This is a genomic window from Streptomyces axinellae, assembly GCF_039532135.1.
Lineage (GTDB): Bacteria > Actinomycetota > Actinomycetes > Streptomycetales > Streptomycetaceae > Streptomyces > Streptomyces axinellae.
Map to the genome: position 1 here is coordinate 1 of NZ_BAAARJ010000018.1, position 57,671 is coordinate 57,671.

A 57,671-nucleotide genomic window follows, 5' to 3' on the forward strand; every position below is an offset into this window, starting at 1 on the left:
CTCACCCCGCCCGACGAGACCACCCACGTCACCCTCAAGTGGCCCTACGGCGGCTCCCTCCTCGACCAGTCCGGCGCCACCCGCCCCGGCACCTTCGTCAACATCATCAGCGTCGGCTGACCACCACACACCACCCCGGCGCCGCCGGCGGTTCGTACGCCCCCGTCGTCCGCCGGCGGATCCGCCCGACATCCGTGGGCGGACCGGCCCTGGCCCAAGCCCCCCTGCCCGGGGCTGGGGTCAGGGCCTTCACACGTCTGCGGCTGCGGCCCTTGCCGCAGCCCGGGACGAACGCACCTTCTCCCCGGGGCGAGTGGCCTTCTGCGCCGAAGCGGTCTCCTCGGCCAAGGTGGTGGCGTGCCACAGGTGGTGCAGGGCGTAGGAGCGCCAGGGCCGCCACGACTCGGCCTGGCCCGCTTCCGCTCCGGCCAGCGCGAGGCCGTGCCGTACGCCCACATCGCCCGGCAGGAAGACGTCAGGGTCACCGAGGGCGCGCATGCGCATGTAGCCGGCCGTCCACGGGCCGATGCCGGGCAGATTCAGCAGCGCGTGCTCGGTCTCCTCACGGTCGGCACCCGGATCGAGCACCACCGTCCCGTCCGCCAGCGCCTCCGCGACGGTGCGGATCGTACGGCGGCGGCTGTCCGGCATGCCCAGTTCGCCCAGCGGGGCCTGGGCCAGCGCCCCGGCTTCGGGGAAGAGGTGGGTGAGCGTGCCGTCCGGTACCGCGAGCGGCTTGCCGTAGGCCGCGACGAGCTTCGCCGCCAGGGTGCGCGCCGCACCGACCGAGATCTGCTGCCCGAGCACGGCGCGTACCGCCAGTTCGTGCGCGTCGGCGGCGCCGGGCGAGCGCAGCCCGGGGGTACGGGCCAGCAGCGGACCGAGGGCGCTGTCGCCGCCGAGGCGTTCGGCCACCGCGTACGGGTCGGCGTCCAGGTCGAACAGCCGTCGCACCCGCTGGACGGCGGTGGTCAGATCGCGCAGGTCGCCCAGGTGCAGCCGGCACTCCAGCCAGCCCTCGCCGTCGCGCGCGTGACGTTCGTCGATCTCCGCGACGCCGCTGCCGTACGGCAGGTTCAGGGTGCGCCGGTAAGTGCGCGCGCCGGGTTCGCCGCGCATTTCCTCGACGCCGGGGACGACACGGCGCTCCAGGAAGCCGAACACCTGTCCCTTGGCGTACGGGCCCCGGTACGCGAGCCGCAGCGGCACCCCGCTGACAGCCGCTCCCCCGTGCTGCGCCGACTCCCGGGCCTCGGGGCGCCCCGCCGGGCCGTGCCCGCCGCGTGCGGATGCCTCGCGCAACGCGGTGGGGGTGCGGGCGTAGATGTCACGGACGGTGTCGTTGAACTGCCGCACGCTCGCGAACCCCGAGGCGAACGCGACCTCCGTGACCGGCAGCGGCGTCGTCTGGAGCAGCACCCGGGCCGTGTGCGCGCGCTGGGCGCGGGCGAGCGCGACGGGGCCGGCGCCCAGCTCGGCGGTGAGCTGACGCTGGACCTGGCGTGCGCTGTAGCCGAGCTTGCGGGCCAGCCCGGCGACGCCCTCGCGGTCCACGACGCCGTCGGAGATCATCCGCATCGCCCGGCCGACGAGGTCGGCCCGCACATTCCACTCCGCCGAGCCAGGTACGGCGTCGGGACGGCACCTGCGGCAGGCCCGGAAGCCCGCACCCTGGGCCGCGGCGGCCGTCGGGTAGAAGCGCACGTTCTCCCGCTTGGGGGTGACCGCCGGGCAGCTCGGGCGGCAATAGATCCCGGTGGTCGTCACGCCGAGGAAGAACACGCCGTCGAAGCGCGCGTCCCTGCTGCGTACGGCTTCATACCTGCTGTCTTCTGTCGTCACATTTCCCAGTGTGCGCCGTCGCCCGGCCCGGCTCTGGCGGGAATCGGACATCACCCTCCGGGGCCGTGGGCGAGCGCCGGGGGTGGGCGCTACGGGCAGGGGCGGGTGTCCGCCGGGCGCACCGCGTCCTCCGACAGGCGCTGGAGCAGTCCCCAGGTGAACTCCGCGACCAGATCGTGGAGTTGACCGTCCACATCGGGAGCCGTGCAGGCGAGCCGCTGGGCGTGCGGCCCAGCCGCCGGCTGGAAGCGCGCGGGCGTCGAACCGCCGCGCGCGGGCAGGGGAGGGAACGCGCGCGCGACCTCGTCCACCGTGCACGACCAGGGCACCAGGTCCTCGACGGTGCGCAGCCGCGGCGAGGGCGCGCCCGGCGCCCGTACGAGCCACTCGTTCCACGCCGCGCCGCCACCCGGCGCGCTCACCACCTCGAAGCGCAGCTCGGGCCAGAGCGGCAGGGCCCAGCTGAGCGCCTCGCAGCCGAGGTCGCCGACCCGGCGCCGCTCGGTGGCCTCGGGCGGACCGAGGACGGAGCGGTAGCGGGCGAGGGAGCCACGGCCGGCACCACGCGGGGAACGGACCATGGCCTGCCAGCGCTTGTTCGCCTCCCGCATCGTGCCGAGGCCGACGCCGAGCACGCGCAGGGCCTCTTCGACCCTGTTCCGCTGGAAGTCGGCCATCCTGCGCAGCAGCACGAGCTGGAACTCCAGCGGACCGAACGGCGCGGCGGGCGCGGGCACGGCCCTGCCCATCACAGGACCCGCGCCCGGTCACCGCCCGCGAGTGCCGTCGGCGGGGACGGCGACAGCGACGAGAACCGGACGTTCAACGCCCAAGGAAGCGGCCTCTGGGGCAGCCTCGGGAACAACCTCGGAAACATGAAGGGGACGGTACCAACCAGCACGTATCGCACCCGCGCTGACCGTTTCCCGCCCATACCGTCGGCGCCGGGGCGAGGGGCGGACCGACGCGGCCGGTCCGCCCCTCGCCCCCATCCCCTCCCCCACTCGCGGAGCGCTACCGCTTGCGGCGAGGACCGCGCTTGCGTTCCATCATGTGCCGGCCGAGCGCCTGCCGCTGCTTGAACATCTGACGCTGCTCGGCGCGCAGTCGCGCGTCGGTGCGGGCGGCCAGCCGAACGTTCTCGCGCAGCAGCTTGCGGTAGCTGTCGAGCCGCCGCTCGGGGAGAGTGCCGTCCTCCACGGCGGCCAGCACCGCGCAGCCGGGCTCGGCCTGGTGGGCGCAGTCCTGGAACCTGCAGTTCCGGGCCAGTTCCTCGATCTCCGAGAACGCCTGGCCCAGGCCCTCCTCCGCCTCCCACAGCCCCACGCCGCGCAGCCCGGGAGTGTCGATGAGCACGCCGCCGCCCGACGCCGCGGGCAGCGGCAGCAGGTTGCGGGTCGTCGTGGTGTGACGGCCCTTGCCGTCCCGGTCGCGAATGGCCTGGACAGTCTGCGCACCGTGCCCCAACAGGGCATTGGCGAGCGTCGATTTGCCCGCGCCCGACTGGCCGAGCAGCGCGGTGGTGCCGCCCGCGAGGACGGCGGCGAGAGCGTCGAGCCCGTCGCCGGTCTCGGCACTGACCGGCAGCACCCGCACGCCGGGCGCCGCGCTCTGCGCGTCGGCGAGCAGGTGGGCGACGGTGACCGCGTCGGGGACGAGGTCCGCCTTGGTGAGGACGAGCAGCGGCTGGGCGCCGCTGCTCCACGCCAGCGAGATGAACCGTTCGATGCGGCCCAGGTACAGGTCGCCGCCGAGCGGGACGGCGATCAGCGCGTGCTCGACATTGGCGGCCAGCACCTGGCCCTCGGAGCGCTTCGAGGACGTGGAGCGCACGAAGGCGCTGCGGCGCGGCAGCAGCGTCCGCACATATCGGGGGTCGCAGCCCGCGGGATCGAGGGCGGCCCAGTCCCCCGTGCACACGACCTTCATCGGATCGTGCGGCACGACGAACTCGGTGTCGGCGCGGACGATGCCCTCGGCGGTGACGATGTCGCACTGCCCGCGATCGACGCGGACGACCCGGCCGGGCAGCAGCCCACGCTCCGCGAACGGGCCGAACTCGGCCTCCCAGCCCGCGTCCCAGCCGTACGGGGTCAGCGGGTGCGAAGAGCCCGAAGAAGAGCCCGGGAGAGGGGAGGGAGAGGCAGAGGAGGAAGAAGAAAGAGAGGAAGACAAGGGGATGGCCCTTCACAAGGCGGCCCCGACCGACCGCACATTGCACCCGCGCGCACAGGGACGCGAAGGGACGGAACGGGTCAGCCGACGGCCACGGAGGTGGACTTGATGAACTTCCGGATGCGGGCAGCGCCCAGCTCAACAGTCATCGGTCAACACCTCCTGGTCTCTTTCAAGGGCCGCCAACAGCGGCGGCCGACGCACGAACACGAGTGACCGTAGCCACTTGCGGTGGGCCGCGCCACTGCTTTTCCGCCGCGAGGGTACCCGGCCCTCACCACGTCTGCTCATGTTCCGCGCGGGCCGGCTCGTGTACCACGTCCGGCCCGCGCTGCCGGGCGCCCTACCCGAGCGGATCAGCTCACTCGGGCTGGCACTCGGCCGTCCTGGTCACCCTGGGCCCATTTTCCGGCCGCTCTTCGCCTGGGAAGCGGGAAGGACGGCGGCCGGCGGCCTCGCCGTCGGGTTCTCAGTGGTGGAAGCGCCGCTGTTCTGGGTGTCCCTGCGTTGCACGAACTGTTGGGGCAACATGTCCCTCACGGACTGGGCGGTGCTGCCCTGGGAGTTGTTGCTGGGAAGGGTGGGCCGCATCGGCACCCCCTGCGGTACCTGGTGGAGACTCGGAGCCCCACTCCGGATCGTGCTCTCAGGGTTCGATCCGCTGAATCCCGTGTAATTCCTCGGCAGCGGCAGCGGCCGGTCAAGGTGGGATTGGGCTTCGACCTGTGAGTCATGGTCGTAGAAGTGCTTCCGCTTTTCTTCCTCGGTCTGCTTCTGTTCTACCCTCGTCGGGCCGGTCGACACAGCAGCGAAGCCGCCCAAGCCAGCTGTAATGGAATTAGCGATCGCATTATCGCCTCCGTCGACAGCGGCAGACACGGCTGCGGCGGCCCCGCCGACAAATCCCAAGACCGCCTTACGTCCATCCGCGAATGCCTCTCTGAGCCCTTCTTCCCTCGCGGTCACCAAGGCAGAGTGTCCGTAATGGCCCGCGTCCGAGAATTGCGCGGCGCCCATCAGGGCGTTGCCCGTGATTTTCAGACCCTTGCCGTAGGTTTCCTGGCCCGCCGCCTTCAGCGCTTCTCCTCCCGCCACCAGGGCGAAGGCAACGCACTTGATGGCCGTCGTGATCTCCGTTCGGTTCTGTCGGGCCAATGCGGCTGGCCGCGAGAAGATCTCGCTCACCTTCCAGTCACCGTTGCCGTCGGGAGTGGCCGTGAACTGGTTGCCGTGCTCGTCCCGGAAGTTCAGGGTGGGCGGGTTGTTCGCACTGTTACCTGTGCCGCCGCTGAACCCCGTTGCGGCACGGGTGGGCGGGTTGCTGTTGAGGGGGCCTGTGCCGCCGCTGAGTTCCGTTCCGGCACGGGCGGGTGAGCCGGGCCGGGAAGCCTCAGCGAGCTGGGCGACCTTTTCGACCGTTTGTTCGGGTAACTCAATGCTCCCCTCCGCCCAGTTGACCCGGATCTCATCTGTTTCCGGGACCGGCGTCAGGCGGCGCGCCTCGTCTCCTGCTTGCATTTCCGAGGTCCTCTCGTGTGGGGCGTGTGGGGCGTATGAAGTTCCGGTTGTCGAGGAGAACAACGGCTCGGATGCCCGAACGGTTCGAAACGGGCCCGAACGGGCACGCATTTCGCCTTTGCGGGCCTGGGAAACGGGCACGCCGCATCGACGCGGCGGGCACAAAGCGACCGGCGGCGGATTCCGCAGCGGCCCCTTCGTCCTCACAACCACCCGGGGCGGCGTAGCACACAGCTCCGCCCTCCCTCCGGTACACACCGGAAGGAGGGCGGCGGCGCGATGCAGCGCGGAGCGGAGTGAACCAACCCGACGCACCAACCCGCGTCAGCCCGGATCAGGCCGGATCCGCACATACCGTCGCGGGCCCGCACCGGAGGTGCTCAGCGGGAGCGGGCCTTGAAGGCGGCCTTGCGGGCGGCCTTGGCAACCTGCTTGTCGGGGTGCACCCGGCCCATCGCTTCCAGCACCTCTCCGGTCGCCGGGTGGTCGACGCGCCACGCCTTGTCGAAGAACCCCGCGTGCTGGTCCACCAGCCCGCGCACCAGATCCTGAAGCTCTTCCGGCTCGCCCGCTGTGGCGAGTTGCGCCGCGATCGTGTCCACGGTCAGCCAGAAGACCATGTCCTCGTCGGGCTGCGGCACGTCCGCGGCGCCGCGCTCCGCCAGCCACACCCGGGCCAGCCCGCCGAGCTGCCGGTCCTCCAGCACCTCGCGCAGCGCGGGCTCGGCTTCGGGTCCGGCCAGCGAGAGGGCCTGCTGGCACGCCAGTCGGCGTACGGGGCCCTCCTCGTCGCCGCCGCGCGCGGCGGCCAGCAGCTCGCGGGCCGCGTCCGCCGCCCCGTCGCCCTCGGCCCGGCCGGCGCGTTCGGCGAGCCAGGTCTCGATCTCGCTGCGCGCGTTGTCCTCGGTGTAGACGGGGAGTGCCGCGAGGAGTACGTCGGCGCCCGAGCCGGCCAGATCGCCGACGGCGGGCACCTCCAGACCGGCCTCCCGCATGCGCTCGCGCACCCCGTGCAACCCCAGCGGGGTCAGCCGCACCATGCCGTAGCGGGAGACGTCCTCATCGTCCAGCTCGCCGCCGAGCTGTTCGGCTTCCAGCGCCTCTTCGGCCTCGCCGGCCTCCCGGGTGAGCGCCTCGTCCACCGGCTGGTACTCCACCAATCCGGTCGGCTCCAGCATCCGGAACTGTTCGTCCAGCCGCATCATCGCCGTGGAGACCTCCTCCAGCACCTCGTCGGTGGGCTCGTCCATGCCCTCCGGGACGATCATCGAGGCGGCCAGGACCGGCAGCGGCACCATCGAGCCCGCGGCGACGGCCGCGTCCGTGGCGGTCAGCAGGTAGAGGTTGCCCAGGGCACTGTCGAGGAAGTCGGCCTCTTCTTCCGGATTCCAGTCCACGGCGTCGAGGTCGATGGAGTTCGGGTCGATCTCGCCGTCCTGGCCGATGGCGTTCTCGATGCCGCCGAGCAGTTCTTCGAAGCTGGGGGTCGCGGCGTCGGCGAGCACCGTCTCCAGACCGTCCTGCCACAGTTCGAGGATCTCGGCGGGGCTCGGGGTGCCCGCCTCGGCGGCGCCGCCGGTGAGTCCGGCCAGCTCTTCGTCCGGCGTGGCCATGCCGACCGGCTCGTCGCTGAAGGGCGAGGAGTCGTCGCCGGAGGGCACGGGGCTGTCGCTGGACGGGCCACCGCCCGCGCCTGCCGCTTCGTCGTCGGCGTCCTCGTCGATGATCAGCAGCCCGGTGTCCACCGCGAAGTTCCAGGCGTCGGCGGCGAGCGCGGGCGCGTCCTCGCCGTCCGCCAGGCCCAGGTGGGCCGCGGCCTGTTTGAGCTGCTCGGACAGCAGCTCGCCGCCCGCGCCGACCGGGATGCCCGCGCCCTCGGGCCCGCCCGCGCGCGCCCATCGGGTCAGCTCCACCGCGCGCGCCAGGAGGGGGGCGGCCAGCGCGTCCCGTGCCAGTTCGGCGTCAGAGGGCAGCCGTACGGGCGGCATGGTGGGACGGTCGTCACCGGTCATGTGCGCGTTCATCTCCTACGAGTCCTACGGGGTTACGGATTCAGGGGGATACGGGATTACGGGTTCAGGGGGTACGGGGTTGCGGGGCGGTGCAGGGCCCCAGCGTAGACGGGTTCTGTCCTCGGCTGCCCGAATCGTGCACCCGCCATGTAACAGGAGGGCGGCGGGGCGCCCCCCTGCGATGTCACGTTCTTGACAACTGCTGTTGGCCGACCAGACTTTACGCGCGTAGAGAATGCTGTCCGGCCGACCGGTGGCACCGGAGCGCGCGCCCCCCGAGGCACCGGCGCGGCCGACTTCACCCAGCGAGACCAGCCAGTTCCATCCCGCAGCCGACTCCACCAGGCTGTCGGGAGGACCAGCGGACCGCCGGCTCCGCCCCACCAGCACAGCCCCGCACCACTCAGTCAGCACAGCTCCACACCGCACCGCACCGCCAAGCACAGCCCCGCACCCGTTCAAGGGCCCGAACCCCGGAGGCTTTTCGTGCCGTCCCGATCGTCCCGACCTCTGCGTGCGGCGACACTCACCGTCGCCGCTGTCTGCTCCACCCTGCTGGTCCTGCCGTCGTCCGCAGGCGCCGACACCGGCAAGGCAATACGCATTCACGACATTCAGGGCAGCACTCGGCTGTCCCCCTATGCGGGCCGCCAGGTCACCGGCGTCCCCGGAATCGTCACGGGCGTGCGCGGCTTCGGCTCGGCGCGCGGCTTCTGGCTCCAGGACACCGACCCCGACGACAACCCGGCCACCAGCGAAGGGATCTTCGTCTACACGGGCAAGGAGAGCCCCGGCGTCGCCGTGGGGGACGCGCTGACGGCCTCCGGTGAGGTCGCCGAGTTCTACCCGGGCGGCAAGGAGGCCGGGGGCCAGTCCGTCACCCAGCTCACGGGCGCCACCTGGCGCTCCGCCCCGGCCGACGGCGGGCGCCGCGCCGAGTTGCCCGCCGCCTTCCGGCTGACCCCGCGCAGCATCCCGCGCACCTACGCCCCCGACGCCGGGGGCGGCAGCATCGAGAACCGCGCCCTGCGCCCGTCCCGCTACGCCCTGGACCGCTACGAGTCGCTGGAGGGCATGCGTGTCTCGGTGCGCGACGCGCGGGTCACGGGCCCGACCTCGGCCTATCACGACCTGTGGGTCACCGCCGACCCCCGCCAGCGCCCCACCCCGCGCGGCGGCACCCTCTACGGCTCGTACGGGGACCAGAACGGCGCCCGGATGAAGGTCTCCTCGCTCCTCCCGCTCGACGAGCACCCCTTCCCGAAGGCCGACGTGGGTGACGAGCTGGCCGGGAGCACCGAAGGGCCCCTGGACTACGAGCAGTTCGGCGGCTACACGCTGCGCGCCACCACCCTGGGCACCCACCGGGACCGGGATCTGAAGCGCGAGCGGACCAGGGCGCAGCGCGCGGACGAACTGGCGGTGGCCACCTACAACGTCGAGAACCTCTCCCCCAGGACCGACCCCGCCAAGTTCGACCGGCTGGCCGAAGGGCTGGTGACGAACCTGTCCTCGCCCGACATCGTCACCGTCGAGGAGGTCCAGGACAACACCGGTCCCGAGGACGACGGCACGGTCGCCGCCGACAAGACGCTCGACATGCTCACCGAGACGGTCCGCAAGGCGGGCGGCCCCTCCTACAAGTGGCGTCAGATCGATCCGGCGGACAAGCAGGACGGCGGCCAGCCCGGCGGCAACATCCGCGTCGCCTTCCTCTACAACCCCGAGCGGGTCTCCTTCACCGACCGGCCCGGCGGCGACGCGACCACGCCGGTCAAGGTCGTGGGGAGGAGCGGCAAGCCCGCCCTGTCGGCCTCACCGGGGCGCATCGCCCCGCAGGACGCGGCGTGGCAGGCCAGCCGCAAGCCGCTGGCCGGTGAGTTCCGCTTCCGGGGCCGCGAGGTGTTCGTCGTCGCCAACCACTTCAGCTCCAAGGGCGGTGGCGACCTGGACGGCGACCAGCCCATGGAGGGCCGCTTCCAACCCCCGGCCCGGCACTCGGAGCCGCAGCGCGTGGAGCAGGCTAAGCTCCTCAACTCCTTCGCGCGGGACGTGCGGGCCAAGGACCGGAACGCGCTGATCGTCGCGGGCGGCGACTTCAACGACTTCCCGTTCTCGCCCACCCTGGACGCGCTGCGCTCCGGCCACGCGCTGACCAGCCCCATGAACCGGCTGCCCGCGAACGAGCGCTACGGCTACGTCTTCAACGGCAACTCCCAGAGCCTGGATCACCTGCTGACCAGCCCGGCTGTGCGGCGCCCCGACTACGACATCGTCCACATCAACGCGGAGTTCGCCGACCAGTCCAGCGACCACGACCCGTCGGTCGTACGGATACCGCTGCGCTGAGCGGGAAACGGCGCCGCGTCCGGCGGCGGGGGTGTGACGCCCGGTGCAGGGCCACCGCCCCACGGTTCTATGGAGTCCCGCCGCCGGACGCGCGCGTGGCTCCGTAGGGGCCATCGGGCGGCGGACCGTACGGTCCTGGCTGCGGCGAGCCGTACGGGCCTCCCGGCGGCGGACCGTACCCCCCGGCAGGCGGACCCTGGGGTCCCGGCGCCTGCGGCCCCGGCGCCTGTCCGTACGGGGGCGGGACCGCCTGCCCGTACGCGGGTCCGTCCGGGGCGGGGGTGCGCGGGTCGGGGCCGTGTTCGCCCTGGAGGTCCCGGACGAGCAGCGCGGCGCCGGCGACCGCGCCCGGCATGAGGAAGACCGCGGCGACGGGCACCAGGAAGCACAGCACCAGCGGCACCCCGAAGCCGAGCGCGAGGGCCTTGCGGGTGCGCAGCGTCCGCAGCCGCTCCCGGACCGGGATGCCCCGGCGCTGCATCGCGACCGAAGACAGCTCAAGGGCGAGGAAGAAGCCGGAGACGCAGAACCCGAGGAGGGGGATGACCGTCTGGCCGACGAAGGGCACGAAGCCGAGCAGGAACAGCGGCACCGTGAACAGCAGCGTGCGCCACAGGACGAACAGGCTGTCGCGCAGCGAGATCCACAACTCCCGCCACAGCGGCAGGTCCTGGCCGGGCGGCAGCCCGCCCTCGCTCTCCTCGACCTTCTCCGACAGCTTCTCGTAGAAAGGATCGCCGACCAGCAGCGTGACGGCCGCGAAGGTGACGACCGACAGCATCAGCACGCCGCCCCACAGCAGCACGGCGAAGACCCCGCGCAGCGCCCCCCGCCAGGCCGGGCTCCAGCCGTCGGCGAAGGGCGTGGCCCAGGTGGCGATGTCGTCCGCCCAGAAGGCCAGCAGCGTGAGTGCGACGGCGTACAGGGCAAGGGTGACCAGTGCGGGCAGCAGTCCGAACCCGAACCACCGCCCGTGCTGGAACACCCACCGCTGGCCCCGCCCCAGATACCGCATGCCGGCCACAAGATCGCGCATGCCCGTCACCCTATGGCCTACGGGCATGCGCGAGGTCCCGGGGACGACCGGCCGGAACTCAGTTGTGACGGAGCGGCTGTGGCGGACCAGCCGTGATTGATCAGGTGGGGCTGGTCAGTTGTGGCTGTGCAGAGCCTCGTTCAGGCCGCCCCAGGAGCCGGTACGCGGGAGGGCCTCCACGGAGCCGGTCACGGAGTTGCGGCGGAAGAGCAGGTTGTTGGCGCCGGACAGCTCCAGGGCCTTGACGATCTTCCCGTCGGGCAGGGAGACGCGGGTGCCCGCCGTGACGTAGAGCCCGGCCTCCACCACGGAGTCGTCGCCCAGCGAGATGCCGACGCCCGCCTCGGCGCCGATCAGGCAGCGCTGTCCGATGGAGATGGTCTGCTTGCCGCCCCCGGAGAGCGTGCCCATGATCGACGCGCCGCCGCCCAGGTCCGTGCCGTCGCCCAGGACCACGCCCGCGCTGATGCGGCCCTCGACCATGGAGGTGCCCAGCGTGCCGGCGTTGAAATTGCAGAAGCCCTCGTGCATGACGGTGGTGCCCTCGGCCAGGTGTGCGCCCAGGCGTACCCGGTCGGCGTCGCCGATGCGCACGCCCTTGGGCATGACGTAGTCGGTCATGCGCGGGAACTTGTCCACGCTGGTGACGCTCAGGTGGGCGCCGGAGGCGCGGGCGGCGAGCCGCGTCCGCTCCAGGGAGTCCACGGCGACGGGCCCCAGGTTGGTCCAGGCCACGTTGGCCAGGAATCCGAACTGCCCCTCCAGGCTGAGCCCGTGCGGCCGGACCAGGCGGTGGCTGAGCAGGTGCAGGCGGAGGTAGACGTCGTGCGCGTCCAGCGGCTTGTCGTCCAGCGAGGCGATGACCGTACGGACGGCCACGATCTCGACCCCGCGCCGGGGGTCCTCGCCAAGGGCCTGCGGCGCGCTGGGGCCGATCAGTTCCGCGGCGCGCTCGGGGCTCAGCCGCTCGCTCCCGGCGGGTCCGGGCTCCGCGACGAGCGCGGGCTGCGGGAACCAGGTGTCCAGTACAACGCCGTCCGCGGCGACGGTGGCGAGCCCGGCGGCGACGGCGCCGGTGGGGGTGGTGGGTGCATCGGTCATGCCTCGAACGCTATCCGGACTCGCCCCGCGATGACGAACCGGTCCGCACTCCGCCGAGCGGTCCGGCCCCGGCGACCGGCGCGGGCCCCGCCACCGGCACGGGCCCCGCCCCCCGTTCACTGCTCGCCCGTCACCCGGGCGAGCGCCGAGCGGACCTCCTCGCGGTCGAAGTCCCGGTCGGTGAGCAGGAACTGCAACAGCAGTCCGTCGATCAGCGCGGCCAGCGCCCGCGCGGTGGGGAGGTCCCTGGTGTGCCGGGCCAGCACCGCGACCATGTCGTCCAGCCACTGGGCGGCGAGCGGCTGGAGCGGCGGGCGGCGCAGCGCGGCCAGGTACAGCTCGTACTCCAGCCGGATGCTGCCGCGTCTGCCCGAGGCGTACTCCTCCAGGACGGAGGTGATCCCGTCGGTGAGCGGCGTCTCGTCCTCCAGCGCTTCGCTCCAGATGTGGACGGCGGTCTGCGGTGCGCAGCTGACCTGCTCCAGCGCGGCGACCAGCAGGTCGTCGAGGCTCGCGAAGTGGTAGGTCGTGGAGCCCAGGGGCACGTCCGCCTCCGCAGCGACCGTGCGGTGGCTGAGCACGTCGATGCCCTTCAGCTCCACGATCCTGATCGCGGCGTCGATGATGCGCTGCCGCCGGTCGGGGTCGTACCGCCGTGCCATCAGTGCGCTCCGCCCAGGTTCAGCACCACGACTCCCGCGATCACCAGCAGCAGCCCGAGGATCTTCGACAGGGTGACGGCCTCGCCGATGAAGATCATGCCGATCAGCGCCACCGCCGCCGTCCCCGCGCCGGACCAGATCGCGTAGGCGGTGCCCACGGACATGGATTTCAGCGTATGCGCGAGCAGCAGGAACGCCACCACATACCCCACCCCGGTGAACAGCGAGGGCCACAGCTTGCTGAACCCGTCGCTGTACTTCATCGAGGTCGTCGCCAGAATCTCGGCGAAGATCGCTGCTCCGAGCGTCACATACACCATACGTACGAGCGTACACAGCACTGCGTACGGCCGTACACATAATGCTCTCCCCCGCCCCCGGGCACCAGGGGCGGCCGTGGACAGCGAAACGGCCCCGGCCACCGCATTCCGGCGGCCGGGGCCGTCTCACGTGCACGCCGCGACGGAGCGGCGAGCGGGAGCGCTCAGACGTTGAAACCCAGCGCCCGCAGCTGCTCGCGGCCGTCGTCGGTGATCTTGTCCGGGCCCCACGGGGGCATCCAGACCCAGTTGATCTTCAGCTCGTTGACGATGCCCTCGGTCGCGGACACGGCCTGGTCCTCGATGACGTCGGTCAGCGGACAGGCCGCCGAGGTGAGCGTCATATCGATGGTCGCGGTGTTCGCGTCATCGATGTGGATACCGTAGATCAGGCCGAGGTTGACGACGTCGATGCCCAGCTCCGGGTCGACGACGTCCATCAGCGCCTCGCGGACCTCATCCTCGCTCGCGGGCTTGGTGGTCGTCTCGGTCATGAGGTCGTCTCCTTGCTCGGCTCGCCGAATGCTTTCGCCGTAGCGTCCTTCCAGGCCATCCAGCTCAGCAGCGCGCACTTCACCCGCGCCGGGTACTTCGAGACCCCGGCGAACGCGACCGCGTCCTCCAGCAGGTCCTCCATGGCGTCATCGGGCTCCAGCTGCCCCCTGGACTGCATCAGCTCCAGGAAGCGCTCCTGGATCTGACGGGCCTCGCCCAGCTCCTTGCCGACCAGCAGTTCGTTGAGTACCGAGGCGCTGGCCTGGCTGATGGAGCAGCCCTGGCCCTCGTACGACACATCCTCGATCGTGTCGCCGTCATAGCGCACCCGCAGGGTGATCTCGTCCCCGCACGTCGGATTGACGTGGTGGACCTCGGCGTCGCCTGCACGCAGGCCACGTCCGTGCGGATGCTTGTAGTGGTCCAGGATCACTTCCTGGTACATGGAGTCCAGCTTCACCGACAGCCCCTAAGCGAAGAAATTCCGTACGTGTTCCAGCCCGACCGCCAGGGCGTCCACCTCGGCGGGTGTGGAGTACAGGTAGAACGACGCTCGCGTGGTCGCGGGAATTCCGTACCGCAGGCACACCGGCCGTGCGCAGTGGTGTCCGACGCGCACCGCGATGCCCTGCTCGTCCAGGACCTGCCCGACATCGTGCGGGTGGATGTCACCGAGCGTGAAGGAGATCGTCGCGCCCCGGTCCTCCGCCGTGGGAGGGCCGATGATCCGCAGGTCCGGGATGTCCTGGAGCCTGCGCACCGCGTACTCGGTCAGTGCCTGCTCGTGCGCGTGGATCCGCTCCATGCCGATCGCCGAGAGGTAGTCCACGGCGGCGCCCAGCCCGACCGCCTGGGCGATCGGCGGGGTGCCCGCCTCGAACTTGTGCGGCGCGGGCGCGTACGTCGACGAGTGCATCGTGACGGTCTCGATCATCTCGCCGCCGCCGAGGAACGGGGGCAGGTCGTTGAGCAACTCCTGCCGGCCCCACAGCACGCCGATGCCCGTGGGCCCGCACATCTTGTGCCCGGTGAAGGCCACGAAGTCGGCCTGGAGCGCCTGGACGTCCAGCACCATGTGCGGGGCCGCCTGCGAGGCGTCCACCACGACGAGCGCGCCCACCTCCTGGGCACGCCGCACGATGGTCTCGACGGGGTTGAAGGTGCCCAGGATGTTGGAGACCAGCGTCAGCGAGACGACCTTGGTGCGCTCGGTGATCAGCTCATCGATCCCGTCGAGGTCGAGCCGGCCCTCGTCGGTCAGCCCGAACCACTTCAGCTTCGCGCCCGTGCGCTGCGAGAGCAGCTGCCACGGCACGATGTTGGAGTGATGCTCCATCTCCGTGATGACGATCTCGCTGTCGCGCTCGACACGGTAGGGCTCATCGGCCCAGCCGAGCATGTTCGCGACGAGGTTCAGCGACTCCGAGGCGTTCTTGGTGAAGATCACCTCATCGCGGCTGGGCGCGTTGATGAACGCGGCGACCTTGTCGCGCGCGCCCTCGTAGAGCGCCGTGGCCTCTTCGGCGAGCACATGCACCCCGCGGTGCACGTTCGCGTTGTGCCGCTCGTAGTAGTCGGCCAGCGCGTCCAGCACCTGGGTCGGCTTCTGCGAGGTAGCGGCGTTGTCCAGGTAGACCACCTTCTGGCCGTCGTGCACCAGGCGGTCCAGGATCGGGAAGTCCTTGCGGATCGCCTCGGTGTCGAGCAGCCCGGGCAGTGACGGGGGGGAAGCCGGGGATACCGGGGGAACTGTCACGCAGTGGCACCACCCTTCACGTACTCCTCGTAGCCCTCTTCCTCCAGCTTGTCCGCCAGCTCGGCGCCGCCGGACTCGGCGATGCGGCCCTTGGCGAAGACGTGCACGAAGTCGGGCTTGATGTAGCGCAGGATGCGCGTGTAGTGGGTGATCAGCAGCGTGCCGACCTCACCGGTCTCGCGGACGCGGTTGACGCCCTCGGAGACCACGCGCAGCGCGTCCACGTCCAGACCCGAGTCGGTCTCGTCCAGGATCGCGATCCGGGGGCGGAGCAGCTCCAGCTGGAGGATCTCGTGGCGCTTCTTCTCGCCGCCGGAGAAGCCCTCGTTGACGTTGCGCTCGGCGAACTTGGGGTCGATGGAGAGCCGCTCCATGGCCTCCTTGACCTCCTTGACCCAGGTGCGCAGCTTGGGCGCCTCGCCGCGCACGGCGGTGGCGGAGGTCCGCAGGAAGTTGGAGACGGAGACACCGGGGACCTCGACCGGGTACTGCATGGCGAGGAAGACACCGGCGCGGGCGCGCTCGTCGACGGACATCTCCAGGACGTCCTCGCCGTCGAGCTTCACCGAGCCGCCGGTCACGGTGTACTTCGGGTGCCCGGCCAGCGAGTAGGCGAGGGTGGACTTGCCGGAGCCGTTCGGGCCCATGATCGCGTGCGTTTCGCCCTGCTTCACGGTCAGGTCTACGCCGCGCAGGATCTCGGTGGGGCCGCCTTCGGTTTCGACGGAGACGTGCAGGTCGTTGATCTCAAGCGTTGCCATGGGGGCTTCAGGACTCCTGTGTGACGGAGACGAGGACTGCCGCATCGGGGCCGTCTCCTTCGATCTTTACGGGGTATACGGGGACCGGCCGGGTGGCGGGCAGTCCGGAGGGCTTGCCGGTCCGCAGGTCGAAGCGCGAGCCGTGCAGCCAGCACTCGATGGTGCAGTCCTCCACCTCGCCCTCGGAGAGCGAGACGTTGGCGTGCGAACAGATGTCGTTGATCGCGAACACCCCTTCCTGCGTGCGGACGACGGAGACCGGGACGCCGCCCAGCTCCACCCGCACGGGGGTGTCCTCCTCAAGATCGCTCAGCGCCGCGGCGCGTACGAATCCGTCCTCGCTCATGAGACCGACGCCTCCAGCTCGGTCTCGATGCGCGTGATGAGCCGCTCCTCCAGGTCGGGCAGCCCGACCTGCTGGACCAGCTCGGCGAAGAAGCCGCGTACGACCAGCCGGCGGGCCTCGCGCTCGGAGATGCCGCGCGCCATCAGGTAGAACAGCTGCTCGTCGTCGAACCGGCCGGTCGCCGAGGCGTGGCCGGCGCCGACGATCTCCCCGGTCTCGATCTCCAGGTTGGGCACCGAATCGACGCGCGCGCCGTCGGTGAGCACCAGGTTGCGGTTCAGCTCGTAGGTGTCGGTGCCGGTCGCCTCGGCCTGGATGAGCACATCGCCGATCCACACCGCGTGCGCGCCCTCGCCCTGGAGCGCGCCCTTGTAGGCCACGTTGCTGCGGCAGTTGGGGGTGTCGTGATCGACCAGCAGACGGTGCTCCTGGTGCTGGCCCGCGTCGGTGAAATACAGCCCGTACAGCTCGGCCTCGCCGCCGGGGCCGGCGTAGGTGACGCGCGGGCTGAGCCGGACGACGTCGCCGCCGAAGGTGACCACGATCGACTTGAACGTGGCATCGCGGCCGACCAGCGCGTTGTGCTGCGAGCAGTGCACCGCGCTGTCGTCCCAGTCCTGCACGGAGACGACGGTCAGCTTGGCGCCGTCACCGACGACGAACTCGACGTTGGCCGAGCGCACCGCGTCCCCGGTGTGGTCGATGACGATCACCGCCTCGGCGAAGGCGCCGACGTCGAAGACGGTGTGCCCGTAGGTGACCCCGCCCTCGCCGTGCAGGGCGACACGCACCGGCTCGGTCAGCACCGCGTCCTGGGGCACGGTGATGACCGACGCCTTCTCGAACGCGGAGAACGCCTGGGCCGCCACCCGGTCCACCGGCTTACCGGCCCGGCCGATGCGCGCGTCGTCCCGGGAGACGGTCTCGACGGTGACGCCGTCGGGCGCCGACACCTCGGTCTTGACGGAGCCGGACGCCTGCGCCGACCCGTCGTGCAGGCCCTTCAGCCGCTCCAGAGGAGTGAACCGCCACTCCTCCTCGCGGCCGTGCGGCACCGGGAAGTCCGCCACGTCGAAGGACGGCGGCGCGCTCATCCTCGTGGCGGTGGTGGACTCTGCGGCCACCGCGATCGCTCCGGCGGTGTTGGAACCGACCGGAATGTTCTGGGCCTCACCCATGGGTCTCGTGTTGCTCGCTTTCTGAAAGAGACGAATTTTCTCCGCCGCCACGGCGGACGGCTACAGCGGCGAGGGCCTCAACGGCCCCGGCAGGGGCGGGGAAGCGGACGACAGCCGCTCCCCCGCGTCGGCACCAGCCCGGGCAGGCGGTGGGCTAGCCCACCGCCCCTTCCATCTGCAGCTCGATCAGCCGGTTCAGCTCCAGCGCGTACTCCATGGGCAGCTCCTTGGCGATCGGCTCGACGAAGCCGCGCACGATCATCGCCATGGCCTCGTCCTCGGACAGACCGCGGCTCATCAGGTAGAAGAGCTGGTCGTCGCTCACCTTGGAGACCGTGGCCTCGTGGCCCATCGTCACGTCGTCCTCGCGGACATCGACGTAGGGGTAGGTGTCGGAGCGCGAGATCGTGTCCACCAGCAGCGCGTCGCACAGCACGTTGGACTTGGAGCCCTCGGCGCCCTCGCCGATCTCGATGAGACCGCGGTAGGAGGTGCGGCCACCGCCGCGGGCCACCGACTTGGAGACGATGTTGGAGGAGGTGCGGGGCGCCATGTGCACCATCTTGGCGCCGGCGTCCTGGTGCTGGCCCTCGCCCGCGAAGGCGACGGACAGCGTCTCCCCCTTGGCGTGCTCACCCATGAGGTAGACCGCCGGGTACTTCATCGTCACCTTGGACCCGAGGTTGCCGTCCACCCACTCCATGGTCGCGCCCTCGTAGGCGACGGCGCGCTTGGTGACCAGGTTGTAGACGTTGTTCGACCAGTTCTGGATCGTCGTGTAGCGGCACCGGCCGCCCTTCTTGACGATGATCTCGACGACGGCCGAGTGCAGCGAGTCCGAGTTGTAGATCGGCGCCGTGCAGCCTTCGACGTAGTGCACGTAGGCGTTCTCGTCGACGATGATCAGCGTCCGCTCGAACTGGCCCATGTTCTCGGTGTTGATCCGGAAGTACGCCTGGAGCGGGATGTCCACGTGGACACCCGGCGGGACGTAGATGAACGAACCGCCCGACCACACCGCGGTGTTCAGCGCGGCGAACTTATTGTCACCGGCCGGGATGACGGTGCCGAAGTGCTCCTGGAACAGCTCCGGGTGCTCCCGCAGGGCCGTGTCGGTGTCCAGGAACAGGACGCCCTTCTCCTCCAGGTCCTCACGGATCTGGTGGTAGACGACCTCGGACTCGTACTGCGCCGCGACACCGGCGACCAGGCGCTGCTTCTCCGCCTCGGGGATGCCGAGCTTGTCGTAGGTGTTCTTGATGTCCTCGGGGAGGTCCTCCCAGGACTGGGCCTGCTTCTCCGTGGACCGTACGAAGTACTTGATGTTGTCGAAGTCGATGCCGGACAGGTCCGAGCCCCAGTTGGGCATGGGCTTCTTCTGGAAGAGCTTGTGGCCCTTGAGCCGCAGCTTCAGCATCCAGTCGGGCTCGTCCTTCTTGCCGGAGATGTCGCGGACGACATCCTCGGACAGGCCCCGCTTGGCTGCGGCGCCCGCGGCGTCGGAGTCGGCCCAGCCGTACTCGTACTTGCCCAGCCCGTCGAGCTCGGGGTGAGCAGTCTCCGTAGGAGCGGTCATGCGGGGTTCCTCCCGGCCTGGTGCGCGTTGGTGGCGTTGCTGGTGGTACTGAGGCTGTTACTGGTGTCGCTGGTCTTCGAGGGTCTTGCTGAACTCACCTGGCCGACCGGGCCGGTCGCTCGGTCCGCCGGGCTTGTCGAGGGCTTCGGCTGCGCGCCGGGGATGAAAGTGGTGCACACCCCGTCCCCGTGGGCGAGGGTCGCCAGGCGCTGGACGTGGGTCCCCAGCAGGCGGGAGAAGACCTCGGTCTCCGCCTCGCAGAGCTGCGGGAACTGCTCGGCCGTGTGCGCCACCGGGCAGTGGTGCTGGCACAGCTGCTCCCCCGCCTGGGCGGGCGCGGCGCGCGCCGTGGCAGCGTACCCGTCCTGCGTCAGGGCCTCGGCCAGCGCCCTGGTGCGCTCCTCGGGTGCGACACCCTCCAGCGCCGCGTGGTACTTCTCGGCCTGCGCCGCGATCCGGGCCCGCGCGAAGGCCGCCACGGCGGCCTCCCCGACCTCGCCCCCGCCGGCGGTCTGGGCGATCCACCGCAGGGCGTCGGCCGCGAGCTGGTCGTACGCCTGGTCGAAGGCATCCCGGCCGCAGGCCGTCAGGGCGAAGACCTTGGCCGGACGCCCCCTGCCACGGGAGCCGTAGACCCGCTTCTCGCGGGGCTCCACGACGCCCTCGCCCGCGAGCGCGTCCAGGTGACGGCGGACCGCCGCCTGGGTCAGCTCCAAGCGCAGCGCCAGCTCGGCCGCCGTGGAGGGGCCGTGGTCGAGGATGGAGCGGGCGACCCTGCTGCGGGTGCCGCTCTGCTCGTCCTGGGGCGCGGGCACGACGGAACCGCCGGTGGCCTGTGCGGCCATCGGGCGGTCCTCCCGAGCCTCGTCCCTGTTTTTCACAACGCCATTGTTGCTTAATTCCGGCGGACCCGGCAAGCGGCGGCCACGGCCCGCCGAAATGGGGTGTGTCACGTAAGGCACACCTAAGTGGTCAGCGCGCTCCGGGCCGGGGGCGGCCCGGAACCGCGCTCCCGGGAACGCACACGAGTCCCGGGAAGCCCCGGCCGGGGCCCCGGGAAACCCCCGGGCCAGGAGCCCTTCCGTGGGCTCCTTAGACTGCCTGGCATGCGAAGTTCAGCGGCTGTGGAGGTCGCCGGGCTGGTGAAGAGGTACGGGAACAAGACCGCCGTGGACGCACTCGACCTGACCGTCGCGCGCGGCACCGTCACCGCCTTCCTGGGCCCCAATGGAGCAGGCAAGACCACCACGATCGAGACCTGCGAGGGCTATCGGCGCCCGGATGCCGGAACCGTACGGGTCCTCGGCCTCGACCCGGCCGCCCAGGGCGCCGAGCTGCGCCCCCGTATCGGGGTGATGCTCCAGAGCGGCGGAATCTACCCCACCGCCCGCGCGGAGGAGACCCTGCGCCATATGGCGACCTTGCACGCGCACCCGCTGGAGGTGCCCGCGCTGATCGAACGGCTCGGACTGGGCAGCTGCGGCCGTACGCCCTATCGCCGGCTCTCCGGCGGCCAGCAGCAGCGGCTCGCCCTGGCGCTGGCCCTGGTCGGCCGCCCCGAACTGGTCTTCCTGGACGAGCCGACGGCGGGCCTGGACCCGCAGGCCCGGCACGCCACCTGGGACCTGGTGCGCGACCTGCGCGCGGACGGTGTGACGGTGCTGCTGACCACGCACCACATGGAGGAGGCCGAGGAGCTGTCCGACGATGTGGCGATCATCGACGGCGGCAAGGTCATCGCGCAGGGGACCCCGGAGGAGCTGTGCAAGGGCGGTGCGGAGAACACCCTCCGCTTCACCGGCCGCCCAGGTCTCGACCTCGACTCCCTGCTGAAGGCGCTGCCTTCGGGAACCTCGGCGGTGGAACTCAGCCCCGGCAGCTACCGCCTGACCGGCACGGTCGATCCCCAGCTGCTCGCCACCGTCACCTCCTGGTGCGCCCAGAACGGCGTCCTCCCCGACCGCATCTCGGTCGAACGCCACACCCTGGAGGACGTCTTCTTGGAACTGACGGGGAAGGAGTTGCGCTCGTGAGGCGGTACGCCCACCCCGGCCGGGGGTCCGGGGGCTGCCCCCCGGAAAAGCACAGCTTGGAACTGACGGGAACGGAGCTGCGCTCATGACCGCCGAGGGGACCTACTCGCCCGCGCCCGGGGCCGCGCCGCTGATTCGGATGGTGCGGGCGCAGGCCGCGCTGGAGACGCGGACGCAGCTGCGCAACGGTGAGCAGCTGCTGCTGACCGTCATCATTCCGACACTGCTGCTGGTGCTCTTCAGCGCCGTGGACATCGTCGATACCGGCAAAGGTTCGCGGATCGACTTCCTGGCGCCCGGCATCCTGGCGCTGGCCATGCTGTCCACGGCGTTCACCGGTCAGGCCATCTCCACCGGCTTCGAGCGCCGCTACGGCGTGCTCAAGCGGCTGGGCGCCTCCCCGCTGCCCCGCTGGGGCCTGATGACGGCGAAGACCTGCTCGGTGCTGGCCATCGAGGCCCTCCAGGTGGTGCTGCTGAGCGTCGTCGCCCTCGCGCTGGGCTGGTCGCCGCACGGGAACCCGGCCACCGTGGTGCTCCTGCTCCTGCTGGGCACCGCGGCCTTCTCCGGGCTGGGCCTGCTCATGGCGGGGACGCTGAAGGCCGAGGCGACCCTCGCGGGCGCCAACCTCGTCTTCATCCTGCTGCTGGTCGGCGGCGGCGTGATCGTCCCGCTCGACAAGTTCCCCGGCCCCGCGCAGGACGTGCTGGGCCTGTTGCCCGTCTCCGCGCTCTCGGACGGGCTGCGCGACGTGCTCCAGCACGGCGCCGGCCTCCCGTGGGGCGACCTGGGGATCCTGGCCGTCTGGGCGGTACTGGGGCTGGGCGCGGCGGCGCGCTTCTTCAAATGGGAGTAGTAGCTTCACGTGGGAGCAGCGGCTCTTCGCGTGGGAGCAGCGGCGCGGCGCCCTTCTCCGGCGGGCCCCTCGTGAAAGCGCGCACAAGCGGCGCCCTACGATGTGTCCGTGCCGAATCTGCTCGAAGTCGTACGTAACCCCATCGCGTACATCGCCGCGCGCTGGACGCCCACCCAGCGCACCCTCCAACGCGCGGCCCTCTCCGCTCTCTTGATGAGTGTCTTCATCGTGCTCACGGGCGGAGCCGTACGGCTCACCGGCTCGGGGCTGGGCTGCGACACATGGCCCAAGTGCAGCAGCGAGAGCCTGACGGCCACCTCCGAGATGGGCATCCACGGCGCGATCGAGTTCAGCAACCGGATGCTGACGTGGGTGCTCTCGGCCGCCGTCGGCTGGACGATCATCGCGGTGCGCTCCGCCAAGCCGGCCCGCCCGGGCCTCAGCAAGCTCGCCTGGTCGCAGTTCTGGCTGGTGATGAGCAACGGCGTGATCGGCGGCATCACCGTCCTCACCGAGCTGAACCCCTACACGGTGGCCGGGCACTTCCTGGCGGCGATGGCGTTGCTGACCGTCTCCGCGCTGACCTGGATGCGGGTACGCGAGGGCGATGCCCCGCCCAGGCCGCTGGTCGGCAAGCCGGTCAAGAAGCTGGCGGCCGTGCTGGTCGTCTTCTCGGGTCTTCTTGTGGCGGCGGGCACCATCGTCACCGGCGCGGGGCCGCACGCGGGCGACAGCAGCGAGGTTCCGCGCATGCCCATCGAGGTGAAGCTGGCCGCGCAGACGCACGCCGCCTTCGCCTGGATCGTGATCGTGCTGACGCTGGCGCTGTGGTTCATCCTGCGCGCCGTCGATGCGCCCGCCGGGCCCCGGCGGCTCACCCGCGTCTTCTTGCTCGTCCTGCTCGCCCAGGGGGTCATCGGCTATGTCCAGTACTTCACGGACATGCCGGAGGTCCTTGTCGCACTGCATCTGCTGGGTTCGACGGCGGTGTGGGTCGGCGCGCTGCGCGTGCTGATGGCGATGCGGGAGCGCGGGCTGCCGCAGACCGGCGGCGCGGACCTGCCGGCACCCGCCGACGGCGGCCGGGAACGCTCCGGGGCACCGGATGCCGCGGGGAAATCCGGTCCGCCGGATGCCGCGCCGGTTCCCGCCTCACCGGATGCGGCGCCCGCCGGCAGCCGGTAGCGCCGCCCGAACGGTTCCGGCCCCGCGCCTCCGCCCAGCGAGACGACAAGTACGCCCGTACACCCGTACGGGCGTACTGCTATGCGGACGGCCTGCGCGCGGGGCGTGGGGCATGCGCAGCCGATACGCCCCCTCCTTCCCCTTCCCCTCCCCTCTCCCCTCTCCCCCGGCACGGCACTCGGCGCGTCCGCCCGCCCGTGCGGCGCCGGGCAGCCGCCCGGGTATCGGGAGGGGGCCCGTGACCCTCGCCACCGCCACTACCCGCCGGTAGCATCGGCGTCATGGCAGCAGACAACGACAGGCGGGCGGCCCGGCTCGCCAAGCAGATCGGCGCCTTCGCCGAGCGACGCGGCGGCGGCGCCGAGGGGCAGATCGCCCACGTGGGCCAGGCCGGCTTCCGCATCACCCTGGTCGGCGCTGACGGCGGCTGGGGCGATCTGATGGCGCCTTCCCTCGACGTCGCCAAGGACGCGGTGGAGCGGGCCGGGGTCACGCTCAAGGAGAGCTTCGACAGCGAGATGGCCGCGCGGGTGCGCACCGGCCCCTACGAGTGGAAGCGGATGGCAGGCATCCAGATCGGCGGCCCCGCGAACCCCACGGGCGCCCCCGACTCCGCCGAGCCGTCGGCCACCACCACCGCGAGCGCGTAACTCCCGTAGCGCCCGACTCCCGCACCACGTACTCCGGCCCTGCCGCTCGGTGAGCGGCAGGGCCGGAGTACGTGGTGTCGGCGAGCGGCGCCGCGTGGGCCTCAGCGCAGGAAGGGGTCGATGGCCACGGCGATGAAGACCAGCGAGACGTAGGTGATCGACCAGTGGAAGAGCCGCATCTCCTTGAGCTTGCCCCCCGTCAACCCTGCACGGGCGCGCGAGCGCAGCGCGTGCGCCTCCCAGAGCCACAGCCCGCCCGCGAGGGTCGCGACCAGCGGGTAGAACCAGCCGACGTAACCCAACGGCCACAACAGCAGCGAGACCAGCACCATCACCCAGCTGTAGACGACGATCTGAGTGGCGACGGTGACGTTGCTCGCGATGGCGGGCAGCATCGGCACACCGGCCCGCTGGTAGTCCTCCTTGACCTTCATGGACAGCGGCCAGTAGTGCGGCGGCGTCCAGAAGAACATCACCAGGAAGAGGATGACGGCGGCCCAGCTCACGTCGTTGGTGACCGAGGACCAGCCGATGAAGACCGGCATGCAGCCCGCGATGCCGCCCCAGACGATGTTCTGCGAGGTGCGGCGCTTGAGGATCATCGTGTAGACGACGACGTAGAAGAGCAGCGCGCCCAACGCCAGTGCCGCGGACAGCCAGTTGACCAGCAGCCCGAACAACAGGGTGGAGACGACGGCGAGGGCGATGCCGAAGGCCAGGCACTCGCGCGGGCTGACCATGCCGGTGACCAGCGGCCGGTTCTCGGTCCGGTGCATCAGCGCGTCGATGTCCCGGTCGATGTACATGTTCAGCGCGCTGGCACCGCCGGCGGACAGGTAGCCGCCAAGGCAGGTGATCAGTACGAGCTTGAGGTCGGGGACCCCTTGCGCCGCGAGGAACATGACCGGGATGGTGGTCATGAGGAGCAGCTCGATGATCCGCGGCTTGGTCAGTTCGATGAACGCCTTTACGCGGGCCCCGAACGGCCGGTGGCCGCTGCTGCCCAGCGCCCCCGCTGGACGGGTTTCGACGGCCGTCACGGACACCTCTGATCGCCTCGTAAAGAACCAGCGAGCAATCGGGCACGTGCCGCACGACGTGCAGGCCCGGCCAAGCTCGCGCGTACCACGCCACTTTAGACGTTGGCGATACATCGCCCGTCATGGGGGGTCGTTCGTGTTGGCCCCCTTTCCCCATGTCTTCCCCGCGCCTTCCCCGCCCGGCCGCTCGCCCCGCCGATGGGCTCAGCCGCTCGCCCGGCCGATGGGCTCAGGGGGACGGAGGACGACCGTGTTCGACGGGCGGAATGCGGGCACACGCGGCAGCCTGGAGGGGTGTCCTGCGCCCGGAACGGCCGAGGTGGGGGAATAGCGCATTTCCTTCCCTCGTTTTCGTCAATGGCGGCCCGGAAGCGGGAGCGACCGGTCAGCGAACACGCGAAAAGCCGCACGTCCCGGCAGAGGTACGCTCGACACCGCCCGGTGAGCGCACACACCGGCCATCGAACATGTGGAGAGGAGCCCTGACGCAGGGTGAGCACCAAGCCGACCACCACAGATCTTGAGTGGACCGATCTGGACCAGCAGGCCGTGGACACCGTGAGAGTCCTGGCCATGGATTCCGTGCAGAAGGTCGGCAACGGCCATCCCGGTACGGCCATGAGCCTGGCTCCCGTCGCGTACCTGCTGTACCAGAAGCTGATGCGCCACGACCCGACCGACCCGGACTGGACCGGCCGCGACCGGTTCATCCTCTCCGCCGGGCACTCCAGCCTGACGCAGTACATTCAGCTCTTCATGGCCGGTTACGGCCTGGAGATGGACGACCTCAAGACGTTCCGTACCTGGGGCAGCCGGACCCCCGGGCACCCGGAGCACGGCCACACGGTCGGCGTGGAGACGACGACGGGCCCGCTGGGCCAGGGCGTCGCCAACGCGGTCGGCATGGCGATGGCGGCCCGTTACGAGCGCGGCCTGTTCGACCCGGAGGCGGCGACGGGCGAATCCCCGTTCGACCACAACATCTGGGTCATCGCCAGCGACGGCGACCTGGAGGAGGGCATCTCGGCCGAGGCGTCCTCCCTCGCGGGCCACCAGCGGCTCGGCAACCTGACCGTACTGTGGGACGACAACCACATCTCGATCGAGGGCGACACCGAGACCGCGTTCTCCGAGGACACCCTCAAGCGCTACGAGGCGTACGGCTGGCACGTACAGCGCGTGGAGCAGCAGGAGGACGGGGACCTGGACCCCAAGGCGCTCTACAAGGCGCTGCGCGCCGCGCAGGCGGAGACCGAGCGCCCCTCGTTCATCGCCGCGCGCTCCATCATCGCCTGGCCGGCCCCCAACGCGCAGAACACCGGCGCGGCGCACGGCGCGGCACTCGGCGAGGACGAGGTCGCGGCGACCAAGCGGGTGCTGGGCTTCGACCCGGACAAGCACTTCTTCATCTCGGACGAGGTCCTCGCCCACGTGCGCAAGGCCAGCGACCGGGGCCGCGAGGCGCAGGCCGAGTGGGAGAAGCGCTTCAGCCAGTGGCGCAGCGCCAACCCGCAGCGCGCGGCCGAGTTCGACCGGATCAGCGCGGGCCGGCTGCCCGACGGCTGGGAGAAGTCGGTGCCGGTCTTCCCCGCGGGCGAGTCGGTGGCCACCCGTAAGGCGTCCGGCAACGTTCTCAAGGCGCTGGGCGGGGTCCTGCCCGAGCTGTGGGGCGGCTCGGCCGACCTGGCCGGCTCGAACAACACGACGTTCGCCGACACCTCCTTCCTGCCGGAGGGCAACCCGCTGCCGGGCGCCGACCGGTACGGGCGCACGGTGCACTGGGGCATCCGCGAGCACGCCATGGGCTCGACCATGAACGGCATCGCGCTGCACGGCAACACCCGTGTCTACGGTGGCACCTTCCTGGTGTTCTCCGACTACATGCGCCCCGCGGTGCGGCTGGCCGCGCTCATGAAGGCGCCGGTCACCTACGTGTGGACGCACGACTCCATCGGCCTGGGCGAGGACGGCCCGACCCACCAGCCCGTCGAGCACCTTTCGGCGCTGCGTGCCATCCCCGGTCTGAACGTCGTCCGCCCCGCCGACGCCAACGAGACGGCGATCGCCTGGGCGGAGATCCTGCGCCGGCACGAGAAGAACCCGGCCCCGCACGGCCTCGCTCTCACCCGCCAGGGTGTCCCGACCTACGAGGCCAACCCGGCGGCGGCCAGGGGCGGTTACGTCCTGGCCGAGGCCGAGGGCGGGCACCCGCAGCTGGTGCTCATCGCCACCGGCTCCGAGGTGCAGCTCGCCGTCGAGGCGCGCGACCGGCTGCAGGAGCAGGGCGTGCCCACCCGGGTCGTCTCGATGCCCTGCGTCGAGTGGTTCGAGGAGCAGGACCAGTCCTACCGCGACAGCGTGCTCCCGCCCGCCATCAAGGCCCGGGTCGCCGTCGAGGCGGGCATCGGCCTGACCTGGCACCGGTACGTGGGCGAGGCCGGCCGCATCGTGTCGCTGGAGCACTTCGGCGCCTCGGCGGACGGCAAGATCCTCTTCGACGAGTTCGGTATCACGGCCGAGGCCGTGCACCTGGCGGCGAAGGAGTCGCTGGAGGCCGCGGCGCGCTGACGCCGGGAGCCCCGCCGGCGCCGGTCCCGCCGAGGACGGTTCCGGTTCCGGCGGGGCAGGCACCCGACACAACAAAAGGCTTCAACTAGCACAGGAGATGTAAATCCCATGACAGACGCACTCAAGCGCCTCTCCGACGAAGGCGTCGCGATCTGGCTGGACGACCTGTCGCGCAAGCGCATCACGTCGGGCGGCCTCGGCGAGCTGATCGACGAGCACCACGTGGTGGGTGTCACCACCAACCCGTCGATCTTCCAGAAGGCCATCTCGGCCGGTGACGGCTACGAGCAGCAGGTGGCCGACCTGGCGGCCCGCCGCGTCACCGTCGAAGAGGCACTCCGCATGATCACCACGGCGGACGTCCGGGACGCGGCCGATGTGCTGCGCCCGGTCTTCGACGCCACCGACGGCAAGGACGGCCGGGTCTCCATCGAGGTCGATCCGCGCCTGGCGCACAACACCCGCGCCACCGTGGCCGAGGCCAGGCAGCTGGCCTGGCTGGTGGACCGTCCCAACGCCTTCATCAAGATCCCGGCGACCGAGGCGGGCCTGCCGGCGATCACCGAGACCATCGGCAAGGGCATCAGCGTCAACGTCACGCTGATCTTCTCCCTGGAGCGCTACCGCGCCGTGATGGACGCCTACATGGCGGGCCTGGAGAAGGCGAAGTCCCTGGGTCTGGACCTCTCGCAGATCCAGTCGGTGGCCTCGTTCTTCGTCTCCCGTGTGGACACCGAGATCGACAAGCGGCTCGCCGCCGTCGGCACGGACCAGGCCAAGCAGTTCAAGAGCAAGGCGGCCATCGCCAACGCGCGGCTGGCCTACCAGGCGTACGAGGAGGTCATCGCCTCCGACCGCTGGCAGGAGCTGGAGCGCGCCGGTGCCCACCAGCAGCGTCCGCTGTGGGCGTCCACCGGCGTGAAGGACCCGCAGCTTCCGGACACGCTCTACGTCACGGAGCTGGTGGCGCCGAACACGGTCAACACCATGCCGGAGGCCACGCTGGAGGCCACCGCCGATCACGGCGAGATCTCCGGCGACGCGGTCCGCGGCACCTACGAGGACGCCCAGGCCGTCCTGGACGGCATCGCCAACCTCGGCATCTCCTACGACGACGTCGTGAAGGTGCTGGAGGACGAGGGCGTGCAGAAGTTCGCGGACTCCTGGAACGACCTGCTGAAGTCCACCGAGGCAGAGCTTCAGCGCCTCGCTCCGAAGGAGGCGTAAGCGAATTGAGCACCGTCAGCAGCATGGGCAACCCGCTGCGTGACGCTCAGGACCGGCGGCTCCCGCGTATCGCGGGGCCGTCGGGCCTGGTCATCTTTGGCGTTACGGGTGATTTGTCACGCAAAAAGCTGATGCCTGCCGTCTACGACCTGGCCAACCGGGGCCTGCTCCCACCGGGGTTCTCCCTCGTGGGCTTCGCCCGGCGGGACTGGGAGGACGAGGACTTCGCGCAGGTCGTACACGACGCCGTCAAGGCGCACGCGCGCACCACCTTCCGCGAGGAGGTCTGGCAGCAGCTCGCCGAGGGCATGCGCTTCGTGCCCGGCGAGTTCCACGACGACCAGGCGTTCGAGACCCTCAAGTCCACCATCGACGAGCTGGACAAGTCCCGCGGTACCGGCGGTAACTTCGCCTTCTACCTCTCGGTACCGCCCAAGTTCTTCCCCACCGTCGTCTCCCAGCTCAAGAAGCACGGGCTCTCCGACGCCGGACCCGACTCCTGGCGCCGCGCCGTCATCGAGAAGCCGTTCGGACACGACCTGAAGTCCGCGCAGGACCTGAACTCCGTCGTCCACGAGGTGTTCAAGCCCGCCGAGGTCTTCCGCATCGACCACTACCTCGGCAAGGAGACGGTCCAGAACATCCTGGCCGTCCGCTTCGCCAACACGATGTTCGAGCCCCTGTGGAACCGCGGCTACGTCGATCACGTGCAGATCACCATGGCCGAGGACATCGGCATCGGCGGCCGGGCCGGCTACTACGACGGCATCGGCTCGGCCCGTGACGTCATCCAGAACCACCTCCTCCAGCTCCTCGCCCTCACCGCCATGGAGGAGCCCACCTCCTTCGACGCCAAGGCGCTGCTCACCGAGAAGCTGAAGGTCCTCAACTCCGTGCGGCTGCCCAAGGATCTGGGCAAGCACACGGTGCGCGGGCAGTACGCGGCGGGCTGGCAGGGCGGCGAGAAGGTGCCCGGCTACCTGGACGAGGACGGCATCGACCCCAAGTCGAAGACCGACACCTACGCGGCCATCAAGCTGGAGATCGACAACCGCCGCTGGGCGGGCGTCCCCTTCTACCTGCGCACCGGCAAGCGCCTGGGCCGCCGTGTCACCGAGATCGCCGTCATGTTCCAGCGGGCGCCGCACTCCCCGTTCGACGCCACCGACACCCAGGAGCTGGGCCAGAACGCGCTGGTCATCCGCGTCCAGCCGGACGAGGGCGTCACGATCCGCTTCGGCTCCAAGGTGCCCGGCACCCAGATGGAGATCCGCGACGTGACGATGGACTTCGCCTACGGCGAGTCCTTCACCGAGTCCAGCCCCGAGGCGTACGAACGCCTCATCCTCGACGTCCTGCTCGGCGACGCCAACCTCTTCCCGCGCCACCAGGAGGTCGAGCGGTCCTGGGAGATCCTCGACCCCGTCGAGGAGTTCTGGGACAAGCACGGCAAGCCCGAGCAGTACCCCGCCGGGACCTGGGGTCCCCAGGCAGCCGACGAGATGCTCGCACGCGACGGACGGAGCTGGCGGCGGCCATGAACATCGATCTGACGGACACCACGTCCAGCCGCATCAACGCCGAGCTGGTCAAGGCGCGCCGATCCCTCGGCTCGCCCGCCACCGGCATGGTGCTCACCCTCGTCATCGTCACCGACGAGGGCAACCACTACGACGCGCTCAAGGCCGCCAGCGGCGCCTCCCGGGAGCACCCCTCCCGCATCCTGGTCGTCGTACGCCGCCCGGGGCGCTCCCCGCGCGACCGGGCGCAGCACCGGCTCGACGCCGAGGTGCGCGTCGGCACCGACGCGCGCGAGGCAGGCTCCGGCGAGACCGTCATCCTGCGCCTGCACGGCGAACTCGCCTCCCACTCCCACAGCGTCGTCCTGCCGCTGCTGCTGCCGGACGCCCCGGTGGTCGTGTGGTGGCCGGAGAACGCCCCGGAGAACCCGGCCGAGGACGCGCTGGGCAAGCTCGCCCAGCGCCGCATCACCGACGCGGCGGCCACCGAGGACCCGGTCGGCGCGCTCGGCCTGCGCGCCACCACCTACGCGCCCGGTGACACGGACCTGTCCTGGACCCGCATCACCCCGTGGCGCAGCATGCTGGCCGCCTCGCTGGACCAGAAGCACTCCACGCTGCACTCCGCGGTGATCGAGGGCGAGGAGTACAACCCCTCCAGCGAACTGCTCGCCCTGTGGCTGGCCGAGCGGCTGCGGATCCCCGTCGAACGGCGCATCTCCGAGGGGCCCGGCATCACCGCCGTCCGCCTGGAGACCGCCGACGGGCAGGTCTGCCTGGACCGCGCCGACGGCGCCCTGGCCGAACTGGCCGTCCCCGGCCAGCCCGACCGGCACGTCGCCCTCCAGCGGCGCACCACGGCCGAGCTGATCGCCGAAGAGCTGCGGCGGCTCGACCCGGACGAGGCGTACGCGGAAGCGGTGCGCTTCGGCCTCAACAAGCTCGCCGCCCCCGACCCGGCCCACCCCGCCCCGGCGGCTGCGGCACCCGCTCCCGACCCGGCAGGCGGCGCCGGGGGCGGCGCGGACGGCGACGGCGACGGCGACAAGACGGGCAAGGCGAGGGGGACGGGCAAGAGCAAGCAGGCGGCGGCCAAGCCGGCGGCGAAGAAGGCCGCGTCGTCGTCCGCGGCGTCTTCGGGCTCCGCAGGCTCGTCAGGGTCCGCCAAGAAGGCGGGCGGCAAGTGACGGCCGAGCCCGAGGTCTTCGTCCACCGCGACAAGGAAGAGCTGGCCGAGGCCGTCGCCGCGCGCCTGCTCACCCGTGTCGCGGACGCGCAGGCAGCGCGGGGCACGGCCTCCGTCGTCCTCACCGGAGGGCGCAACGGCAACGCGCTGCTGGCGGCCCTCGCCGCCTCCGGCGCCCGGGGCGCCATCGACTGGGCCCGGCTCGACCTGTGGTGGGGAGACGAGCGCTTCCTGCCCGAGGGCGACCCGGACCGCAACCACACCCAGGCGCGCGAGACCCTGCTCGACAGCGTCCCGCTCGACCCCGCGCGGATCCACGTCATGCCGCCCTCGGACGGCCCGTACAGCGGTGACGTCGAAGCGGCGGCCGAGGCGTACGCGGCCGAACTGGCCGCCGCGGCCCGGCCGGAGGACCCCGCGAAGGTCCCCGCCTTCGACGTCCTCCTGCTGGGCGTGGGCCCCGACACCCATGTGGCCTCGCTCTTCCCCGGGCACCCTGCGCTGCGCGAGACGGAACGGACGGCGGTCGCCGTGCACGGCGCGCCCAAGCCGCCGCCCACCCGCATCTCCCTCACGCTCCCCGCGATCCGCGCGGCACGCGAGGTCTGGCTGCTCGCGGCGGGCGAGGACAAGGCCGACGCGGTCGCCGCCGCACTCGCGGACTCCGGCCCGCCCCAGGCCCCCGCGGCTGCGGCCCGGGGCCGCGAGCGCACCCTCTGGCTCCTGGACGAACCCGCCGCCGCCAAGCGCGGCCTCTGACCACACGCGGGAGGGGCGGGGCTACAACACTTCCGAGGGGGCGAGGCATGGCCTCGCCCCCTCGGAGGTGTACAGGCCGCGAGCCCCGCAGGCTCACAGCCGCTCAGGACTCAGCGCCCCCGCAGCTCCCGGTACCGCTCCACCAAGGTCGCGGTGGAGCGGTCCAGCCCCGCCACCTCCGCGCCCTCCGTCAGCGCCGGCTCCAGCCGCTTGGCGAGGGCCTTGCCCAGTTCGACGCCCCACTGGTCGAAGGAGTCGATGTTCCAGATGGCGCCTTGGACGAAGACCTTGTGCTCGTAGAGGGCGATGAGCTGGCCCAGCACCGAGGGGGACAGCTCGGTGGCGAGGATCGTCGTGGTCGGGCGGTTGCCGGGGAAGGTGCGGTGCGGGACCTGCGCCTCGGACACACCTTCGGCGCGCACCTCTTCCTCCGACTTGCCGAAGGCGAGGGCCTGCCCCTGGGCGAAGAGGTTGGCCATCAGCAGGTCGTGCTGGTCACGCAGGGCGCCCAGTTCGGCGACGGGTTCGACGAAGCCGATCAGGTCGGCGGGGATCATCTTGGTGCCCTGGTGCAGCAACTGGTAGTACGCGTGCTGCCCGTTGGTGCCGGGCGTGCCCCAGACGACGGGCCCGGTCTGCCAGTTGACGGGTCGGCCTTCACGCTCGGTCGACTTCCCGTTCGACTCCATGTCGAGCTGCTGGAGGTAGGCGGTGAACCGGGACAAGTAGTGGCTGTAGGGCAGTACGGCGTGCGACTGCGCGTCGTGGAAGTTGCCGTACCAGACGCCCAGCAGCCCGAGCAGCAGCGGGGCGTTGGCCTCCGGGGATGCCGTGCGGAAGTGCTCGTCCACGAGGTGGAAGCCCGCGAGCATGTCGCCGAAGCACTGCGGGCCGATCGCCACCATGAGCGAGAGCCCGATGGCCGAGTCGTACGAGTAGCGCCCGCCGACCCAGTCCCAGAACTCGAACATGTTGTCCGTGTTGATGCCGAACTCGGCGACCTTCTCGGCGTTGGTCGAGACGGCGACGAAGTGCGCCGCGACAGCCGACTCCTCGCCGCCCAGCCCCTCCAGCAGCCAGGCGCGGGCGGCCTTCGCGTTGGTGATGGTCTCGATCGTCGTGAAGGTCTTGGAGGCGACGATGAAGAGGGTCTCCGCCGGGTCGAGGTCGCGGACGGCCTCGTGCAGATCGGCACCATCGACGTTGGAGACGAAGCGGAAGTCCATCTCCCGTGCGGTGTACGGCCGCAGGGCCTCGTAGGCCATCGCGGGGCCGAGGTCGGAGCCGCCGATGCCGATGTTGACGACGTTCTTGATGCGCTTGCCGGTGTGCCCGCGCCAGTGGCCCTCGCGGACCTTGGTGGCGAACGTACTCATCTTGATGAGCACCTGGTGCACCTTGGGCATCACGTTCTCCCCGTCCACCCGCACGGTGGCGGACTCGGGGGTGCGCAGCGCGGTGTGCAGCACCGCGCGGTCCTCCGTGATGTTGATCTTCTCGCCCTCGAACATCGCGTCCCGCAGCCGGAACACACCGGCGGACTCGGCCAACTGCTGGAGCAGACGCAGGGTCTCGTCGGTGACGAGGTGCTTGGAGTAGTCGAGGTAGAGGTCGCCGACTCGCACGGAATAGCGTTCGGCGCGGCCGGGGTCGTCCGCGAACAGGCGCCGCAGGTGCGTCTGGCCGAACTCCTCGCGGTGCTTGGCGAGCGCGTGCCACTCGGGCATCTGGTCGAGCCGGGTGCGGCCTTCAGCGTTCATCAGCGAAATCAGCCCATTCCTCTCGTAACGATCCCCACCACCTCCAACCTAGACGATGGACGGCTCGGCCACGCACCGCCCCTGCGGTGTGCGACCGAGCCGTCCATCGTTCGGTGCTGTCTGGGTACTCGCCGCCTGTGCACCGCGAAGGAGATGCGGCCGGCCGGCGTGCGCGCCCTGGATGCGTACGAGCCCGGGTCCGGTCCGGAACAGGGCCGGCGATATCAGATTTCACCCCGCAGCTTGGCGAGCGCCTCGGCGAGAATGGCCTCGCCGTCCGCGTCACTGCGCCGCTCCCTGACATAGGCGAGATGCGTCTTGTACGGCTCCGTACGCGGCGGGTCCGGGGGGTTGTCCCGGTCCTTGCCGGCTGGGAAGCCGCATCGCGGACAGTCCCAGTGCTCCGGGATCTGCGCGTCACTGGCGAAGCTCGGCTGGGTCTCGTGCCCGTTGGAGCACCAGAAGGAGATCCGGAGGCGGGGCGCTGACTCGCCTCGCTCGGCCTCCCCCATCGGCCCCGCTCCGACCCGGCTTCCCCGGATCGCGTTGCCACTTGCCACGGTCGTAACTCCCTGCCTCACGGTGCCGCGGAGCATCGAAGAGCAGCTCCGCTGCGGGCGCCCTAGTGTACGTAGGGCCCAACGCGCGTCCAGTGACCGGAGTTACTGCGTCGGTACCGGACGTGAGCCCTCATGATAGGCAGGGGGTACGAGCCCGTGTCAGCTCTCGTGCAGCGTCAGAAGTCGAACTTCATCAGCAGGCCGAGCACGACGATGACGGCGAACCACGCCACGGCGACCACGACGGTGATCCGGTCGAGGTTACGCTCTGCCACCGAGGAACCACCGACAGAGGACTGCATACCGCCACCGAACATGTCGGAGAGGCCGCCGCCCTTCCCCTTGTGCATCAGCACCAGCAGCAACAGCAGGGCGCTGAAGACGATTAGGGCGATTTGGAACCCCAAGACCACGGCTGGACCAACTCTCTCGGATCGTGGCTGGACACTTACGGATGTATCACTGCATGTATCACTACAGCTGAGAACACTTACGGGGCCGGGCCGCCGGCCCGGCCCCGTAAGACTACGACGAGCTGCCGCCCGCCGTCACACGCCACTGATCACGGCTGCGCGCATTTACTGATCACGGCTGTGCTCTTCACTGATCACGGAAGCGGACGATCTTGACGAACTCCTCCGCGTCCAGCGAGGCGCCGCCGACCAGCGCGCCATCGATGTCGGGCTGCGCCATGATCTTGGCGACGTTGCCCGCCTTGACCGAGCCGCCGTACTGGATGCGCACCTGCTGCGCCGTCTCCTCGTCGTACAGCTCCGCGAGCCGGCCCCGGATCGCGCCGCAGACCTCCTGCGCGTCCTCCTCGCCGCAGACCTTGCCGGTGCCGATGGCCCACACGGGCTCGTAGGCGACGACGAGTTCGGCGGCGGAATCGGCCTTGACGTCCTTGAGGGCGCCGTCGAGCTGGGCGAGCGTGTGGCCGACGTGGTTGCCCGCCTCGCGGACCTCCAGTTCCTCGCCGACGCAGAGGATGGGGGTCAGGCCGTGCTTGAAGGCGGCCTTCACCTTGGCGTTGACCAGGGGCTCGTCCTCGCCGTGGTATTGACGGCGCTCGGAGTGGCCGATGGTGACGTAGGTGCAGCTCAGCTTGGCCAGCATCGGCGCGGAGATCTCGCCGGTGTAGGCACCGGAGTCGTGCGCCGAGACGTCCTGTGCGCCGTACTTGATCTTCAGCTTGTCGCCGTCGATCAACGTCTGCACCGAGCGCAGGTCGGTGTAGGGCGGCAGGACCGCGACCTCCACGGCCGCGTAGTCCTTCTCCGTCAGCGCGAAGGCGAGCTTCTGGACGTGCGCGATGGCCTCAAGGTGGTTGAGGTTCATCTTCCAGTTGCCGGCCATCAGCGGAGTGCGGCCCCGGGGGGAATCTGTCACGGTGATCTAGTCCTCCAGTGCGGCGAGGCCGGGGAGCGTCTTGCCCTCAAGGTATTCGAGGCTGGCGCCACCGCCGGTCGAAATGTGTCCGAACGCGTTCTCGTCGAAGCCCAGTTGGCGTACGGCCGCCGCGCTGTCGCCGCCACCGACGACCGTGAAGGCGGCGGAGTCGGTCAGGGCCTGCGCGACCGCCCTGGTGCCCTCGGCGTAGTCCGGGTGCTCGAAGACGCCCATCGGCCCGTTCCAGAAGACCGTCGCCGCGTCGGCAAGCTTCGCCGCGTAGAGCTTACGGCTCTCGGGGCCGATGTCCAGGCCCATCAGACCGGCGGGAATCTCCTCGGCGGAGACCACCCTCGGGTCGGAGGGCGCCTTGGTCTTCAGGTCGGGAAACTCGGTCGCCGCGACGACGTCCACCGGCAGCACGAACTCCACACCCAGTTCCTTGGCGCGGTCCAGGTACCCCTTGACGGTGGGAACCTGGTCGTCCTGGAGGAGCGAGTCCCCGGTGCCGTAGCCCTTCGCCTTGAGGAAGGTGTAGGCCATGCCACCGCCGATCAGGATGCGGTCGGCCTTTTGCATCAGGTGGTCGATGACGCCGAGCTTGTCGGAGACCTTGGCGCCGCCGAGCACCACGGCGTAGGGCCGCTCGACGTCCTCGGTGAGCTTCTTGAGGACCCCGACCTCGGTGGCGATCAGATACCCGGCGACGTGCGGGAGCCGGGCGGGCAGGTCGTAGACGGAGGCGTGCTTGCGGTGCACGGCACCGAAGCCGTCGCCGACGTAGACGTCGGCCAGGCCCGCCAGCTCGTCGGCGAGGGCGCCGCGTTCGGCGTCGTCCTTGCTGGTCTCGCCCGGGTTGAAGCGGAGGTTCTCCAGCAGCGTGACCCCGCCGTCGGCCATGGCGCCGACGGTGGCCTTCGCGCTGTCCCCCACCGTGTCCGTCGCGAAGGCGACGCCGCCCTGGGCGGTGTCGCCGAGCAGTTCACCGAGCCGCCGCGCGACGGGCGCGAGCGAGAACTGCGGGTCCGGGGCGCCCTTGGGGCGGCCCAGGTGTGAGGCCACGACCACCCGCGCGCCGGCTGCGGCGAGCTTGCTGATCGTGGGGACGACGGCGCGGATGCGGCCGTCGTCGGTGATGTGCTGGCCGTCGAGCGGGACGTTGAGGTCGGCGCGGACGAATACCCGCTTGCCGGAGACGCCTTCGCCGACCAGTTCGTCGATCGTCTTCATGGATGGCTCCTGCTTGGGGACCCGGGGGCGTCCCCCGGGGGGTGCAGCATGGGGACAGGGCTCGTGCACAGCGCACGAGCCCTGTCGTTCACCTCGTGCTGCCCGGAGTCAGAGGCGGGCGCCGACGTAGGTCGTGAGGTCTACGAGACGGTTGGAGTAACCCCACTCGTTGTCGTACCAACCAATGATCTTGACCTGGTTGCCGTCGACCATCGTCAGCGCCGAGTCGAAGGTGCAGGACGGCGGCTGGTTGACGATGTCCGAGGAGACGATCTGGTCCTCGGTGTAGTCGATGATGCCCTTGAGCTGGCCCTCGGCGGCCTTCTTGAAGGCGGCGTTGACCTCGTCGCGGGTGGTCTCGCGCTTCAGCTCGATCACCAGGTCGGTGACGGAGCCGGTGGGGACCGGCACCCGCATGGCGATGCCGTCCAGGCGGCCCTTGAGCTGCGGGAGGACCAGCGCGGTGGCCTTGGCGGCGCCCGTGGTGGTCGGGATGATGTTCTCGGCGGCGGCACGCGCCCGGCGCAGGTCCTTGTGCGGGAAGTCCAGGATGCGCTGGTCGTTGGTGTAGGCGTGCACGGTCGTCATCATGCCGCGCTCGATGCCGAAGTTCTCGTCCATGACCTTGGCCATCGGCGCCACACAGTTGGTGGTACACGAGGCGTTGGAGATGACGTCGTGAGCGGCGGAGTCGTACTTGTCCTCGTTGACGCCCATCACGATGGTGATGTCCTCGTTCTTGGCCGGGGCCGAGATGAGGACCTTCTTCGCGCCGGCGGCGAGGTGCTTGGCCGCGTCGTCGCGCTTGGTGAAGATGCCGGTGGACTCGATGACGATGTCGGCGCCCAGCTCGCCCCACGGGAGCTGCGCCGGGTCCTTCTCCGCCATGGTCTTGAAGGTCTGCTTGCCGACGGTGATGGTGTCGTCGGTGTGGCTGACCTCCTGCTTGAGGCGGCCCAGGATGCTGTCGTACTTGAGCAGGTGCACCAGGGTCGCGTTGTCGGTCAGGTCGTTGACACCGACGATCTCGATATCCGCACCCTGGTCCAGCAGCGCGCGGAAGTAGTTACGGCCGATGCGGCCGAAGCCGTTGATGCCTACGCGGATCGTCACGAAACCGATCTCCTCGCTAGGTACGCCGGTGAGGACACCGGCGAGTGCTGTATTGGGATGTCCCCGACCGTCTCCGACCCTACCTCTCCATCGGGGCGGGCCTCACATCGGCCGGGCCGGTCGGGCAGGGCCTCAGCCGACCATTTCCTCGCTCAGATTCGACTCTGTTCCGGCGATCCCGAGGTCCTGTGCCCGCTTGTCCGCCATGGCCAGCAGGCGCCGGATCCGGCCCGCGACCGCGTCCTTGGTCAGCGGCGGATCGGCGAGCGCACCCAGCTCCTCCAGCGACGCCTGCTTGTGCTCCATCCGCAGCCGGCCCGCGGCGGCCAGGTGCTCGGGCACCTCGTCGCCGAGGATCTCCAGCGCCCGCTGCACCCGGGCGCCCGCGGCGACGGCGGCGCGGGCGGAGCGGCGGAGGTTGGCGTCGTCGAAGTTGGCGAGCCGGTTGGCGGTGGCACGCACCTCGCGGCGCATGCGCCGCTCCTCCCATGCCAGCACCGAGTCGTGTGCGCCCAGGCGCGTCAGGAGCGCGCCGATCGCGTCACCGTCCCGGACGACAACACGGTCCACGCCGCGCACCTCGCGGGCCTTGGCCGGAATCTGGAGTCTGCGGGCCGCGCCGACCAGCGCCAGCGCCGCCTCGGGTCCGGGGCAGGTGACCTCCAGGGAGGAGCTGCGGCCCGGCTCGGTCAGCGAGCCGTGCGCCAGGAACGCCCCGCGCCAGGCGGCCTCCGCGTCGCAGGTGGCCCCCGAGACCACCTGCGGGGGCAGGCCCCGGATGGGGCGGCCCCGCCCGTCCACCAGGCCGGTCTGCCGGGCGAGCTGATCGCCGCCCGCCACCACCCTGACGACGTACCGGCTGTTGCGGCGCAGCCCGCTGGGCGCCATCACCACCAGGTCGGAGGCGTGCCCGAAGATCTCCAGGATGTCCTTGCGCAGCCGCCGGGCCGCGATGCCCGTGTCCAGCTCCGCCTCGATCACGATCCGCCCGCTCACCAGGTGCAGACCCCCGGCGAAGCGCAGGATCGACGAGACCTCTGACTTCCGGCAGCAGGTCCGGGTGACGGGAAGCCGGGAGATCTCGTCCTTCACCGCAGGCGTCATCGCCATGGGCCGATCCTTCCATGCATCCGAAAAATACGGTCGTACGCGGCGGCCAGCAGTTCCGGATCGTGCTTGGGAGCACGGTCGGGCGCCGCTACCGGGGCCAGCTCGACCTTTCCGCCGAGTTGTTCGGCGGCCTCGCTGAGGGAGTCCTGGTCCGGCACGGCGTCCTGGTCGGCCAGCACCACGTCGAAGGCGAGTTTAGGTGCGTGTCGGGCCAAAACCTCCAAATGACGCTGCGGGGAAAAACCATCCGTTTCTCCGGGCTGCGGTGCGAGGTTGAGCGAGAGGACCTTGCGGGCCTTGGTCTCGGTGAGGGCGCCCAGCAGTTCGGGCACGAGCAGGTGCGGGATGACGGAGGAGAACCAGGAGCCGGGCCCCAGTACCACCCAGTCGGCGTCCAGCACGGCCTGTACCGCCTCGGGCACGGCGGGCGGGTCGCGCGGCACCAAGTGCACTTCCTGCACCTCGCCCCGGGTCAGCGCGACGGTGGCCTGGCCACGGACGGTGGAGAGTTCGTCGGGGCGCGCGGGGTCGTGCCCGCGCACGCGGGCGCGCAACTCCAGCGGGACGGCGGACATCGGCAGCACCCTGCCGTGCGCGCCGAGCAGCTTGCCGACCAGGTCGAGGGCCTGTACGTGGTCGCCGAGCTGTTCCCACAGGGCGACGATCAGCAGGTTGCCGACCGCGTGTTCGTGCAGTTCGCCCTTGCTTTCGAAGCGGTGCTGGATGACTTCGGCCCACGTGCGGCCCCAGTCGTCGTCCCCGCACAGCGCGGCGAGCGCCTTGCGCAGGTCGCCGGGGGGCAGTACGCCCAGCTCGTCGCGGAGCCGGCCGCTGGAGCCGCCGTCGTCGGCGACGGTGACCACGGCGGTGAGGTCTCCGGTGATGCGGCGCAGCGCGGTCAGCGAGGCCGACAGGCCCATACCGCCGCCCAGGGCCACCACCTTGGGGGTTTTCCCCTGTCTTCCCTGCTTTCCCGTCGAACCGCGCAGGGACCCGCGCGGGCCGACCAGGTGCCGGAGCGTCCTACGGGGCATGTGCGTCACTCACGCCCCATGTCCCGGTGCACCACGACCGTCTCCACGCCCTCGTCCGACAGCCTGCGGGCCAGCTTCTCGGACACGGCGACACTGCGGTGCTTACCGCCCGTGCACCCCACGGCCACGGTGACGTACCGCTTGCCCTCCCTGCGGTAGCCGGCCGCGATGAGCTGGAGCAACTCGGTGTAGCGGTCCAGGAACTCCTTGGCTCCGGGCTGATTGAAGACGTAGTTGGAGACCTCCTCGCTGATGCCGGTGAAGGGGCGCAGCTCGGGGACCCAGTGCGGGTTGGGCAGAAAGCGGCAGTCCACGACGAGGTCGGCGTCCACGGGCAGGCCGTATTTGTAGCCGAACGACATGACCGTGGCGCGCAGTTCGGGCTCCTCGTCGCCGGCGAACTGGGCGTCCAGCTTGGCGCGCAGTTCGTGGACGTTGAGCCCCGAGGTGTCGATCACCAGGTCGGCGTCGCCGCGCAGCTCGCGCAGCAGGTCGCGCTCGGCGGCGATGCCGTCGACGATGCGCCCCTCTCCCTGGAGGGGATGGGGGCGGCGCACCGATTCGAAGCGGCGCACGAGGGCGTCGTCGGAGGCTTCGAGGAAGACGATGCGCCGGGCGACGTTGTAGGTCGCGAGGTCGGCCAGCGAGCCCCGGAGATTGTCGAAGAAGTTACGGCCGCGTACGTCCACCACGACCGCGATCCGGGCGACATTCCCCTGGGACCTGGCGCCCAGATCGACCATGGTCGGGATCAGCTCGGGCGGGAGGTTGTCGACCACGAACCAGCCGAGGTCCTCCAGGCATTTGGCCGCGGTGCTGCGGCCGGCACCGGACATCCCGGAGATGATCACCAGCTCCGGGATCGTGGCGCCTGCCGCGGCGTCCGTATCGGCCCGGTCGGCCGACTCGGCCGGGTTGAGCGTACTCACCACTGCTCCGTCTCCGCGCTGCTCGCGTTCCGCGCTCATGCTGTCATCCCCCGCCGGTTTCTGTTCGGCCCCTTCACACGGGCCTTTGTCCGCTTTGTCGATCTTATTGGTGCTTGGTCACTCTTCTTCAACAATCTCACCGGTCGCGGTATTCACCGCGGGCGCCGAGGGCGCGGATCCGGCCAGCACCGCGGCGACCGTCTCGGCCGTCTTCCGGCCGATCCCGGGGCACTGGGAGATTTCCTCCACCGTGGCGGCGCGCAGCTTCTTGACGGAGCCGAAGTGCTTGAGCAGGGCCTTCTTACGGGTCTCCCCCAGGCCCTGCACGGCATCCAGCGGACTGCTGCGCAGCCGCTTGCCGCGCTTGCCGCGCTGATACCGGATGGCGAACCTGTGCGCCTCGTCACGAACCCGTTGCAGCAGGTACAGGCCCTCGCTGGTGCGCGGCAGGACGACGGGATCGCTCTCGCCGGGGATCCAGACCTCCTCCAGGCGCTTGGCCAGGCCGCAGATGGCGACGTCGTCGATACCCAGCTCGTCCAGCGCCGCGCGAGCCGCCGCGACCTGCGGCTGTCCGCCGTCCACCACCACGAGCTGCGGGGGGTAGGCGAACTTCCGCGGGCGCCCGTCCTCATCCCGCGCCGCCCCCGCGGCGGGTTGACCGGACTGACCGTCGGCGCCCGCACCCGCGGGGGCGGGGTGTGCGGGGGCCGGGGCGGCGGGGGCGGGGCCCGTCTCCAGTTCGCCGCCCAGCTCCTCCTCAGGCCACTCGCCGGTCTTCTGCTTCTCCAGCAGATAGCGGCGGAAGCGGCGGCTGATGACCTCGTGCATGGCGCGGACGTCGTCCTGGCCCGCGAAGGACTTGATCTGGAAGCGGCGGTACTCGCTCTTGCGGGCCAGGCCGTCCTCGAAGACGACCATGGAGGCCACCACGTCGTCGCCCTGGAGGTGGGAGATGTCGAAGCACTCGATACGCAGCGGCGCCGAGTCCAGGTCCAGCGCCTCGGCGATCTCCTCCAGGGCGCGGGAGCGGGTGGTCAGGTCCGAGGCGCGCTTGGTCTTGTGCAGCACGAGCGCCTGCTCGGCGTTGCGCCGCACCGTGTCCATCAGCGCGCGCTTGTCGCCGCGCTGCGGGATGCGCAGGCTCACATGGGAGCCCCGGCGCCCGGCCAGCCATTGCGCTATCGGCTCGACCGGATCCGGCAGCGCGGGGACCAGCACCTCCTTGGGCACACCGCCGCTGCCGCTGCTGCCCTCGGCGTCCCCGCGCTCCTCGCCGTAGAGCTGCTGGAGCGCGTGCTCGACCAGCTCGGGGGTGGCGATCTCCTCCACCTTGTCGGTGACCCAGCCGCGCTGGCCGCGTACCCGCCCGCCGCGTACGTGGAAGATCTGGACGGCGGCCTCCAGCTCGTCCTCGGCCACGGCGATCAGGTCGGCGTCGGTCGCGTCGGTGAGCACCACCGCGTTCTTCTCCATCGCGCGGCGCAGCGCGTCGATGTCGTCCCGGACCCTGGCCGCCTTCTCGTATTCCATCTCCTCGGCGGCCTGTTGCATCTCGCGCTCCAGGCGGCGCAGCTGGGTGCCGGTGTGCCCGGCCATGAAGTCGCAGAATTCCTCGGCCAGTTGACGGTGGTCCTCGGGGCTGATGCGGCCCACGCACGGCGCCGAGCACTTGCCGATGTAGCCCAGCAGACAGGGGCGGCCGATCTGGGCCGAGCGCTTGAAGACCCCGGCGGAGCAGGTGCGCACGGGGAAGACCCGCAGCATCAGGTCCACCGTCTCGCGGATGGCCCACGCCTGGCCGTAGGGGCCGAAGTAGCGCACGCCCTTCTTCTTGGGGCCGCGCATCACCTGGACGCGGGGGAATTCCTCGTTCATCGTCACGGCGAGCGACGGATAGCTCTTGTCGTCGCGGTATTTGACGTTGAAGCGGGGGTCGTACTCCTGGATCCAGGTGTATTCGAGCTGGAGCGCCTCGACCTCGGTGGTGACGACCGTCCACTCCACGGAGGCGGCCGTCGTCACCATCGTGCGGGTGCGAGGGTGCAGCCCGGCGAGGTCCTGGAAGTAGTTGTTCAGCCGCTGGCGCAGGCTCTTGGCCTTGCCGACGTAGATGACTCTGCGGTGCTCGTCACGGAAGCGGTAGACCCCGGGCGAGTCGGGGATCTCTCCCGGTTTGGGACGGTAGCTGGTGGGGTCTGCCATGACGCACACCCTACTGGCGCGGGGTGACAGCCACGGAGTGACAGCCATCGGCGCCGGCCGGCATCGGTGGCGGCCGGCGCGCGGTGCCGTGGTCACCGCGGGCGGGCGGCGGTCCGCCGCCCGCCCGCAGCCCGTCCGCCGTCGCCTACCAGCCGCGCTCCCGCCACTCCGCCAGGTGGGGGCGCTCGGCGCCGAGGGTGGTGTCGTCGCCGTGCCCGGGGTACACCCAGGTCTCGTCGGGCAGTTGTGCGAACAGCTTGTGCTCGACGTCGTCGATGAGGCGGGCGAACGCCTCCGGGTCACCGTGGGTGTTGCCCACGCCGCCGGGGAAGAGGCAGTCCCCGGTGAACAGGTGCGGGTGCCCCTGGGGGTCGTCGTAGACCAGGGCGATGGAGCCGGGGGTGTGCCCGACCAGATGACGGGCTGTCAGTTCCGCCTCGCCCACCCGCAGCGTCTGCCCGTCCTCGACCGGTACGTCGGTCGGCACGGGGATGCCCTCGGCGTCGTACCGGCCGGCGAAGGTGCGGGCGCCGGTGGCGGCGACCACTTCGGCGAGCGCCTGCCAGTGGTCGCCGTGCCGGTGGGTGGTGACGACGGAGGCGATGCCGTCCTCGCCGATCAGCCGCAGCAGGGTCTCCGGCTCGTTCGCGGCATCGATCAGCAGCTGCTCGCCGGTGGCCCGGCAGCGCAGCAGATACGCGTTGTTGTTCATGGGGCCGACGGCCGCCTTGGAGATCATCAGCTCCGGCAGCTCGTGCACGTCCGCGGGTCCGCCGACCCGCACCACTCCGCTGTAAGGCATGCCGCAACCCTAGAGTGCGGGCAGCCTAGAGCGCGGGCAGCGCGGGCAAAGACCCCCGCGCCGAGAGCCCGCTGCCGGTGGTGCGCCCTGTGAGCCAGCCGACGAGCGCGACCGTGCTGCCGACCACCACCAAGGGGCCCTCCGCACCGGCCTCCGGGGCGCCGGTACGCCAGGTCCTGCCGTCCTCGGCGCGCAGTTCGAGGGCCACGGAAATGTCGGGGTGGCCGAGGAAGCGGCGGGCCATGCCGGCCAGCTCCCGGTCGAGGAACGTGCCCGAGAGGTCTTCCAGCCGGTATCCGATGCCCATGTCGATGTGGTGCAGCTCGACCTCGGCCCAGCGGCGGAAGGGGAGAGCGGAAGCGAGATCGGTCACGCCGTTGCGCAGGGTGACGGTGCGGCCCCAGTCCTCCTCACCGAGCGAGGCGAAGGCGCTCTCCAGCCGGGACGCACTGGTGCGCACGTCATCGACCTGGTCGTCCAGATTTCGGGTCGCGCCGTGCTCGATGTCGGCTTCGCGGGCCTCGGCGCTCGCGTACATGGGCTTGCCCGCCAGGACGTTGACGAGGGCGTCGGCGTTGCGCGCGAGGTGGGTCAGCACGTGACCCCGGGTCCAGCCGGGCAGGTGGGAGGGCTCCGCGATCGCTGACGGGTCGAGTTTGACGGTGGCGCTCAGCAGGTCCTCGGTCGCGGTCCGTACGAGTTCGGCGTCGTGCGTGGGCGTCGTCATGATCCAAAGCTAGTCCGGCCACTCCTTCGAGTGGAAGATGGCAGGACCGGCCGCAATTCGAAAGCACGTGCTATAGGCTCGTGGAGGCTCCTGTCCCGGAAGCGAACGACACTCCGGCCGGCGCCGTCCTACTCTTGGTCGGGGATCCCCGCGCCGCCGCGGGTCCCGCTTCTCACATGAAAGGTGCCAACCGGCGTGGCCGACCGTCTTCTCGTCCGTGGCGCTCGCGAGCACAATCTCCGGAATGTCTCGATCGATCTCCCCCGCGACTCCCTCATCGTCTTCACCGGTCTGTCCGGCTCGGGGAAGTCCTCGCTCGCCTTCGACACGATCTTCGCGGAGGGGCAGCGCCGCTACGTGGAGTCGCTCTCCGCGTACGCACGGCAGTTCCTCGGGCAGATGGACAAGCCCGATGTCGACTTCATCGAGGGCCTCTCCCCGGCCGTCTCGATCGACCAGAAGTCCACCTCGCGCAACCCGCGCTCCACCGTCGGCACCATCACCGAGGTCTACGACTATCTGCGGCTGCTCTACGCCCGGATCGGCAAGCCGCACTGCCCGGTCTGCGGGCGCCCGATCTCCCGGCAGTCGCCGCAGGCCATCGTGGACAAGGTGCTCGACCTTGAGGAGGGCAGCCGCTTCCAGGTCCTCTCGCCGCTGGTGCGCGAGCGCAAGGGCGAGTTCGTGGACCTGTTCGCCGAGTTGCAGACCAAGGGCTACAGCCGCGCCCGGGTGGACGGGCAGACCATCCAGCTGTCCGAGCCGCCCACGCTGAAGAAGCAGGAAAAGCACACGATCGAGGTGGTCGTCGACCGCCTCACCGTCAAGAGCAGTGCCAAGCGGCGGCTGACGGACTCGGTGGAGACCGCGCTCGGGCTCTCCGGCGGCATGATCATCCTCGACTTCGTCGATCTGGACCAGGACGATCCGCAGCGCGAGCGGATGTACTCGGAGCACCTGTACTGCCCGCAGGACGACCTCTCCTTCGAGGAGCTGGAGCCGCGCTCGTTCTCCTTCAACTCCCCCTTCGGCGCCTGCCAGGTGTGCACCGGCATCGGCACCCAGATGGAGGTCGATCCGGAGCTGATCGTCCCCGACGAGGACAAGTCGCTGGACGAGGGCGCCATCCACCCCTGGTCGCACGGGCACACGAAGGACTACTTCGCCCGCCTGATCAACGCGCTGGCCGACGCGCTCGGCTTCCGTACCGACATCCCGTGGGCGGGCCTGCCGGCGCGCGCCAAGAAGGCGCTGCTGTACGGCCACAAGACGCAGGTCGAGGTGCGCTACCGCAACCGCTACGGCCGCGAGCGCGCCTACACCACGGCGTTCGAGGGCGCGCTCTCCTTCGTCAAGCGGCGGCACTCGGAGGCGGAGACCGACAGCAGCCGGGAGCGCTTCGAGGGCTACATGCGCGAGGTGAACTGCCCGGCGTGCGAGGGCACCCGCCTCAAGCCGCTGATCTTGTCGGTCACGGTGCAGGGGAAGTCCATCGCGGAGGTCTCCGCGATGTCGATCAGCGAGTGCGCCGAATTCCTGCGCGAGATGAAGCTGACCGGCCGCGAGAAGACGATCGCCGAGCGGGTCCTGAAGGAGGTCAACGAGCGGCTGCGCTTCCTGGTGGACGTCGGCCTGGACTATCTGACCCTCAACCGCGCCGCGGGCACCCTCTCCGGCGGCGAGGCCCAGCGCATCCGGCTCGCCACCCAGATCGGCTCGGGGCTCGTGGGCGTGCTCTACGTCCTGGACGAGCCGTCCATCGGCCTGCACCAGCGCGACAACCACCGGCTGATCGAGACCCTGGTGCGGCTGCGCGACCTGGGCAACACCCTCATCGTCGTCGAGCACGACGAGGACACCATCAAGGCGTCCGACTGGGTCGTGGACATCGGCCCGGGGGCCGGGGAGCACGGCGGCAAGGTCGTGCACAGCGGCCCGTTGAAGGAGCTGCTGAGCAACGCGGAGTCGGTGACCGGCGACTACCTCTCCGGCAAGCGCGAGATCCCGACGCCGGCCGTACGCAGGCCGGTGGACCCCTCGCGGCAGCTGACGGTGCGGGGCGCCCGGGAGAACAACCTGCGGGACATCGACGCCTCCTTCCCGCTGGGCGTGCTGACGGCCGTCACCGGAGTCTCGGGTTCCGGCAAATCGACGCTGGTCAACGACATCCTCTACACGCACCTGGCGCGGGAGCTGAACGGCGCCAGGTCCGTGCCGGGCAGGCACACCCGCGTCGAGGGCGACGACCTGGTGGACAAGGTGGTGCACGTCGATCAGTCGCCCATCGGCCGCACCCCGCGCTCCAACCCGGCGACGTACACCGGCGTCTTCGACCACGTCCGCAAGCTGTTCGCGGAGACGACGGAGGCGAAGGTCCGCGGCTACCAGCAGGGCCGCTTCTCCTTCAACGTCAAGGGCGGCCGGTGCGAGAACTGCGCCGGTGACGGCACGATCAAGATCGAGATGAACTTCCTGCCGGACGTGTACGTCCCCTGCGAGGTCTGCCACGGTGCGCGCTACAACCGGGAGACCCTGGAGGTGCACTACAAGGGCAAGAACATCGCCGAGGTCCTGGACATGCCGATCGAGCAGGCCATGGACTTCTTCGAGGCAGTGCCCGGCATCGCGCGCCACCTGCGCACCCTCAACGACGTCGGCCTCGGCTACGTCCGCCTGGGCCAGTCGGCGCCGACCCTCTCGGGCGGCGAGGCCCAGCGGGTGAAGCTCGCCAGCGAGTTGCAGCGGCGCTCGACGGGCCGCACGGTCTACGTCCTGGACGAGCCGACGACGGGGCTGCACTTCGAGGACATCCGCAAGCTCATCGGCGTCCTGGATGGCCTGGTCGAGAAGGGCAACTCGGTGATGGTCATCGAGCACAACCTCGACGTCATCAAGACGGCCGACTGGGTCGTGGACCTGGGCCCCGAGGGCGGCAGCGGCGGCGGCCTCGTCATCGCGGAGGGCACCCCCGAGCAGGTGGCGGCCCACCCGGCCAGCCACACGGGCAAGTTCCTGCGCGACGTGCTGGGCGACCGCGTCAGCGACGCCACGCCAGTGAAGGCCGGCAGCGGCCGGAAGTCGTCCGCCCCGGCCAGGAAAAAGGCAGCCAAGGAGACGGCCGCCACGAAGGCAGGGGGCGCGAAGAAGGCAGCGGCGGCGGCCAAGAAGACCACCGCGGCGAAGAAGACCGCGGCCAAGAAGGCCCCCGCCAAGAAGACTGCGGCGGCCAAGAAGACGGCCGCGCGCAAGCAGTGAGGTGAGGGACGGGGCCGGGCCGGAGGCGCGGATCAGGACGTAGAGTACGGATCGTGACAGACACTGATCCGCAGGCCACGCGCCGTACCGTCCTGTGCGGGGCCGCTCTTGCCGCGCTCGGCCTCACCACCGCGGCATGCGGTGGCGAGGGCGGCACGTCCGACAGCTCGGGGAGCCCCGACAAGCCCGTCGATCTCGGCGCGGCGGGCGCCGTCCCGGTGGGCGGCGCCAAGCTGTACCACAAGGAGAAGCTGCTCGTCTCGCAGCCGAAGAAGGGCGAGTTCAAGGCGTTCAGCAGCGTGTGCACCCACCAGGGCAGCCTGCTGGGCGAGATTCAGAACGGCGAGGCCGTGTGCCCGCTGCACGGCAGCCGGTTCCACGCGGACACCGGCAAGGTCGCCCAGGGCCCGGCCACCAAGCCGCTCCCCTCCGTTCCCGTCAAGGAGAGCGGCGGCAAGCTCACCGCCGGCTGAGGATCCCCCCGCCACCCCCATCCCCTGACGGGTGACGCCTTCTCGAACGCACGTGCAGAGCCGCCCCGTGAACGCTGGGATGTGTGGGGCCGTACGGGCGGATGTTTCCCTCGATTTCACTACAGACCTCTGGTGTAGACCGGTCCCTCTTGGGACGCTGTGCGGCACTCTGCGCAGAAAGCACGGAGAACACTGGTGTTTGTGGGGGACGTTGTGAGACAAGTCCACGCACGCGCACGACGGTCACCGAGCCGTTCACCCCGAAGACTCCTCCTGCGGTCGCTGCTCCCGGCAGCGGCCGTTTCCACGCTCCTGGCCGGTCTCCTTCCGGCCGGCGCGGCCCTGGCCTCCCCGGGCGCCGCCACGTCCCCGGGAAGCGTGCGGGCGCACCCCCGGTCAGTCGCCGACGGCGACGGCATGGAGCTGTCCCGCACCACCCGCCCCGTCGCGCCCGGCGCCCGGCTCACCTCGTTCGAACGGCTGGAGTCCGACAAATGGCTCCGGGCCGACGCGCTCAGTCTCCGGCTGGGCAGCGGCAACAAGGGAGCGACGGCCGACTACCTCTCCTCCGGCAAGGTGTCAGGGCGCAAGCCGGTCAGCGAACTGGCCAGGGACCACGACCCCGGCAAGGGGCGGCGCACGGTCGCGGCCTTCAACGCCGACTTCTTCGACATCAACGAGACGGGCGCCCCCCTGGGCCCCGGCGTGCGCGACGGGCGCCCCACCCACTCCCCCGCGCCCGGCACCTCGGAGGCGGTCGGTATCGGCCCTGGGGCGGCCGGGCGCGTGCTGGACCTGTACTTCGAGGGGACCCTCGCCCTCCCCGGCGGCACGGCGCGGCTGGACGGCCGTGACGCGGCCAACGTCCCGCAGGACGGCATCGGGCTCTACGACGCGCAGTGGGGCGAGGCCGACCGGGGGCTGACGGTCGATCAGGCGGCCGACGCCATCGAGGTGACCGTCGAGGACGGGAAGGTGACCTCGGTCTCCGAGAAGCCGGGCAAGGGACCCGTACCCGAAGGAGTGACCGTGTTGCTCGGACGGGGCAAGGGCGCGCAGCGGCTGGCGGCGCTGCGTACCGGCGACCCGGTGTCCGTGGAGTACCACGTGCGAACCGAGGACGGCTCTCCCGTTCCCCGTACGGCAGTCGGCGGACGCGGAGTGCTGGTGGTGGACGGCGCGGCGCAGGACTGGGAGGGCAGGCCGAACAACACGGCCGCTCCCCGTACCGCTGTCGGCTTCTCCAAGGACGGCGGCACCATGCACGTCCTCACCGTCGATGGCCGTCAGGCGGCCTCGGGCGGGGTGACGCTGACCGAGCTGGCGCTGATGATGAGGAAGCTGGGCGCCTACAACGCCCTCAACCTCGACGGGGGCGGCTCCTCCACACTTCTGGCGCGCGAGCCGGGCGCCGAAAAGCTGCGACTGGAGAACGCGCCCTCCGACGGCGAGGAGCGCGAGGTCGCCAACGGGCTGGCGCTCACCGCCCCCGAGGGCTCGGGCCGGCTGTCCGGATACTGGGTGAAAACGGCGACCGACCCGGACAAGGCCCCCACAGCCGACAACGTTCCCGGCGGGCATCCGGAGCGCGTTTTCCCCGGCCTCACCAGAAAGCTGACCGCCACCGCGTACGACGAGACCTACGGCCCCGCCACCGAGGCGCCCCGCCCCGGCTGGTTCTCGGCCCGTCCCGGCGTCGGCCGGAGCGACGCGAGGGGCGTCTTCCACGCGCGCCGCACCGGCAGCACCAAGGTGACGGCACGCAGCGGTGCGGCCAGGGGTGCGACGGAGCTGAGGGTGCTCGGCAAGCTGGCGCGCGTACGGCCCACCACGGACCGGGTCGGGCTCCAGGACAGTGGCGCGACGGCCTCGTTCGGGCTGGTCGGCTACGACGCGCAGGGGAACAGCGCCCCGGTGGAGCCCTCCGATGTGCGGCTGGACTACGACCGTTCGCGCTTCACGGTCACCCCGTACGACGACGCCGCTGCCACCGGCGGGTTCACCGTCCGCGCCCGCACCGGGCAGGAGTCCGCCTCCGATGTCCTGACCGTCACCGTCGCCGGCCGCACCACACACCTCGCGCTGACGGTGGGTCTGCGGGAGCAGAAGGTCGCGGACTTCGAGGACGCGGCCGGATGGACCTTCAGCGCGGCCCGCGCCAGCGGCGCGATCGCCCCCGAGTCCTCGGGCAAGGACGGCGACGGCCTCAAGCTCAGTTACGACTTCACCCAGTCGACGGCCACCCGCGCCGCCTACGTCACCCCGCCCGCCGACCGTGCCGTCGCCGGACAGCCGAAGAGCTTCACCATGTGGATCAGAGGCGACGGCTCCGGCGCGTGGCCCTCCCTCCAGCTCAAGGACGCCACAGGCACCGACCAGGTGCTGCGCGGTCCGGTGGTCGAGTGGCGGGACTGGCGGCAGATCACCTTCGAGGTGCCGGACGGCGTCGCCTACCCCCTCAAGCTGCACCGCATCTACCTCGCCGAGACCCGGCCCACCGCCCAGTACACGGGCTCGGTGGTGCTGGACGAACTGGTGGCGCGCACCCCGCCGGATGTGGACCTGCCGCCCGACGCGCGCCCGCACGATCCGCTGATCTCCACGGCCTCGGACACGGCGGGCCGCGACTGGCGGTTCGCCGTGCTCTCGGACGCCCAGTTCGTAGCCCGCGAGCCGGACAGCGGCATCGTGCGCCAGGCGCGCCGCACGCTGCGGGAGATCCGCGCCGCACGGCCGGACTTCGTCGTCGTCAACGGGGATCTGGTGGACGAGGGCTCGCCGGAGGATCTGAAGTTCGCCCGCAAGGTGCTGACGGAGGAGCTGGGCGATGCCGTCAACTGGTACTACGTGCCGGGCAACCACGAGGTGATGGGCGGTTCCATCAGCAACTTCGTCAACGAGTTCGGCCCGGCCCAGCGCACCTTCGACCACCGGGGGACCCGCTTCATCACCCTGGACACCTCCTCGCTGACGGTGCGGGGCGGCGGATACGAGCAGTTCCGCGCGCTGCGGCGGGAGTTGGACAAGGCCGCGAAGGACAGCCGCGTCGGCTCGGTGGCCGTCATCGAACATGTGCCGCCGCGCGATCCGACCCCACAGCGGGCCAGCAGGCTCACCGACCGGCGCGAGGCCGACCTGCTGGAGGACTGGCTGGCCGACTTCCGCTCCCGCAGTGGCAAGGGCGCGCTCCTGGTCGGCGGCCATGTCGGGGTCTTCGACGCCTCCCGCGTGGACGGCGTCCCCTACCTGGTGAACGGCAACGCGGGCAAGGCTCCCGCGGCGCCGCCGGACGAGGGCGGCTTCACGGGCTGGTCCCTGCTGGGCGTCGATGCGGGCAGGCCGCCGCGCGAGGGCGGCTGGATCTCCGTACAGACCCGCGCGCACGTGGACGGGCTGTCGCTGGAGGCGCCCACGCGTCTGCGGGTGGGGGGCACGGCCGACGTGTCGGCGGCGGTCACGCAGGGCGCCGGGGCCGGGGCCCGGCACATTCCGGTGGGCTGGCCGATGAGCGCCGACTGGCCGGGCTCGCCGGGGCTTTGCGTGCGGGGAACGGTGCCCAGGGGGCGCTGTGTGGCCTCGTACGATCCGGACAGCGGCGCGCTCACCGGCAACCGGCCCGGCAAGGTCACCCTTGCGGTGACCGTCAACGGGACCCGCTCCGCTCGCGAGGTGACCGTCACCCGCTGACGCCGAAGACGGCCGAGGACGACGGGCTCCCGGCCCCGCCCCCTACCGGAAGGAGTGGTGGGGCGGGGCCGGGAGGTGCGGGGCGGGCCGGGGCCTACGAGTGGGCCGCGGTCCGCTCGGGGCGCTCAGGAGTCGAGGTCGGCACTCAGGAGTCGATGTCCGCCTTGCGCTCGGCGTCGGTCTCGTGCGCGTCGCCCGCGCTCGCGTTCGCGCTCGCGTTCGCGTTCGGCTGCCCGTCCGGCTCCCCGTCCGCGGCCTTCTCCCGCTCCTGGGCCTCCTGCTTCTTGGCGGCCATCAGTGAGGTGATGGTGGTGACGACCAGCACGGCGCAGATGACGCCGAGGGAGACGGGGATGCTGATCTCCGGGACGTGCACCCCCGACTCGTGCAGGGCGTGCAGCACCAGCTTGACGCCGATGAAGCCGAGGATCACCGAGAGCCCGTAGGACAGGTGGACCAGCTTCCTCAGCAGACCGCCGAGGAGGAAGTAGAGCTGGCGCAGGCCCATCAGCGCGAAGGCGTTGGCGGTGAAGACGATGTACGGGTCCTGGGTCAGGCCGAAGATCGCGGGGATCGAGTCCAGCGCGAACAGGATGTCCGTCGTGCCGATGGCGAGCATCACGATCAGCATCGGCGTCATCAGCCGCTTGCCGTTCTCGACGATGAACAGCTTGGTGCCGTGGTACTTGTCCGTGGACGGGAAGCGCCGCTCGACCGCCTTGAGCAGGCGGTTCTCCTCCCACTCCTCTTCCTCCTCGTCCGAGCGCGCCTCCTGGATCAGCTTCCACGCGGTCCAGATGAGGAAGGCGCCGAAGATGAAGAAGACCCAGGAGAAGGACGCGATGATCGCGGCGCCGGCCGCGATGAAGATGCCGCGCAGCACCAGCGCGATCAGGACACCCACCATCAGCACGCGCTGCTGGTAGATCGAGGGCACCGAGAACTTCGCCATGATCAGGATGAAGACGAAGAGGTTGTCGACGCTGAGCGACTTCTCGGTGATGAATCCGGCGAAGAACTCACCGGATGCCTGGGCGTTGCCGAAAAACAGCAGGCCGACTCCGAAGAGCGCGGCGAGCACGACCCAGACCGTGGTCCAGATCCCCGCCTCCTTGAGGGAGACGTCGTGCGGTTTTCGGCCACCGATGAAGAAGTCGGCGGCGATGAGGGCGCAGAGACCGACGATGGTCAGCACCCAGACAGTCATGGAGATTTCCACAAAATCCTCCGGCTTGGCTACGAGCATGGGCCGGAGGTCTCTTCCACCTGGTCTCGCCGCCCAAGACGGACCGGGCCGGCGCCCCGGGGCCGGCCTTGGCCGGTCCGTATTGACGGGATCACCGCGTGGCTGGGAATACTCCCCTCCGTTGAAAGAAAGAGTAAAGCAATCCCATATAAAGGCAAAGTGAAAGTCCACGGAGTGGACCCGCTGATGGGTCACGGAGTGGACCGAGGACGGGGGGGTCACGGAGTGGACCGAGGACGGCGGGGTCACGGAGTGACGACGGGGCGGGGTCACGGAGTGGACCGGCGGCGCGGACAGCTCCGCGGAACAACGTTCGGGACGGCTCAGTACCCGCGGGACCGCCGTCCGGCCACGACTGTGCGGAGCACCTGCGGAAGCACCTGGCTACCGCTGGGCGCCAGGGGTGGCTCGTACGTCCACGCGTGCCCGACCCAGGGGTCGGCGAGATGGCCCTCGGGGACCGGCGTGAGCCGCATCAGGGAGCGCCACAGAGGGTCGAGCACCGGTCCGTAGCCCCGGGCATCGTCACGGTCGGCGACCATCATCAGCCCGACCCCGACTGAAGGGCCCTCATCGGCGAGATAGCGGAGCTGGGTGACAGCACGGTCGTCGAAGCCGTGCGGGAAGTCGTGGACGATCAGCAGCTGGTCACCGGGGTCGAGATCGGCGGGCAGCGCGTCGGTGGCACCGCTGCGCACAGCCATCTGCACCAGGTCCACGCGCTGCGTCAGCCGCTCCAGTACGGCGGAGACGCCCGCGGCGCCCGCGGCCGGCGGCATCTCCAGCGCGCCGGAATCGACCAGCGGCGCGAGCGCACCGGATGCCGAGCCCGCAGGGTCGATGACATGCGCCGAGAACTCGCCCGCCGGATGAGCGGCGATCAGCCGGGCCGCCAGCGCCGTCGCCGTCTGTGCGGCGAGCCCCCGCAGTTCGTCGCCGGACGTCAGGCCGTCGCAGCCGGAGCGGCGTCCGCTGTCGATCCACAGGCCGCGATCCAGCGGGAGCCGCAGCAGCATGGGGATGCGCAGGCCAGCGGCTTCCGGAAGGCTGAGGTCGCCCACGCGCAGGGCCATGGGGCGCTCGGCGGGTGGCCGGTACGCCTGCCAGACGGGGTTGTCCCAGCGGGCCAGCGCGGGCGGGAGCGCGGGCTCGACCACCTCCGCCTCGGCCACCAGCTGATCGATGTCCCGGTCCAGCACGGCCTGCGCCTGTGCGACCAGAGCGCGGTGCTTGGCCCTGGCCTCGGTGCGGGCCGCGTCTGCCGCGGGGCCGACGCGGGTGCGCGGGTCGTCCAGGACCTTCTCCAGCTCGCGCTCCATCCGGGAGTCGGCGAAGTCCACTGCGGAGCGGTAGGCCGCGACCGTGCGGGCCAGATCCTCGAACATGCCCCACACCTGGTTGTAGAGCCGCTCCTCCATCGACCAGCCGGGGGCGTCCCCGGCGACGGGCTGCTGCGGTGGCTGGGGCCGGGGTTCGGGCTGCGGGGTGGCGGTCCGGCGCGGGTGCTGGTAGTTGACCCGAGCGCCGCTGGTGGCCGGACCCGGTCCCGGGGGCGCTATCGAGCGGGCCACTCCGGCGGCCACGGCCTCGTTGATCTTTTCGGCGAGCTGCCGTGCGTCGGGCAGGCCCTGGTCGCCGAGCATCGCGGCGAGCCCCGCCGCGTACCCCTGGCCGACGGCCCGCACCTTCCACGCGTCCTGCCTGCGGTACAGCTCCAGCGCGACGACGGCGGACTCGGCGCCCAGCCCGGTGAGGGTGTAGCTCGCGATTTCGTCACCCCCCAGACCGGTGACGGCGACAAAGGGCGCGGCCAGTTCGGCGAAGCTCGCGGGGCCGCCGACTCCGTCCGGCAGCGCCAGCAGGACGTTGACCCGGTGCGCGTCCTGCGGCAGTGCCGCCAGATCGACGGCGAGGCGGTGCACAGCGGCGGCCTGGCGGGAGACCTCCAGCCCGGGCAGCTGCGGCTCAGCGGGGTGGGCGAACCATCCGGCGTCGCGCATCCGTCCCCGCGCGTCGTTGAGGGTCGCCCCCGCGATGACCGGAGTGCCGACCGACACCCTGATCTCCACCCGGCTCCAGGGCAACGGATGGTTCTGCCCCCTGACCAGTTCCGCCGTCATCCTCGCGCCTCCCCCTGCGGCCCGCTGTGTGGCCTGCCCGTCCCGCTGTGCGGCCTGCCCGTGTGCCCTGCCCGTGTGCCCTGCCGCTGTGGGCCGGCGGCCGGTCCCGCCAGGCCCCGCCGGTCACGGCATCAGAGCTTCGGAAGGATCACCGGGATCAGGTCCTGGAAGGTGCGGCCGTTGGCCGGGTCGCCGAGGGCCGTCATCTGCCAGCCGCTGCCCTGGCGGTGCACCTTGGCCATGATCTGCGCCGTGTAGTCACCGCCGCCGGTGAGCGTGTAGCGGGCCATCTCCTGGCCGTTGGTCTCGTCCACGATGCGGCAGAAGGCGTTCTCGACCTCGGCGAAGGTCTGCCCGGTGAAGGAGTTGACCGTGAAGACGATCTGGTCGATGTGGACGGGCACGCGCTGGAGATCCACCATGATCGCCTCATCGTCGCCGCCCTGGCCCGCGCCGCCCACCAGGTTGTCACCGGTGTGCTTGACGGACCCGTCATCGCTGACCAGGTGCCGGAAGAAGACCACATCGACCGGCTGCTTGTCGGCGAAGAGCACCGCCGAGGCGTCGAGGTCGATCTCCTTGGTGCGCTTCCCGAAGAGCCCCCGGCGCGGTGCGGCCTGCCAGCCGAGCCCCATCCGGACGGCCGTCAGAGTGCCCCCGTCGCTCTTCTGGAGGCTGATCGCCTGGCCCTTGGACAAGTTGACCGACACGTGCGTCCCCTCTCGACAACGCGACCGCCACGGACCGGCGGCCACCACCCGCAGAACCCTACGCAAGACGGGTGACAGCCCGTTCCGCGAGCGGCTCCATTGTGTCGTTGTTGCAACACTCCCCAGGTCTCACGGCTTCTCGCCCGCCGGGGGTGCGCTGGGCCGGGGCACTCGGCCGGGGCACTCGGCCGGGGCGCTGCTTGCCCCCAGCTTCGCCCCCAGCCCGCTACTTGAGCCCCGCGTTACTTCAGCCCCGCCTCCTTCATCTGGCGCAGCTCCTTCTTCAGCTCCCCCACCTCGTCGCGCAGCCGGGCGGCCACCTCGAACTGCAACTCCGCCGCCGCGGCCCGCATCCGCTCGGTCAGCTCTTCGATGGTCTCGGCGAGGTCGGCGGCGGGCCGGTCGGTGAGCTCGCCCGCCTTGGCCCTGCCCTTGGCCGGAGTGGGGGCCGTCGCCCTGCCCTTGGCCGCCTTGCCGCCCTTGCCGGTCTCGTCCCGCTGGCGGTAGCCCGTCTCCAGCAGTGCCTCGGTGTCGATCTCCTCACGGACGATGTCCGCGACGATGTCGCCGATCTTCTTGCGCAGCGGCTCGGGGTCGATGCCGTGCTCTTCGTTGTAGGCGATCTGCTTCTCGCGGCGGCGGTTGGTCTCCTCGATGGCCCGCTCCATACCCGGGGTGACCTTGTCCGCGTACATGTGCACCTGGCCGGAGACGTTACGGGCGGCGCGGCCGATCGTCTGGATGAGGGAGGTGCCGGAGCGCAGGAAGCCTTCCTTGTCCGCGTCGAGGATCGCCACCAGGGAGACCTCGGGGAGGTCGAGGCCCTCGCGCAGCAGGTTGATGCCCACCAGGACGTCGTACTCCCCCGAGCGCAGCTCACGCAGCAGCTCGATGCGGCGCAGGGTGTCCACATCGCTGTGCAGATAACGCACCTGGATGCCCAGTTCGACGAAATAATCCGTCAGGTCCTCGGCCATCTTCTTGGTCAGCGTGGTGACCAGTACGCGTTCGTCGCGCTCCTCGCGGGCGCGGATCTCGTGCACCAGGTCGTCGATCTGGCCCTCGGTCGGCTTGACGACGACCTCCGGGTCGATGAGCCCGGTGGGGCGGATGACCTGCTCGACGAAACCGTCCGAGCGGGCCAGCTCGTAGGGGCCGGGGGTCGCGGAC

The 57,671-nt window shown here is 70.7% G+C and carries 47 protein-coding genes and 1 pseudogene (1 of these 48 running past the window's edge); 14 read left to right on the top strand and 34 right to left on the bottom strand.

Annotation, left to right across the window (positions count from 1 at the left end):
• Positions 1–120, top strand: a pseudogene (locus ABD339_RS24535) (DUF4232 domain-containing protein); the annotation flags it as partial.
• Between the two features lie 129 nt (positions 121–249).
• On the opposite strand, the gene ABD339_RS24540 reads toward ABD339_RS24535, so the two are convergent.
• The 5 genes from ABD339_RS24540 to ABD339_RS24560 form a co-directional block, all read right to left on the bottom strand.
• Complete coding sequence (locus tag ABD339_RS24540; RefSeq protein WP_344568695.1) at positions 250–1,893, bottom strand: AlkA N-terminal domain-containing protein; 1,644 nt, start codon at positions 1,891–1,893, stop codon at positions 250–252.
• A 38-nt stretch (positions 1,894–1,931) separates the two neighbouring features.
• Entirely contained in the window at positions 1,932–2,591 is a 660-nt protein-coding gene (locus tag ABD339_RS24545) for a hypothetical protein (protein WP_344568697.1), read from the bottom strand.
• A 265-nt stretch (positions 2,592–2,856) separates the two neighbouring features.
• Positions 2,857–4,017, bottom strand: coding sequence for a ribosome small subunit-dependent GTPase A (gene rsgA, locus ABD339_RS24550; RefSeq protein WP_344568699.1), 1,161 nt, complete (start codon positions 4,015–4,017; stop codon positions 2,857–2,859).
• Positions 4,018–4,407: 390 nt separating this feature from the next.
• Positions 4,408–5,535 carry a hypothetical protein gene (locus tag ABD339_RS24555; RefSeq protein ID WP_344568701.1) on the bottom strand — a complete coding sequence of 376 codons (1,128 nt, stop codon included), beginning with the start codon at positions 5,533–5,535 and terminating at the stop codon, positions 4,408–4,410.
• Between the two features lie 380 nt (positions 5,536–5,915).
• Entirely contained in the window at positions 5,916–7,547 is a 1,632-nt protein-coding gene (locus tag ABD339_RS24560; RefSeq protein WP_344568702.1) for a hypothetical protein, read from the bottom strand.
• A gap of 486 nt (positions 7,548–8,033) precedes the next feature.
• Here ABD339_RS24560 and ABD339_RS24565 point away from each other — a divergent pair, with 486 nt between their 5' ends.
• Entirely contained in the window at positions 8,034–9,896 is a 1,863-nt protein-coding gene (locus ABD339_RS24565) for an endonuclease/exonuclease/phosphatase family protein (protein ID WP_344568703.1), read from the top strand.
• Between the two features lie 67 nt (positions 9,897–9,963).
• Here ABD339_RS24565 and ABD339_RS24570 read toward each other — a convergent pair whose 3' ends face one another.
• The 12 genes from ABD339_RS24570 to ABD339_RS24625 form a co-directional block, all read right to left on the bottom strand.
• Positions 9,964–10,932: an EI24 domain-containing protein gene (locus ABD339_RS24570; RefSeq protein WP_344568704.1), complete on the bottom strand. Its 969-nt coding sequence runs from the start codon at positions 10,930–10,932 to the stop codon at positions 9,964–9,966.
• 114 nt (positions 10,933–11,046) lie between these two features.
• Entirely contained in the window at positions 11,047–12,033 is a 987-nt protein-coding gene (gene dapD / locus ABD339_RS24575) for a 2,3,4,5-tetrahydropyridine-2,6-dicarboxylate N-succinyltransferase (protein WP_344568705.1), read from the bottom strand.
• Positions 12,034–12,149: 116 nt separating this feature from the next.
• On the bottom strand, positions 12,150–12,695 hold the full coding sequence (locus tag ABD339_RS24580) for a TetR/AcrR family transcriptional regulator (RefSeq protein WP_344568706.1): 546 nt from the start codon (positions 12,693–12,695) through the stop codon (positions 12,150–12,152).
• Positions 12,695–13,015, bottom strand: coding sequence for a DMT family transporter (locus tag ABD339_RS24585; protein ID WP_486388546.1), 321 nt, complete (start codon positions 13,013–13,015; stop codon positions 12,695–12,697). Before ABD339_RS24585 ends, ABD339_RS24580 begins: the two co-directional genes overlap by 1 nt.
• A gap of 164 nt (positions 13,016–13,179) precedes the next feature.
• Entirely contained in the window at positions 13,180–13,509 is a 330-nt protein-coding gene (locus ABD339_RS24590) for a metal-sulfur cluster assembly factor (protein WP_344568707.1), read from the bottom strand.
• Positions 13,506–13,970, bottom strand: coding sequence for a Fe-S cluster assembly sulfur transfer protein SufU (gene sufU, locus ABD339_RS24595; RefSeq protein ID WP_344568708.1), 465 nt, complete (start codon positions 13,968–13,970; stop codon positions 13,506–13,508). Before sufU ends, ABD339_RS24590 begins: the two co-directional genes overlap by 4 nt.
• A gap of 9 nt (positions 13,971–13,979) precedes the next feature.
• Complete coding sequence (locus ABD339_RS24600) at positions 13,980–15,227, bottom strand: cysteine desulfurase (RefSeq protein WP_344569012.1); 1,248 nt, start codon at positions 15,225–15,227, stop codon at positions 13,980–13,982.
• Positions 15,228–15,262: 35 nt separating this feature from the next.
• Positions 15,263–16,027, bottom strand: a complete 765-nt coding sequence (gene sufC, locus ABD339_RS24605; protein ID WP_344568710.1) for a Fe-S cluster assembly ATPase SufC — start codon at positions 16,025–16,027, stop codon at positions 15,263–15,265.
• A gap of 7 nt (positions 16,028–16,034) precedes the next feature.
• Entirely contained in the window at positions 16,035–16,373 is a 339-nt protein-coding gene (locus ABD339_RS24610; protein ID WP_344568711.1) for a non-heme iron oxygenase ferredoxin subunit, read from the bottom strand.
• The gene (gene sufD / locus ABD339_RS24615) at positions 16,370–17,551 is read right to left on the bottom strand and encodes a Fe-S cluster assembly protein SufD (RefSeq protein WP_344568712.1); all 1,182 of its coding nucleotides are present in this window, start codon (positions 17,549–17,551) and stop codon (positions 16,370–16,372) included. Before sufD ends, ABD339_RS24610 begins: the two co-directional genes overlap by 4 nt.
• 154 nt (positions 17,552–17,705) lie before the next feature.
• The gene (gene sufB / locus ABD339_RS24620; RefSeq protein ID WP_344568713.1) at positions 17,706–19,127 is read right to left on the bottom strand and encodes a Fe-S cluster assembly protein SufB; all 1,422 of its coding nucleotides are present in this window, start codon (positions 19,125–19,127) and stop codon (positions 17,706–17,708) included.
• Positions 19,124–19,972: a helix-turn-helix transcriptional regulator gene (locus ABD339_RS24625; protein WP_344568714.1), complete on the bottom strand. Its 849-nt coding sequence runs from the start codon at positions 19,970–19,972 to the stop codon at positions 19,124–19,126. Before ABD339_RS24625 ends, sufB begins: the two co-directional genes overlap by 4 nt.
• 261 nt (positions 19,973–20,233) lie before the next feature.
• On the opposite strand from ABD339_RS24625, the gene ABD339_RS24630 reads away from it, so the two are divergent.
• The 4 genes from ABD339_RS24630 (at position 20,234) to ABD339_RS24645 (ending at position 23,851) form a co-directional block, all read left to right on the top strand.
• Positions 20,234–21,160 (top strand): ABC transporter ATP-binding protein, encoded by a 927-nt coding sequence (locus ABD339_RS24630; RefSeq protein ID WP_344568715.1) that lies wholly within the window; start codon positions 20,234–20,236, stop codon positions 21,158–21,160.
• An 85-nt stretch (positions 21,161–21,245) separates the two neighbouring features.
• Positions 21,246–22,016 (top strand): ABC transporter permease, encoded by a 771-nt coding sequence (locus tag ABD339_RS24635; protein WP_344568716.1) that lies wholly within the window; start codon positions 21,246–21,248, stop codon positions 22,014–22,016.
• A 108-nt stretch (positions 22,017–22,124) separates the two neighbouring features.
• Positions 22,125–23,201, top strand: coding sequence for a COX15/CtaA family protein (locus ABD339_RS24640; RefSeq protein ID WP_344568717.1), 1,077 nt, complete (start codon positions 22,125–22,127; stop codon positions 23,199–23,201).
• A 281-nt stretch (positions 23,202–23,482) separates the two neighbouring features.
• Positions 23,483–23,851, top strand: a complete 369-nt coding sequence (locus ABD339_RS24645) for a hypothetical protein (protein WP_344568719.1) — start codon at positions 23,483–23,485, stop codon at positions 23,849–23,851.
• Between the two features lie 101 nt (positions 23,852–23,952).
• Here ABD339_RS24645 and ABD339_RS24650 read toward each other — a convergent pair whose 3' ends face one another.
• Positions 23,953–24,897, bottom strand: a complete 945-nt coding sequence (locus tag ABD339_RS24650) for a heme o synthase (RefSeq protein ID WP_344568721.1) — start codon at positions 24,895–24,897, stop codon at positions 23,953–23,955.
• Between the two features lie 486 nt (positions 24,898–25,383).
• On the opposite strand from ABD339_RS24650, the gene tkt reads away from it, so the two are divergent.
• The 5 genes from tkt (at position 25,384) to pgl (ending at position 32,151) form a co-directional block, all read left to right on the top strand.
• Entirely contained in the window at positions 25,384–27,459 is a 2,076-nt protein-coding gene (tkt, locus tag ABD339_RS24655) for a transketolase (protein ID WP_344568723.1), read from the top strand.
• Positions 27,460–27,567: 108 nt separating this feature from the next.
• Positions 27,568–28,686 (top strand): transaldolase, encoded by a 1,119-nt coding sequence (gene tal, locus ABD339_RS24660; protein ID WP_344568725.1) that lies wholly within the window; start codon positions 27,568–27,570, stop codon positions 28,684–28,686.
• Positions 28,687–28,709: 23 nt separating this feature from the next.
• Positions 28,710–30,227 (top strand): glucose-6-phosphate dehydrogenase, encoded by a 1,518-nt coding sequence (gene zwf / locus ABD339_RS24665; RefSeq protein ID WP_344569016.1) that lies wholly within the window; start codon positions 28,710–28,712, stop codon positions 30,225–30,227.
• Entirely contained in the window at positions 30,224–31,393 is a 1,170-nt protein-coding gene (opcA, locus tag ABD339_RS24670) for a glucose-6-phosphate dehydrogenase assembly protein OpcA (RefSeq protein ID WP_344568727.1), read from the top strand. Before zwf ends, opcA begins: the two co-directional genes overlap by 4 nt.
• Positions 31,390–32,151: a 6-phosphogluconolactonase gene (gene pgl / locus ABD339_RS24675; RefSeq protein ID WP_344568729.1), complete on the top strand. Its 762-nt coding sequence runs from the start codon at positions 31,390–31,392 to the stop codon at positions 32,149–32,151. The genes opcA and pgl overlap by 4 nt, the downstream gene beginning before the upstream one ends.
• A gap of 110 nt (positions 32,152–32,261) precedes the next feature.
• On the opposite strand, the gene pgi is transcribed toward pgl, so the two are convergent.
• The 12 genes from pgi to ABD339_RS24735 all read right to left on the bottom strand — a co-directional run bounded on the left by pgi (position 32,262) and on the right by ABD339_RS24735 (position 45,010).
• The gene (gene pgi, locus ABD339_RS24680) at positions 32,262–33,911 is read right to left on the bottom strand and encodes a glucose-6-phosphate isomerase (protein ID WP_344568731.1); all 1,650 of its coding nucleotides are present in this window, start codon (positions 33,909–33,911) and stop codon (positions 32,262–32,264) included.
• A gap of 224 nt (positions 33,912–34,135) precedes the next feature.
• Positions 34,136–34,471 (bottom strand): RNA polymerase-binding protein RbpA, encoded by a 336-nt coding sequence (locus ABD339_RS24685; RefSeq protein ID WP_344568733.1) that lies wholly within the window; start codon positions 34,469–34,471, stop codon positions 34,136–34,138.
• Between the two features lie 176 nt (positions 34,472–34,647).
• On the bottom strand, positions 34,648–34,884 hold the full coding sequence (gene secG, locus ABD339_RS24690) for a preprotein translocase subunit SecG (RefSeq protein WP_344568734.1): 237 nt from the start codon (positions 34,882–34,884) through the stop codon (positions 34,648–34,650).
• Positions 34,885–35,071: 187 nt separating this feature from the next.
• Complete coding sequence (gene tpiA / locus ABD339_RS24695; RefSeq protein ID WP_344569018.1) at positions 35,072–35,827, bottom strand: triose-phosphate isomerase; 756 nt, start codon at positions 35,825–35,827, stop codon at positions 35,072–35,074.
• Between the two features lie 39 nt (positions 35,828–35,866).
• The gene (locus ABD339_RS24700; RefSeq protein WP_344568736.1) at positions 35,867–37,090 is read right to left on the bottom strand and encodes a phosphoglycerate kinase; all 1,224 of its coding nucleotides are present in this window, start codon (positions 37,088–37,090) and stop codon (positions 35,867–35,869) included.
• 108 nt (positions 37,091–37,198) lie between these two features.
• Positions 37,199–38,203, bottom strand: a complete 1,005-nt coding sequence (gene gap / locus ABD339_RS24705) for a type I glyceraldehyde-3-phosphate dehydrogenase (protein WP_344568738.1) — start codon at positions 38,201–38,203, stop codon at positions 37,199–37,201.
• Positions 38,204–38,335: 132 nt separating this feature from the next.
• Positions 38,336–39,313: a DNA-binding protein WhiA gene (gene whiA, locus ABD339_RS24710; protein ID WP_344568740.1), complete on the bottom strand. Its 978-nt coding sequence runs from the start codon at positions 39,311–39,313 to the stop codon at positions 38,336–38,338.
• A complete protein-coding gene (locus ABD339_RS24715; RefSeq protein WP_344568741.1) occupies positions 39,304–40,347 on the bottom strand; it encodes a gluconeogenesis factor YvcK family protein in 1,044 nt (347 codons plus the stop codon). Before ABD339_RS24715 ends, whiA begins: the two co-directional genes overlap by 10 nt.
• A 5-nt stretch (positions 40,348–40,352) precedes the next feature.
• Positions 40,353–41,315: an RNase adapter RapZ gene (gene rapZ / locus ABD339_RS24720; RefSeq protein ID WP_344568742.1), complete on the bottom strand. Its 963-nt coding sequence runs from the start codon at positions 41,313–41,315 to the stop codon at positions 40,353–40,355.
• A 78-nt stretch (positions 41,316–41,393) separates the two neighbouring features.
• Entirely contained in the window at positions 41,394–43,481 is a 2,088-nt protein-coding gene (gene uvrC, locus ABD339_RS24725; RefSeq protein WP_344568744.1) for an excinuclease ABC subunit UvrC, read from the bottom strand.
• A 145-nt stretch (positions 43,482–43,626) separates the two neighbouring features.
• Complete coding sequence (locus tag ABD339_RS24730) at positions 43,627–44,283, bottom strand: MBL fold metallo-hydrolase (protein WP_344568745.1); 657 nt, start codon at positions 44,281–44,283, stop codon at positions 43,627–43,629.
• Positions 44,284–44,308: 25 nt separating this feature from the next.
• Positions 44,309–45,010: a maleylpyruvate isomerase family mycothiol-dependent enzyme gene (locus ABD339_RS24735; RefSeq protein ID WP_344568747.1), complete on the bottom strand. Its 702-nt coding sequence runs from the start codon at positions 45,008–45,010 to the stop codon at positions 44,309–44,311.
• A gap of 195 nt (positions 45,011–45,205) precedes the next feature.
• On the opposite strand from ABD339_RS24735, the gene uvrA reads away from it, so the two are divergent.
• From uvrA to ABD339_RS24750, 3 genes are all read left to right on the top strand, one after another.
• Complete coding sequence (gene uvrA / locus ABD339_RS24740; RefSeq protein WP_344568749.1) at positions 45,206–48,265, top strand: excinuclease ABC subunit UvrA; 3,060 nt, start codon at positions 45,206–45,208, stop codon at positions 48,263–48,265.
• Positions 48,266–48,318: 53 nt separating this feature from the next.
• Entirely contained in the window at positions 48,319–48,738 is a 420-nt protein-coding gene (locus ABD339_RS24745; protein ID WP_344568751.1) for a Rieske (2Fe-2S) protein, read from the top strand.
• A 417-nt stretch (positions 48,739–49,155) separates the two neighbouring features.
• Positions 49,156–52,425, top strand: a complete 3,270-nt coding sequence (locus tag ABD339_RS24750; RefSeq protein ID WP_344569020.1) for a phosphodiester glycosidase family protein — start codon at positions 49,156–49,158, stop codon at positions 52,423–52,425.
• Positions 52,426–52,570: 145 nt separating this feature from the next.
• On the opposite strand, the gene ABD339_RS24755 is transcribed toward ABD339_RS24750, so the two are convergent.
• The 4 genes from ABD339_RS24755 to uvrB form a co-directional block, all read right to left on the bottom strand.
• Positions 52,571–53,632, bottom strand: a complete 1,062-nt coding sequence (locus ABD339_RS24755) for a TerC family protein (RefSeq protein ID WP_425576082.1) — start codon at positions 53,630–53,632, stop codon at positions 52,571–52,573.
• Positions 53,633–53,994: 362 nt separating this feature from the next.
• Positions 53,995–55,791: a TerD family protein gene (locus tag ABD339_RS24760; RefSeq protein WP_344568753.1), complete on the bottom strand. Its 1,797-nt coding sequence runs from the start codon at positions 55,789–55,791 to the stop codon at positions 53,995–53,997.
• Between the two features lie 131 nt (positions 55,792–55,922).
• Positions 55,923–56,501: a TerD family protein gene (locus ABD339_RS24765; protein WP_344568755.1), complete on the bottom strand. Its 579-nt coding sequence runs from the start codon at positions 56,499–56,501 to the stop codon at positions 55,923–55,925.
• A 242-nt stretch (positions 56,502–56,743) separates the two neighbouring features.
• A protein-coding gene (gene uvrB, locus ABD339_RS24770) for an excinuclease ABC subunit UvrB (protein ID WP_344568757.1) crosses the window boundary here: on the bottom strand, positions 56,744–57,671 show its final stretch. It continues 1,199 nt past the right edge of the window; the window shows 928 of its 2,127 coding nt (coding positions 1,200–2,127); its start codon lies off the right edge, out of view; it ends in the stop codon at positions 56,744–56,746.

Excerpts from the sequence above, each read along its gene's own strand:
- ABD339_RS24635 (WP_344568716.1), top strand. The coding sequence starts at position 21,246 with ATGACCGCCGAGGGGACCTACTCGCCCGCGCCCGGGGCCGCGCCGCTG.
- ABD339_RS24735 (WP_344568747.1), bottom strand. The coding sequence starts at position 45,010 with ATGACGACGCCCACGCACGACGCCGAACTCGTACGGACCGCGACCGAG.
- ABD339_RS24540 (WP_344568695.1), bottom strand. The coding sequence starts at position 1,893 with ATGTCCGATTCCCGCCAGAGCCGGGCCGGGCGACGGCGCACACTGGGA.
- ABD339_RS24570 (WP_344568704.1), bottom strand. The coding sequence starts at position 10,932 with ATGCGCGATCTTGTGGCCGGCATGCGGTATCTGGGGCGGGGCCAGCGG.
- sufC (WP_344568710.1), bottom strand. The coding sequence starts at position 16,027 with ATGGCAACGCTTGAGATCAACGACCTGCACGTCTCCGTCGAAACCGAA.
- dapD (WP_344568705.1), bottom strand. The coding sequence starts at position 12,033 with ATGACCGATGCACCCACCACCCCCACCGGCGCCGTCGCCGCCGGGCTC.
- rapZ (WP_344568742.1), bottom strand. The coding sequence starts at position 41,315 with ATGAGCGCGGAACGCGAGCAGCGCGGAGACGGAGCAGTGGTGAGTACG.
- ABD339_RS24700 (WP_344568736.1), bottom strand. The coding sequence starts at position 37,090 with ATGAAGACGATCGACGAACTGGTCGGCGAAGGCGTCTCCGGCAAGCGG.
- ABD339_RS24610 (WP_344568711.1), bottom strand. The coding sequence starts at position 16,373 with ATGAGCGAGGACGGATTCGTACGCGCCGCGGCGCTGAGCGATCTTGAG.
- ABD339_RS24625 (WP_344568714.1), bottom strand. The coding sequence starts at position 19,972 with ATGGCCGCACAGGCCACCGGCGGTTCCGTCGTGCCCGCGCCCCAGGAC.
- ABD339_RS24750 (WP_344569020.1), top strand. The coding sequence starts at position 49,156 with ATGGAGCTGTCCCGCACCACCCGCCCCGTCGCGCCCGGCGCCCGGCTC.
- ABD339_RS24545 (WP_344568697.1), bottom strand. The coding sequence starts at position 2,591 with ATGGGCAGGGCCGTGCCCGCGCCCGCCGCGCCGTTCGGTCCGCTGGAG.
- opcA (WP_344568727.1), top strand. The coding sequence starts at position 30,224 with ATGAACATCGATCTGACGGACACCACGTCCAGCCGCATCAACGCCGAG.
- ABD339_RS24585 (WP_486388546.1), bottom strand. The coding sequence starts at position 13,015 with ATGGTGTATGTGACGCTCGGAGCAGCGATCTTCGCCGAGATTCTGGCG.
- pgi (WP_344568731.1), bottom strand. The coding sequence starts at position 33,911 with ATGAACGCTGAAGGCCGCACCCGGCTCGACCAGATGCCCGAGTGGCAC.
- ABD339_RS24730 (WP_344568745.1), bottom strand. The coding sequence starts at position 44,283 with ATGCCTTACAGCGGAGTGGTGCGGGTCGGCGGACCCGCGGACGTGCAC.
- sufB (WP_344568713.1), bottom strand. The coding sequence starts at position 19,127 with ATGACCGCTCCTACGGAGACTGCTCACCCCGAGCTCGACGGGCTGGGC.
- tpiA (WP_344569018.1), bottom strand. The coding sequence starts at position 35,827 with ATGGCCGGCAACTGGAAGATGAACCTCAACCACCTTGAGGCCATCGCG.
- ABD339_RS24715 (WP_344568741.1), bottom strand. The coding sequence starts at position 40,347 with ATGCCCCGTAGGACGCTCCGGCACCTGGTCGGCCCGCGCGGGTCCCTG.
- ABD339_RS24760 (WP_344568753.1), bottom strand. The coding sequence starts at position 55,791 with ATGACGGCGGAACTGGTCAGGGGGCAGAACCATCCGTTGCCCTGGAGC.
- uvrC (WP_344568744.1), bottom strand. The coding sequence starts at position 43,481 with ATGGCAGACCCCACCAGCTACCGTCCCAAACCGGGAGAGATCCCCGAC.
- ABD339_RS24645 (WP_344568719.1), top strand. The coding sequence starts at position 23,483 with ATGGCAGCAGACAACGACAGGCGGGCGGCCCGGCTCGCCAAGCAGATC.
- tal (WP_344568725.1), top strand. The coding sequence starts at position 27,568 with ATGACAGACGCACTCAAGCGCCTCTCCGACGAAGGCGTCGCGATCTGG.
- ABD339_RS24755 (WP_425576082.1), bottom strand. The coding sequence starts at position 53,632 with ATGACTGTCTGGGTGCTGACCATCGTCGGTCTCTGCGCCCTCATCGCC.
- ABD339_RS24630 (WP_344568715.1), top strand. The coding sequence starts at position 20,234 with ATGCGAAGTTCAGCGGCTGTGGAGGTCGCCGGGCTGGTGAAGAGGTAC.
- whiA (WP_344568740.1), bottom strand. The coding sequence starts at position 39,313 with ATGGCGATGACGCCTGCGGTGAAGGACGAGATCTCCCGGCTTCCCGTC.
- ABD339_RS24555 (WP_344568701.1), bottom strand. The coding sequence starts at position 5,535 with ATGCAAGCAGGAGACGAGGCGCGCCGCCTGACGCCGGTCCCGGAAACA.
- ABD339_RS24580 (WP_344568706.1), bottom strand. The coding sequence starts at position 12,695 with ATGGCACGGCGGTACGACCCCGACCGGCGGCAGCGCATCATCGACGCC.
- sufD (WP_344568712.1), bottom strand. The coding sequence starts at position 17,551 with ATGGGTGAGGCCCAGAACATTCCGGTCGGTTCCAACACCGCCGGAGCG.
- ABD339_RS24560 (WP_344568702.1), bottom strand. The coding sequence starts at position 7,547 with ATGACCGGTGACGACCGTCCCACCATGCCGCCCGTACGGCTGCCCTCT.
- zwf (WP_344569016.1), top strand. The coding sequence starts at position 28,710 with ATGGGCAACCCGCTGCGTGACGCTCAGGACCGGCGGCTCCCGCGTATC.
- ABD339_RS24590 (WP_344568707.1), bottom strand. The coding sequence starts at position 13,509 with ATGACCGAGACGACCACCAAGCCCGCGAGCGAGGATGAGGTCCGCGAG.